Here is a 55,980-nt window from a genome sequence, read left to right as displayed (position 1 = left end):
CCTGATGCTGGCGACCATCTTCTGGCTGCTCGCCTGCGCCGCCTGGACCGTGCAAATTCTCTGGAGTGTGTAATCGTGGCAGCAATCAAAACTGCAATCCCTACCCGCCGCTTTGACGCGGTCATCGTTGGCGCCGGCGGTTCCGGCATGCGTGCATCGCTGCAGCTGGCCGAAGCCGGCCTGAACGTGGCGGTGCTGTCGAAAGTGTTCCCGACCCGTTCGCACACCGTGGCTGCCCAGGGCGGCATCGGTGCTTCGCTGGGCAACATGAGCGAAGACGACTGGTACTGGCACATGTTCGACACCGTCAAGGGTGGCGATTACCTGGGCGACCAGGATGCAATCGAATTCATGTGCCGCGAAGCGCCAAAAGTCGTGTACGAACTCGAACACTTCGGCATGCCCTTCGACCGCAACCCGGACGGCACCATCTACCAGCGTCCGTTCGGCGGCCACACCGCGAACTTCGGCGAGAAGCCGGTCCAGCGCGCCTGCGCGGCGGCCGACCGTACCGGCCACGCGCTGCTGCACACCTTGTACCAACGCAACGTCCGTGCCCGCACCCACTTCTTCGTCGAGTGGATGGCCCTCGACCTGATCCGCGATGCCGACGGCGACGTGGTCGGCGTGATGGCCCTGGAAATGGAAACCGGCGACGTGATGATCCTGGAAGCGAAGACCACCATCTTCGCCACCGGCGGCGCAGGCCGCATCTTCGCCGCATCGACCAACGCCTTCATCAACACCGGCGACGGTATGGGCATGGCGGCGCGCGCCGGCCTGCCGCTGCAGGACATGGAGTTCTGGCAGTTCCACCCGACCGGCGTGGCCGGCGCGGGCGTCCTCATCACCGAGGGCGTGCGCGGCGAGGGCGGCATCCTGATCAACTCGAACGGCGAACGCTTCATGGAGCGCTACGCGCCGACCCTGAAGGACCTGGCGCCGCGCGACTTCGTCTCGCGTTCGATGGACCAGGAGATCAAGGAAGGCCGCGGCTGCGGTCCGAACAAGGATCACGTGCTGCTCGACCTGCGCCACATCGGCAAGGACACCATCGAGAAGCGCCTGCCGTCGATCCTGGAAATCGGCCACAAGTTCGCCAACGTCGACGCCACCAAGGAACCGATTCCGGTGGTGCCGACCATCCACTACCAGATGGGCGGCATCCCGACCAACATCCACGGCCAGGTCGTCGCCCCTGACGGCACCGGCGGCCAGAAGATCGTCAACGGCCTGTACGCGATCGGCGAATGCGCCTGCGTCTCGGTGCACGGCGCCAACCGCCTGGGCACCAACTCGCTGCTCGACCTGGTGGTGTTCGGCCGCGCGGCCGGCAACCACGTGGTGGCATCGAACCTGAAGCAAAAGGTCAACAAGGCCCTGCCGAAGGACGCCGCCGACTATGCGCTGGACCGCCTGAACCGCCTCGAGACCTCGACCGGCGGCGAGAAGGTGCAGCACGTGGCCAACGACATCCGCGCCACCATGCAGAAGTACTGCGGCGTGTTCCGTACCCAGGAACTGCTGGACACCGGCGTTAAGGAAATCATGAAGCTCGACGAGCGCCGCAAGCATGTTTCGTTCAAGGACAAGTCGAAGGTGTTCAACACCGCCCGCGTGGAAGCGCTGGAACTGGACAACCTGATCGAGACCGCCAAGGCGACCATCGTGTCGGCCGCGGCACGTCCGGAATCGCGCGGCGCCCACGCCCACAGCGACTACCCGAACCGCGACGACGAGAACTGGATGAAGCACACCCTGTTCTTCTCGGAAGGCAACCGCCTCGAATACAAGGCTGTGGTCACCAAGCCGCTGACCGTCGACACCTTCAAGCCGAAGGCCCGTACTTTCTAATTTCGTTGAGGGCCGCGACGACATCGCGGCCCATATAGAACAGGTAAAAACATGGCACGCACCGTCCAACTGAAGATCTACCGCTACGATCCTGACAAGGATGCGAAGCCTTACATGCAAGACGTCACCGTCGAGCTGCAAGACACCGACAAGATGCTGCTCGACGCCCTCCAGCGCATCAAGTCGGACGTCGATGATTCGCTGGCCCTGCGCCGCTCCTGCCGCGAAGGCGTGTGCGGTTCCGACGCAATGAACATCAACGGCAAGAACGGCCTGGCCTGCACCACCAACCTGAACGAGCTGACCCAGCCGATCGTGCTGCGTCCCCTCCCGGGCCTGCCGGTGGTGCGCGACCTGATCGTCGACATGACCAACTTCTTCAAGCAGTATCACTCGATCAAGCCCTACCTGATCAACGAGTCGATCAAGCCGGAGAAAGAGCGCCTGCAGTCGCCGGAAGAGCGCGAAGAGCTCGACGGCCTGTACGAGTGCATCCTGTGCGCCTGCTGCTCGACCTCGTGCCCGTCGTTCTGGTGGAACCCGGACAAGTTCGTCGGCCCTGCCGGCCTGCTGCAGGCCTACCGCTTCATCGCCGACTCGCGCGACGAGGCCACCAACGAGCGCCTGGACAACCTGGAAGACCCGTACCGCCTGTTCCGCTGCCACTCGATCATGAACTGCACGGATGTGTGCCCGAAGGGCCTGAATCCGAACAAGGCGATCGGCAAGATCAAGGAACTGCTGGTTCGTCGCGCGATTTAAGGCGGCGCGTTGTTTCAAGCGTGATTTGAACGCGTGGGCGGGAGACCCGCCCACCCTACGAGACCACGATACCCGTAGGGTGGGCGGGTTCCCCGCCCACGCGTTCAGCAGGCAGAAGCTTTGCCGCGCAACTTGCAGCATCGCGAAGTAAAGATGCCGCAAATACAGTAAAAATACCGTACTGCCTATTCCCGGCCTACGGAGTATGATGTTGACCCAACAACGGACTCTAGTGAACACGCATCAATCCGACCCCGCCAACCGTGCCCGCCTGCGCTGGCGCGCGCGCCGCGGCCTGCTCGAGAACGATTTGATCCTCACGCGCTTCCTCGATGCGCATGAAGAAGCATTGAGCGACGAGGAAGTCGATGCGCTGACCCGCTTGCTGGATCTGGCGGACAACCCGCTGATGGACCTGCTGCTGGGCCGCACCGAGCCAGAGGGCGAGGTCGACCAGCCGCACGTGCGCGCCTTGCTGGCGCGCCTGCGCCAGGCCTAGTCCCGCTGCGGTCGGCCAAGATTTTCGTTTATTGTTTTTAGATCCACTCCCACAAGAAGGAAGTGCCATGAATATCTCTGATACCAAAGCCACCCTGTCGTTCTCCGACGGCAGCCCGTCGGTCGACATGCCGATCTACAAGGGCACCATCGGCCCGGACGTCATCGACATCCGCAAGCTGTACGGCCAGACCGGCAAGTTCACCTACGACCCCGGCTTCATGTCGACTGCCGCGTGCAACTCGAGCATCACCTACATCGACGGTGACAAGGGCGAACTGCTGTACCGCGGTTACCCGATCGAGCAGCTGGCCGTCAATTGCGACTTCCTGGAAACCTGCTACCTGCTGCTGAACGGCGAACTGCCGAACGCCGAGCAGAAAGCCAAGTTCGACGACACCGTGACCAAGCACACGATGATCCACGAGCAGATGAACTTCTTCTTCCGTGGTTTCCGCCGTGACGCGCACCCGATGTCGGTGCTGGTCGGCACGGTCGGCGCCCTGGCTTCGTTCTACCACGACTCGCTGGATATCAACGACGCCAAGCAGCGCGAGATCTCGGCGATCCGCCTGATCGCCAAGCTGCCGACCCTGGTCGCCATGGCATACAAGTACTCGGTCGGCCAGCCCTTCATGTACCCGCGCAACGACCTGTCGTACAGCGCCAACTTCATGTACATGATGTTCGCCAACCCGTGCGAAGAGTACAAGGTCAACGACGTGCTGGTGCGCGCCCTGGACCGCATCCTGATCCTGCACGCCGACCACGAGCAGAACGCCTCGACCTCGACCGTCCGCCTGGCCGGTTCGTCGGGCGCCAACCCGTTCGCCTGTATCGCTGCCGGTATCGCCTGCCTGTGGGGCCCGGCACACGGCGGCGCCAACGAGGCCGCACTGACCATGCTGAAGGAAATCGGCTCGGTCGAGAACATCCCGGCCTTCATCGAGAAGGTCAAGGACAAGAACTCGGGCGTGAAGCTGATGGGCTTCGGTCACCGCGTCTACAAGAACTTCGACCCGCGCGCCAAGCTGATGCGCGAAACCTGCCACGAAGTGCTGAACGAATTGGGCCTGCAGGATGACCCGCTGTTCAAGCTGGCGATGGAACTGGAAAAGATCGCGCTGAACGACGAATACTTCGTCTCGCGCAAGCTGTACCCGAACGTCGACTTCTACTCGGGCATCGTGCAGTCGGCCCTGGGCATCCCGGTCTCGCTGTTCACCGGTATCTTCGCGATGGCCCGTACCATCGGCTGGATCGCCCAGTGGAACGAGATGATCGCCGATCCGGAACAGAAGATCGGCCGCCCGCGCCAGCTGTTCGTCGGTTCGCAGGTGCGCGATGTGCCGGGGATCGACAAGCGCTGATCAACGCGTAGCGTCATCAGGAAAGCGGGCTTCGGCCCGCTTTTTTTGTTCCTGGAGTAGGTAGGGCGGGCTTTGCCTCCAACACATCCGTCATCCGGAACTGTTTCAGGTACAGTAGCGCATCTTTCAGACAATATTGAAGAACGATCAATGTCCTATCCCTACCTGAGCGATGTGGTGATGGCGCTTACCGGCTACGATGTCCCGCTGCCGTTCGCTACTTTCGGCATCCTGGTCGCCTGCGCGATGCTCGCCGCGGCCGCCTGCCTCGGCGCCGAGTTGCGCCGCCTGTACGATGCCGGCCAGCTGCCGCCGGGCTGGCGCGCGGTGAAGGGCGGGAACGGGGCCGGCATCCGGATCGTGAAGCCGCCGCACGAACTGGTGTCCACGCTGAGCATGCTGGTCATGTTCACCGGCATTGCCGGCGCACGGCTGTTCCATATCCTCGAAAATACCGACCAGTTCGTGGCGGCGCCATGGTCGATGATCTTCAGCCGTTCGGGCCTGAGCGTATTCGGCGGGCTCATCGTCGGCACGTTGGCTGGGTTGGTCTACGTCCGCCGCTGGCACCTGCCGGTGCGTCCGATGCTGGACGCCGTCGCTCCGGCGATGATGCTGGGCTACGCGATCGGCCGCATCGGCTGCCAGGTCTCGGGCGACGGGGACTGGGGCACTCCAGCGAACATGGCGTTGAAGCCCGACTGGCTGCCGACCTGGTTCTGGGCCCAGACCTATGACAACAACATCTACGGCGAGGTTATCGCGGCGCCCGGCGTCTATCCCACGCCGATCTATGAGTCGCTCATGGCGCTCGGCTGCTTTGCGCTGCTGTGGGCGCTGCGCAAGCATCCGTTCAGGACGGGCTGGCTGTTTTCGCTCTACCTGGTGCTGGCCGGCGTCGAGCGCCTGCTCATCGAGCAGATCCGGGTGAATCCTCCTTACACGCTCGCGGGCATCCATGCGACCCAGGCTGAACTCATCGCCGCCAGCCTGATTGTCGGGGGAATTGTCGGGCTGGTGCTGCTCGGCCGCCGTCATGCTGCGCAGCCAGGTGCTCATGCGCCGCTGGCGCCTTGACGCGAGGTCAGATCCGACTCCATCGATCAAGGAAACCTGCCGCCATGCCCATCCGTGAAGACATCGTCCCGGCGACCAGGTTGCGCCGCTTGCCGTCCTTCCACAGGAAGTTGGAGCATTCGAAGCCGGACAGGAAGAATGTGGGGAAGATTCCCGGATGCCGTGCCATGCGATGTCCTTTCGAGGCGTGTTGACGCATGAGACGCTAGCATGCCCGGCGCCGGCCGGTCGCCGCGCAGAAGATCGGGACAGAGCAGCGGGACAGAACAGCGGGACAGAACAGCGGGACAGAACAGCGGGGCAGAACAGCGGGGCAGGGCGGCCGGGCGAGCCTTCGAGCGCCCCTGGTCCGCCTGTCATCCAGTTATAATGTCTTCCTTTGGTACCAGGCCTGATCCGGCCCCTTGCACAGACCGATGGTCGCCAGTCCGCAACGCAAGCGCTCCACTCCCAGCTTCATCGCCTTGCTGTTGATGCTGGTGATGGTGTTCGCCCACTGGCAGGGCCTGGCGCACCGGGTCGCGCACGCCTGGCAGGCCCCGGGCGCTGCGCTCGACGGCGCCGCCAATGGTCCGGCGGTCCCGGACCAGAAGATGCTGTCCCATTCCTGCCTCGCCTACGACGCCGCCACGGTGGCGCCGGCCTTGCACACGCCGCCACGCACGGTGGAGGCAGTGCCCGCCGCCCGCGTGCTGGCCGGGTGGACCGCATTCGACTCCTGGGCCGCGCCCTTCACGCCTTATTTCTCTTCCCGCGCTCCACCCGTCGCCTGATGTCCTGACTTCCCGATCCGCCTGCGCCGGCCCGGCCGCGCACGCGTGTCCGCCCGTATTCGTCTTTAGGAATTCATCATGCACGTCCAGCGCACTATCCTGGCGGGCGCGGTATTGGCCGCCCTCGCACCACTGTCGTATGCCCAGACCACGACTGCCCAGCCCATCGCCACCGTCGTCGTCACCGCCACCCCCTTCAATGCCGCCGAAGGCGACCAGATCCTCACGCCTGCCAAGGTGCTGGCCGGCGATGAACTGCGCAGCAAGCTGGGGAGTTCGCTGGGCGACACCCTGTCCAGTGAACTCGGGGTGTCCGCCTCGGCTTTTGGGGCCGGCGCCTCGCGCCCGATCATCCGCGGCCTGGAAGGCAACCGCGTGAAAGTGCTGGAGAACGGCATGTCGGTATCCGACCTGTCGGGCCTGTCGAACGACCATGCCGTCACCGGCGAGGCGGCCACGGCGCGCCAGATCGAGATCCTGCGCGGCCCGGCGGCGCTGCTGTACGGCTCGGGCGCCATCGGCGGCCTGGTCAACGTCGTCAACGAGCGCATTCCGACCGAACTGCACGACAAGCCGAGCGGCGTGGTCGAGACCCGCTACAGCAGCGTGGACCACGGCCGCGCCCTGTCTTTCTCGGGTGACGCATCGACGGGCAAGGTGGCGCTGCACGTCGACGGCAGCGGGCGCGACGCGGGCGACTACCACGTTCCCGACGCGCCCGACGGCGACACGCTGCCGAATTCCTCGCTGCGCCAGCACACCCTGGGCGCTGGCGCCTCGTATATCGGAGAACGCGGCTATGTCGGCGCCTCGGTCAGCTCGCTGAAGAAGAACTACGGCATCCCGGGCGGCGAGGGCGCCCAGATCGACCTCGACCAGACCCGCTACGACATCGACGCCCAAGTGGACAGGCCCATGGCCGGCTTCGAGAAGCTGCGTTTCAAGGCCGGCTATTCCGACTACGGCCACGTGGAGCTCAATAGCGAGGGCGGTCCCGAGACCATCTTCGCGAACCGTTCGCTCGAGTCGCGCCTGGAACTGAGCCACAAGCCGGTCCGCGGCTGGGAAGGCAGCTTCGGCATCCAGACCGAGCACACGCGCTTTTCCGGCCTGAGCGCGGACAGCGGCGAATCGGCGACGGTGCCGGTCACCAGGTCGGACACCCACGCCGTCTTCCTGGTCGAGCAGCGCCAGTTCGGCAAGGCGCGCGTGAATGCCGGCGTGCGGGTCGAGTCGGTCAAGCGCGAACCGGAAGGCGCCGCGCCGCGCCGCAGCTTCGACCTGCTGTCCTACTCGGCAGGCGCGGCCTGGCCGCTCGCCAGGGACTATTCGGTGGGCGTGACCGCCTCGGTGGCCCAGCGCGCACCCGGCACCGACGAGCTGTATTCGGGCGGCCCGCACGAATCGACCCTGACCTACGACATCGGCAATCCGAATTTCAGGAAGGAGACCTCGCGCAACCTGGAACTCTCTTTCCGCAAGGTCGAGGGGCTGGTGCGCTGGCAGCTGAACCTGTTCGAGAACCGCGTGCGCGACTTCATCTACGGCGAAGTGGGCGACACCCTGCTGGACGACGAGGGCAACCCGGGCGACGAGCTGCGCGAGCGCATCTTCCGCCAGGCCGATGCGACCATCCGCGGCGCCGAGGCCGAGATCAGCTACAACCGCCATCCGCACACCCAGGGCCTGTCGCTGCGCGCCTTCGGCGACCTGTCGCGCGGCGCGCTCGACGATGCGGGCAGCCTGCCGCTGCAGCCGGCCAAGCGCATCGGCATCGAGGCCGGCTACCGCCAGGGCGCCCTGCGCGGCGGCGTCTCGGTGCTGCGCGCGCTGAAGCAGGAGCGCCTGGCCTCGTTCGAGACGACGCCGACGCCGGCCTACACCCAGCTCGACGCCAACCTGTCCTATACCCAGCGCTTCAAGGACCTGGACCTGACCTGGTTCGTCATCGGCAAGAACCTGCTCGACGAAGACATCCGCATCTCGACCTCGGTCCTGAAGGACCTGGCGCCGCTGCCGGGACGGAACATTACCCTTGGCGTACGCGCCACGCTCTGATCCGGCGCAGTCGGCATGATCCAGCCGGCCGCCGCGCTGCTATAATCGGCGCATTCTTCCGAGGTGAACGTTTGCGCCGGATTCTCGCACTCCTGCTGCTGCTCTGCCTTCCCCTGTATGGATTTTCCATGCAGGGCGGCTTGCCGCAGGCCTACGGTGCGCAAACCCTGGCGCATGCGGTGGCGCACGACGAGAATATCCTGCACCACCACCACGAAGACGATGGTTCGGTCCACTACGACGCATCCGAACAGTCGCTCGCCCATGCGCAGGACCACCACTCCTGCGCGCAAGCCGCCGACCTGCTCCTGCCGACGCCCATCGTGCCGCCCGAACAGCTGCTCTCCAGCGTGGTCATGCCCGCTGCCGATGCGCTGCCGGAACCTTTCCTCGACGGGCCGCGAAAGCCGCCCCGCCACGCCCCCGGCCACGCCGCCGGGGGAATGACGCACGCCTGAACCAGGCCTGGCGCGCAAGCCTGTCGCGCCCGTGCGCCATCTCCCGGTGATTGTCGATTTTCACCGATGGAGAACACATGCGCACCCGCCGCCTGCCGCTTTATTTTCTAGGCGCCGCTCTTGCCCTGCCATGCTGGGGCCTGGCAGCGCCGCCAGCCACACTCAAACATGCCGTCGACGCCGCCTGGCAGCGTGCGCCCGCCGCGCGCACGATCGAGGCGCGTCGGCTCGAGGCCGCGGCGGCGCGCGCCAACGCCGCTTCCTGGATCGCGTCCGCCCCCACGCTCGGCCTGTCCCAGCGCCGCGACGACAGCGGCGCCGAGCGCGCACAGCGCGAATCCGAGATGTCGGTCTCGTCGTCGTTCTGGCTGCCGGGGCAGAAGTCGGCGCGCGAGGCGCTGGCCGCGCGCAGCGGCGCCGAGGCAGCCGCCCATCTCGCCGCCACCCGCCTTGAGGTGGCCGGCCTGGTGCGCAAGCGGATGTGGGAAGCGGCAGGCGCCCAGGTGACGCTGCAGGAAAAACAGGACCACCTGCACCATCTCGAAGGATTCGCCGAGGAAGTCCAGCGCCGCGTCAAGGCGGGCGACCTGGCGCGCAGCGACGGACTGCTGGCGCAGCAGGAAGTCCTGGCTGCCCGCATCGCCGTCGGCAGCGCGCGCACCGCCGCGGCCGAGGCGCTGGCCCGCTTCCAGGTCCTGACCGGACTGCCGGAACTGCCCGCCTTGGCGCCGGAAGCGCTGCACGAAGGCGCTGCGCCGGCCAATCCGCGCCTGGCCGCCCTACACGCGTCCGAACAGCGCGCCCGCGCTGCGCTCCGCCTGCTTGAAGCAAACCGCGCGGCGCCGCCCACCGTCGCGCTGTCGGTGCGCCGCGAAGAAGAGCGTACCTTCCGCGAGCCCGTGCGCAGTGTCGGCCTGGCGCTGCAGATCCCTTTCGGCAGCGCCGCGCGCAACCGCGGTGTCGAAGCCCAGGCCCAGACGGTGATCGCGACGGCCGCGGCTGAAGCGGCCGAGGCCCAGGCCAACCTGGATGCCGACCTCGCCGTCGCCCGCGAGCGCCTCGAGAACGCCAGGGCGGCGCTCGACGATGCGGTCGCCCGCGCCAATGCACTGCACGAGCACACCGCGCTGTTCGACAAGGCCTTTCGCCAGGGCGAGCGCGGCCTGGCCGACCTGTTGCGCTCGCGGGCACTGGCCCATGAGGCCGACGTCGCCGTGGCCCAGCAACAGGTCGCACTCGGGCACGCCCATGCGCAAGTCAACCAGGCACTAGGAATTCTTCCATGAAAATCCCGACCATGTTCTTCGCGGCCATGCTCGCCATGGCGCCGGCGCTCGCCGGTCCCGGCGCGCACGGGCCGAACGGCGAACACCTCGACGCCCCCGCGGCGGCGGCCGGCGCCGCGCTGCCGCGCATCGAAACCTCTAGCAAGGCTTTCGAACTGGTGGGCCAGCTCTCGGGCGGCGAACTGTCGATCATGATCGACCGCTACGAGACCAACGAGCCGGTCCTGAACGGCGTGCTCGAAGTCCAGTACAGGAACCTGAAGGCGAAGGCCACCTTCCACGCCGATATGGGCGACTACGCCGTCGACGATCCGGCCTTGCTGGCCGCGATCTCGAAGCCGGGCGTGCATCCGCTGCTGTTCACCCTGGTCGCAGGGGAGGAGAGCGATCGGCTGGAAGGAAGCCTGCAGGTGGCGGAGGTGTCCGGAGATCACGACCATGAGCACGAGCATGCGCCACGGTGGCCATGGCTGGCCGCCATCGCGGCGGCCGTGCTGGCCGCTGCGGTCTTCGCCGTGCGCCGCAAGCGTCAACGCAAAGAAAGCCTGAACATGAAACATCGCATTGTCGTCGGCATCCTCGCCGGCCTCTTCACGACTTCCCTGCTGGCTGGACCCGGCGCCCATGGCCCCGACGGCGAGCACCTCGACGAGAAGGGCGGCGCCACGGCCAGCGGCCTGGCGCGCCTGCCCGACGGCAGCGTCAACGTGCCGAAGCTGGCGCAGCGCCGCATGGGCGTACGCACGCTGATGGTGAAGGAAGGCAACTACCCGCGCATCGTTCAGCTCAACGGCCGCGCGGCCATCGATCCGAATGCGGGCGGCCGGGTGCAGGCGCCGTTCGCGGGGCAGATCGCGCCGGGGCCGAAGGGCTTGCCCGTGGCCGGCCAGCGCGTGGTGAAGGGACAGGTGCTGGCACGCCTGCGCCCGACCGGCGACGCCATCGAACGCGGCAACCAGGCCGCCGAACTGGCCGGGCTGCGCGCCAACCGCGCGCTGCTGGAAAAGCGGGTCCGGCGCCTCGAATCGCTGGAAGGCGTGGTGCCGGCAAAAGAAGTCGAGGCCGCCCGCGCCGAGCTGGCTGCCACGGTCGGCCGCGAGCGGGCGGTGGGCAGGTCGATCGACGGCGTGGAAAACATCATCGCGCCAGCCAGCGGCATCGTCGCCAGCGCCGCGGTATTGAACGGCCAGATGGTGGGGTCGCGCGACGTGCTGTTCGAGATCGTCGATCCGCAACGGATGCTGGTCGAGGCCCTGTCCAGCGACGTTTCACTGGCGCGCAGGATCGGCAGTGCCACGCTGCGCGACGTGGACGGCGTCGAACTGACCCTGCTCGGCGGAGGGCGCAGCCTGCGCGAGGGCGCGGTGCCGCTGAACTTCCGGGCCCAGGGCAAGACGCTCGACCTGGCGGTGGGGCAGCCGGTCACCGTGCTGGCCAGGCTGGACACGACGGTGAAGGGCGTCGCCCTGCCGGCGTCGGCGCTGGCGCGCAACCAGGCCAACGAGACCGTGGTGTGGGTCAAGTCGGGCGCCCTGCGCTTCATTGCGCTGCCGGTCGAGGCGACCCCGCTCGACGCCGGCACCGTGATCGTGACCAGGGGGCTGAGCGCCGACAACCGGGTGGTGATCGAGGGCACCTCCCTGATCAACCAGATCCGATAGGCAGGAACGGAAAGCACCCATGTTCAATGCAATCGTTCGTTTCAGCCTGCGCAACCGCCTGTTCGTGCTGGCAGCAGCGCTGCTGCTGATGGTCTACGGCGCCGTGACCGCATGGCGCACGCCGGTGGACGTGTTCCCCGACCTGAACAAGCCGGTCGTCACCGTCCTGACCGAGGCAGGGGGCATGGCGCCCGAGGAAGTCGAGCAGCTGGTGTCGTTCCCGATCGAGACCTCGCTCAACGGCATGCCGGGCGTGACCCGGGTGCGTTCGGTGTCGGGCGTGGGCCTGTCCATCGTGTATGCGGAATTCGACTGGGGCACCGACGTCTACCGCAACCGCCAGCTCGTAGCCGAGCGCATCACCCTGGTCAAGGAACAGCTACCGGGGAATATCTCGCCGATGATGGGGCCGGTGTCCTCGATCATGGGCGAGATCATGCTGATCGCGCTGCCCATCGACCTGGCCCGGACCGATCCCATGAAGGCGCGCGAGTACGCCGACTTCGTGCTGCGTCCGCGCCTGCTGTCGATTCCCGGCGTGTCGCAGGTTGTCCCGATCGGCGGCGAGGTGCGCCAGCTGCGCGTGCAGCCGGATACGGCGCGCATGGCGCAGTTTGGCGTCTCGCTCGATCAGGTACTGAGCGCGCTGCGCGGCGTCGCGGCCAATACCAGCGGCGGCTTCATCGACCTGAACAACCGCGAGTACCTGATCCGCAACCTCGGGCGCACCACCCGCCTGGAAGACATCGCGGGCTTGCCGGTGGCCTACCGCAAGGGCGCGCCGGTGCTGCTCGAACAGGTCGCGAGCGTCGCCTATGCGCCGGCCTTCAAGCGCGGCGACGCCGGAATGAACGGCAAGCCCGCGGTGATCGTCAGCGTGCAGAAACAGCCGGCCGGGGATACCGTGCGCCTGACCCGCGACATCGAGTCCGCGCTGGCGGAACTGGAGCAGGGACTCCCGGCCGGCATCTCCCGGCCGACCGTGCTGTTCCGCCAGGCGAACTTCATCGACGCCTCGATCGGCAACGTGGTCGAAGCGCTGCGCGACGGCGCCATCCTGGTGGCGATCGTGCTGTTCGCCTTCCTGCTCAGCGCCCGCACCACGCTCATTTCGCTGGTCGCCATCCCGCTGTCGCTGGCGGTGACGGCGCTGGCCTTGCACCTGCTGGGCCAGTCGATCAACGTGATGACGCTGGGCGGCCTGGCGATCGCGGTCGGCGAGCTGGTGGACGATGCGGTGGTGGACGTCGAGAACATCCTGCGCCGCCTGAAGGAACGGGACAAGACCGGGCCGGGGGTACGGACCGTGCTGGAAACCATCTGGCACGCCTCGGTGGAGGTGCGCTCGGGGATCGTCTATGCCACCGTGATCGTGGTGCTGGTGTTCATCCCCCTGTTCGCGCTGCCGGGCATCGAAGGAAGGCTCTTCGCGCCGCTCGGCATCGCCTATATCGCCTCGATCCTGGCCTCGATGCTGGTGTCGATGACCGTCACGCCAGTGCTGGCCTATTACCTGCTGCCGAAGATGAAGCGCCTGCACAAGGGCGATAGCCCGATCGTGCGCCGCATGAAAGCCTGGGACACGGCCGCGCTGGCATGGTCGCTGCCGCGCATCCGCCTGGTCCTTGCCGGCGCGCTGATCGTGGTGGTGGCTGCCGCCGCCTCGGTGCCGTTCTTCCCGCGCACCTTCCTGCCGGCCTTCAACGAAGGCTCGCTGGTGATGGGCATGACTTTCACGCCGGGCACTTCGCTGGCCGAAGCGAACCGCATGGGAGCGCTGGCCGAGACCCTGATTGCCCAGGTGCCGGAGGTGAGCAAGGTGGGACGCCGCACCGGCCGCGCCGAACTGGACGAGCATGCCGAGGGCGTGCACTCGTCCGAATTCGAGATCGACCTCAAGCCCTCGGAACGCGATCGCGAAGAGGTGATGGCCGCCATCCGCGGCCAGTTGTCCGGCATCCCGGCCGCGGTGGCGATCGGCCAGCCGATTTCACACCGGCTCGACCACCTGCTGTCGGGGGTGCGCGCCCAGATCGCCATCAAGATCTACGGCGACGACCTCGACACCCTGCGCGGCCTGGCCGAAGACCTGCGGAGCCGACTGGCCGGCGCGCACGGGCTGGTCGACCTGTCGGTCGAGCGCCAGGTGTTGATCCCGCAGGTGACGCTGCGCGTCGACTACCGCAAGGCGGCCCAGCACGGCCTGGGCGCGGGCGAGGTGCTGCAGGCGCTGCAGTCGCTGTCGGAAGGCACGCGCGTGACCCAGGTGATCGACGGCGCGCGCCGCTACGACCTGGTGGTGCGCCTGAACGACGCCGGGCGCTCGCCGCAGGACCTGGGCCGCGTCATGCTCAACAGCCCGGCCGGGCAGATCCCGCTCGCGGACATCGCCACGGTGGAAGAGGGGGACGGCCCGAACCAGATCGGCCGCGAGAACGGGCGCCGCCGCATTGTCGTGACTGCCAACACTGACGGCTCCAACATGAAGCACGTCATCGACGACGTGCGCAAGGCAGTGGCGCAAACGCGGCTGCCGGGCGGCTACTTCGTGAGCGTCGAAGGCCAGTTCCAGGCGCAGGAGCAGTCGCAGCGCCTGATCGCCGGCCTGTCGCTGGCCTCGCTGGCGATGATCTTCCTGGTGCTGTATTCGCGCTACCGCTCCTCGACGCTGGCGCTGGTCATCATGGTGAACATCCCGTTCGCACTGGTCGGCAGCGTGATCGCGATGTGGATCGCGGACGTGTCGCTGTCGGTGGCCTCGATGGTCGGCTTCATCACGCTGGCCGGCATCGCGACGCGCAACGGCATCCTCAAGATCAGCCACTACATCAACCTGTGCAAGTTCGAGGGAGAGCGCTTCGGATGGCCGATGATCGTGCGCGGCTCGATCGAGCGCCTGACGCCGGTCCTGATGACGGCGCTGGTGGCCGCTTTCGCCTTGAGTCCGCTGCTGCTGGCGGCGGATGCGCCGGGCAAGGAGATCCTGCATCCGGTGGCGGTCGTCATCTTCGGCGGCCTGATCAGCTCGACCCTGCTCGATTCGCTGCTGACCCCGCTCATCTTCTGGAAGGTCGGACGGCGCCCGCTCGAGCGCCTGCTGGCCGAGAAGCACGGCGACAGTTACTGATTTGACGGGCCGGGTGGCGGCGCCCTTCCGTGCGGCCACATTCAAGTCGCGGCCTCGGGTTCCTCCAGGGCCGCTCAGCGGCTCCAGTTGCACGTGCCGCGCACGATCGCGGCGCCCCAGAAGGGCAGCGCGAACACGCCGCCGAAGCCGAACACGAACTCGCCGAACGGGGTCTTCCTGACGAAGCTGCTCGGCTGGTGCTTCAATGCGTCCGGTCCCAGGCAGTGCCCCTTCCCGGCCTCGGAAAACTTGCGCGCGAATTCCCTGTAGGGGCCGCCGCTCAGCGCCGTCCCGCCGGCGGATAGCGCGCCGTAGGGCATCTCGTCGAGGGTGGCGCGCACGGCCGCCCTGATTGCTTCGTCGCTCGGACGGGCGCCCGCGGGCGCTCCCGCCACCGCCGCTCGCGGCTGCGTATCCACCCCGGCAAAGGGATCGGCCTGCACGGGCCGGGCCGTCGCCGGCGCATCCGCATAGACGGGAAGTGCCTGGCAGGCTACCAGGGGAAGCAGGAATCGCAAGAGCCAGGATTTCATCGTGCAATGGCAGAGTGGATGACCGGGGGACTGTATCCGAACCCTCGAGCACATGCTTAAGCGGACATGAATGCATCGAATTTCATGCCGAGGGGGTAGCCGCGACGAGGGCCAGGCCTGCGCGAGCGTTTATCATGTGCTCTGAAGCATTCTTTCTACGGGGATGGCTTGCTTCGACGGCGTCAGGCATCCGGCCCAACCGATAAGGGAAAACATGGCAACCGAGCAGGGGTTCGTGGAATTCGTCACTGAAGTGGCCGCACTGGGCAGCAGGCTGACGCTCAAGAAGATGTTCGGCGAATATGCCCTCTACCTGGACGGCAAGGTGGTCGCCTTTGCCTGCGACAACAGCCTGTACATCAAGCCGTCGAAGGCTGCGGCTGCGCTCGCGCCCGACCTGCCGCAGGGACCGCCTTATCCAGGCGCGAAGGACTATCCCATCGCGGACGAGCTGCTCGACGATCCGCAGCTGTTGCGCCGCCTGATCGAAGAAACGGCAGCCCTGATGCCGCCACCAAAGCCGAAGAAGGCGCCAGCCAGGCGCGCCGGGTAATACCGCTCGCCGATCCATTCGGCACTGCAAACCGATGAGCGGACAAGCGTGCATGTTTCAGATGCATGGCGGCCCTGTCACGCCCCTGCCATCCCGAGGCGGCATGCCCAAACGAACTGCACGCCCCGAAAATTGAAAAAGCGCTATGTTCTTAACTTCGGTCCTATTGCGCGTTTTCGTCAAATCGGAACAGGCATGGAGCAGGACGCATGCCTGCCGCCCGCCCGGCGCCACCGGTCCCCAGCACCTCAAGAAAGGATGAACGATGCCCGACTTCGATCCAAACCGGCGCCAGCTGCTCAAGGCGTCGACCGTTGCCGTCGGCGGCGTCGCCGTGGCTTCCCAGCTCCCGGCGCCCGCCGAGGCCGCGCCCGCGGCCCCGCCGCCGGCGTCCACCGCGCCCACCACCATGAGCATCCGCCTGAAGGTCAACGGCATCGAACACCAGCTGATGGTCGACCCGCGCACCACGCTGCTGGACGCGCTGCGCGACCGCCTGCAGCTCACCGGCAGCAAGAAGGGCTGCGACCAGGGCCAGTGCGGCGCCTGCACCGTGCTGGTGGATGGCCGCCGTGTGACCTCCTGCCTGAACCTGGCCGTGATGCAGGAAGGCCACGAGGTGACCACCATCGAAGGCCTCGGCACCCCGACCAACCTGCATCCGCTGCAGCGCGCCTTCATCAAGCACGACGGCTACCAGTGCGGCTTCTGCACGCCGGGCCAGATCTGCTCGGCCGTGGGCATGCTGGAAGAGCTGCGCGCCGGCGCTCCCAGCCACGTCACGGCCGACCTGAACGCCAGCCCGCAAGCCGGCGACATGGAATTCCGCGAGCGCATGAGCGGCAACCTGTGCCGCTGCGGCGCCTATTCGAACATCCAGGAGGCGATCGCCGAGGTTGCCGGCATTGCCGGCGCGGCCAGCACGTCCGGTACTGCGGGAGCCAAGCGATGAAGGCCTTCACCTACGAGCGCGCCCGCACCCCGCAGGAGGCTGCCGACGCCGCGGCGCGCCATCCGCATTCCCGCTTCGTTGCGGGCGGCACCAACCTGCTCGACCTGATGAAGCTCCAGATCGAGACGCCGTCCCACCTCATCGACGTGAACGACCTGGCGCTCGACCGCATCGAGCCGGGCGCGAATGGCGGCCTGCGCATCGGCGCACTGGTGCGCAACGCCGACCTGGCGGCCGACCTGCGCGTGCGCCGCGACTACGGCGTGCTCACGCGCGCACTGGTATCGGGCGCGTCGGGCCAGCTGCGTAACCAGGCGACCACCGCCGGCAACCTGCTGCAGCGCACCCGTTGTCCCTACTTCTACGACACCAATATGCCCTGCAACAAGCGCAGGCCGGGCAGCGGCTGCAGCGCCATCGGCGGCTTCACGCGCCTGCACGCCATCGTCGGCCAGAGCGAGGCCTGCATCGCAACCCATCCGAGCGACATGGCGGTGGCCATGCGCGTGCTCGACGCGCAGGTGGAAACCGTGGCGCCGGGCGGGGCCACGCGCGTGATCCCGATCGCCGACTTCCATCGCCTGCCGGGCAACACGCCGCACATCGACCACAACCTGAAGGCCGGCGAGCTGATCACCGCGGTGATCCTGCCGCCGCCCGTGGGCGGGGTACAGAGCTACCGCAAGGTGCGCGACCGCGCCTCGTATGCCTTTGCGCTGGTCTCGGTGGCGTCGATCCTGCAGCGCGACGGCAGCGGCCGGGTGGCGCTGGGCGGCGTCGCCCACAAGCCGTGGCGGGTCGAGGCAGCCGAGGCGGGGTTCCCGCGCGGGGCGCAGGCGGTGGCCGGCGCCTTGCTGCAGGGGGCGCGCACGACCGAGGACAACGCATTCAAGGTGCCGCTGGTCGAGCGCACCCTGGCCGCGGCCATTGCCGATGCCAGAGCCTGAGGGAGGGACAACCATGAAATTCAACGAACCAGCCACCACCAACCCGATCGACCAGCTCAAGGTCGTGGGCCAGCCGATCGATCGCATCGACGGTCCCCTCAAGACCACCGGCACGGCGCCCTATGCGCTGGACCAGCACGACGTCGTGCCGAACCAGGCCCACGGCTACGTGGTCGGCTCGGCCATCCCGACCGGGCGCATCGTCTCGATGGACCTGGCGGCGGCCAAGGCCGCACCGGGCGTGATCGCCATCGTCACCGCGCAGAACGCCGGCAAGCTCACCAACGGCAACTTCAATACCGCGATGCTGCTCGGCGGGCCGCGCGTCGAGCACTACCACCAGGCCGTGGCGCTGGTGGTGGCCGAGACCTTCGAGCAGGCGCGCGACGCCGCCGGCCTGGTGAAGATCAAGTACGAACGCGACAAGGGCGCCTACGACCTGCACGCGGTGAAGAACAAGGCCACGGCGCCGAAGGGCGAAGCGGCCGAAACCAGGGTCGGCAACTTCACCGGCGCCTTTGCATCGGCGCCCGTAAAGCTCGACGCCGAATACCACACCGCCCACGAGTCGCACATGATGATGGAGCCGCACGCCAGCGTCGCCAGCTGGGACGGCGACCGGCTCACCGTCTGGACCTCGAACCAGATGATCGCCTGGGCCAGGGGCGACCTGGCCAAGACGCTCGGCATCCCGAAGGACAAGGTGCGCGTGCTGTCGCCCTACATCGGCGGCGGCTTCGGTTCCAAGCTGTTCCTGCGCGCCGACGTGGTGCTGGCGGCGCTCGGCGCGAAGGCGGCGCGCCGTCCGGTGCGCGTGCCGCTGCAGCGCGCGCTCATTCCGAACAACACCACGCACCGCTCGGCCACCCTGCAGCGCATCCGCATCGGCGCCACGCGCGAGGGCAAGATCACGGCCATCGCCCACGAAGCCTGGTCCGGCAACCTGCCCAAGGGCTCGCCGGAGAATGCCGCCACCCAGACCCGTTCGCTGTATGCGGGCGAGCACCGCATGACCGCCAACCGGGTCGCCGCGATGGACCTGCCGGAATCGAACGCCATGCGCGCGCCGGGCGAGGCGCCCGGCATGGCGGCGCTCGAGATCGCGATGGACGAGATGGCCGAGAAGCTGGGCATGGACCCGGTGCAGTTCCGCATCGTAAACGACACCCAGGTGGTGCCGGACAATCCGGAAAAGTCCGCCTCCAGCGATCCGCAGTCGAAGAAGCCGGAGAAGGAAAAGCATAATCCGCATCCGCCGTTTTCCAAACGCCAGTTCATCCAGTGCCTGCAGACGGGCGCCCAGCGCTTCGGCTGGGAACGCAGGCCGGCCAAGCCGGGAACCCGGCGCGAAGGCCGCTGGCTGGTCGGCATGGGCATGGCCTCGGCCTTCCGCGACAACATGCTGACCAAGTCTGCCGCGCGCGTGCGCCTCGACCGGCGCGGCATCCTGACGGTGGAAACCGACATGACCGACATCGGCACCGGCAGCTACACCATCATTGCGCAGACGGCCAGCGAGACGATGGGCATCCCGCTCGAACGGGTGCGGGTGCGGCTGGGCGACTCGAGCTTCCCGGCCTCGTGCGGCTCGGGCGGGCAGTGGGGCGGCAACAACTCCACGGCCGGCGTGTACGCCGCCTGCATGAAGCTGCGCGAAGCGGTGGCGCGCCAGGCCGGCTTCGAGCCGGAGCGCGCCATCTTCGCCGACGGCCTGGTGCGCATGGGGGAGCGCAGCCTGCCGCTGGCCGAGGCGGTCGGCGAGCGCGAACTGGTGGCCGAAGACCTGATCGAGTACGGCGACATCACGACGCGCTTCCAGCAATCCACCTTCGGCGCCCACTTCGTGGAAGTCGGCGTGGACGCGGTAACCTGCGAGGTGCGCATCCGGCGCATGCTGGCCGTGTGCGCGGCGGGCCGCATCCTGAACCCGAAGACGGCGCGCAGCCAGGTGATCGGCGCGATGACGATGGGGGCAGGGGCGGCGCTGATGGAGGAGCTGGCCGTCGACAAGCGCTTCGGCTTCTTCGTCAACCACGACCTGGCCGGCTACGAGGTGCCGGTGCACGCCGACATTCCGCACCAGGAAGTCATCTTCCTGGACGAGACGGATCCGATGTCCTCGCCGATGAAGGCGAAGGGCATTGCGGAGCTGGGCATCTGCGGCGTGGCGGCCGCGATCGCGAACGCCGTGTACAACGCGACCGGCGTGCGGGTGCGCGAGTATCCGATCACGCTCGACAAGCTGATCACGAAGATGCCGTTGTCGGTGTGACCCGGAATGGGGGCGGCCCGGCCGCCCCCCCTGCATCCCCCCGTCACGGTGGGAATGGGCGTATGTGCGGGCTGGTGCTTCTGCTATCCTGCTGCCTTCCGGCCTCCTCGTTTTCCAGGTCGCCTCCCGCGCGTGCTGGTTGCGCGCCTGGTCTTTCCGCTTGCTTCGACCCGAGCGTTATCCGGCATGGACGGCCAGCCCGTCCATGGCTATCATCACGCCGTTCACGTACCGGATGTCGCACCATGCAGTCAGCACGACCCATCACCATGTCCCCGAACGCCCGGCGCCAGATCGACTGGCTGCAACTGGCGGCCGCCTTCGCCTTGCTGTCCTTCCTGTTGATGGTGTGGCGCTGGGGCGGGACGGTGGCCGATTCGCAGGCCTATTACGACACGGCGCGCTACCTGCGCGGCGAGATCGGCCCCGGCGAGCTGCTTGCGCCTTTTCCCTACCGCCTGCTGGTGCCGGCAGCCGCCTCGCTGATCCCAGGAGACCTGCGCAACGGCTTCGCGCTGCTGAACTGGGTGCTGGTCACCCTTGGGGCCTGCCTGGTCTCCAGCGCCGTGCTGCATGCGGGGCTTGGGCGGCGCCGCGCGATCGCCGCCGGCCTCCTGATGATCGTGTCGCTGCCGGTCTTCTGGTACGCGCCCTATCTGCTGGTCGACCCGGGCTCGGTATGCGCGCGCGCCGCCTTCGTGCTGGCGCTGCTGTGCGGCCAGCCCTGGCTGGCCGCGGCGGCCGGACTGCTCGGGACCGCCGTGCGCGAGGAAAACATCGTGTTGCTCGTCTGGCTGGTGGCGATGCGCCGGATCGCCATCCTGCCCGGCCTGGCGGTCCTGGCCGCTGCGGGGGCCTGGATCGTGGCGGTGCGCTGGTGGCTCATCACCGGCCTGCCGGCCTATGCCTGGACCCCGAGCTGGCGCCAGCTCCTGCATGCGCTGCAGGACTGGCGCTCGCTGGCCACGATCGCCGGCAGCGCCGTGCTGGTCGCGCCGCTGGCGCTGCTGGGCTGGCGCCGCGCGCCGCAAGCCTTGCGGCCCTTTGCCGGCCTGCTCCTGTTGATGGCGCTGCCGCCGCTGTACGCGGCGCTGTGCGTGCGCGTCGACGGCCGCGCCGTGTGGGGACTGTACCCCTTCCTGATACCGTTCGCGGCCTGCGTTGGCCTGGATCGTGCCGTGCGCCGTTGACGGATTCGCCACAGGGGCTATACTGAGCTTGTCAGAACCCGATTATCGATGAATCCACCACGCTTCACTTCGCCGACCCCGGATGCCTGCCAGCAGGGCAGGGGCTTTGCCGCGTCGGTCGAGCGTGACCGTTCCGCCTTTTTCCGGGCGGTGCAGCAATCGTCCCGCAACCTCGCCTGGCTCGTCCGGGCTCGGTGAGGATCGCCGCACACGCCCTTCCATCCTCCCGAGCCGCCCCGATCCCGACATCCGGCCGCGCTTCACCGGGCGTTTCGCCGCCGGCCGCGTAGCAGCCCGCCCAGGCGCGGGCACACTTCAGGAGTAATCAATGAAACCGACCATCCTCGTGTCCTGGCTGGACATGGACCGCCTCGACCACATGCTCGACGCCATACCGGCCTCGCAAATCGCCGCGCGCGACGCGCTGCTCGACGAACTGGGCCGCGCGGCGCTCGCCGAGCCCTGGGAAATGCCGCCCGACGTCGTTACCATGAACTCGCGCGTGCGCTTCTGCTTCGATGGCGCCGACGAGGAAGTGACGATGACGCTCACCTATCCGAAAGACATGGCCGGCCAGCCCGACCAGCTGTCGATCCTGACCCCGGTCGGTACCGCCCTGCTGGGGCTGAAGGTCGGCGATTCGATCAGCTGGGAGCGTCCCGACGGCGCCGTCTTCGAACTCACGGTGCGCGACATCGAGTACCAGCCGGAACGCGACGGCCAGTACCACCGCTAGGCGGCGCTAGTTGCACTTGCCGCGCAGCTTGGCCACAGCGATGAAGGGGAGCGCCAGCACGCCGCGCAGGAAGAAGGTCGGCTGGCGTTTCAGCCCGTCCTGGTGCAGGCAGTCGGGCACCCGGGCCTCGTTCATCTGGCGCCCGAATTCCCGGTAGGGATCGGCGCGCAGCGCCGGTTCGCGCAGGACTACCGGGTCTGGCTGCCCGGCGAGGGTGTCGCGCACCGCCTCCTTGATGGCATCGCCGCTCAGGCGCGCCCGCAGCGGCAGCGCAGCCTGGGCGGATACGGAAGCGTTCGACGGCGGCGCACCGGGGCGGGGTTCCGCCGCCAAGCCTGGGGGCAGTGGGGACGCGGCGACAAGGGCGAGCAGCAGTGGCGTCATTGGCAGGGCAGGATAGTTGTGGCATTGGCAAATGTACACCATTGCTTTATCGTGAGCGGGTGTGCACAGCCCCAGGCACCGAAATGCCCATTTTTCATGCATCGCGCATGCGCCCGCCCTTGAGAGAGACCATGAAACGATTCCTTGCCGCCGTTTTCCTTTTCCTGAGCCTGTCCGGCTTCGCCCATGCCGAGACCGATGCGCTGCTGACCAAACAGGTCAACGCCTTCGTCGACGAGTGGCACGAGGACGCGGCCAATGCGCGCATGGCCTATTTCGACAAGATCGCCGAGGACGGCGTGTACATCGGCACCGACCGCACCGAGCTGTGGAAGCGCGACGCCTTCAAGACCTGGGCCAGGAAATACTTCGACCGCAAATCGGCCTGGAGCTTCAAGGCCACGCGCCGCAACGTATACGCGTCCAAGGACAAGTCGCTGATCTGGTTCGACGAGCTGCTCGACACCCCGAACATGGGCCCGTGCATGGCCAGCGGCGTGATCCGCAAGACCGCCAAGGGCTTCGAGATCGTGCACTACCAGCTGTCGATGGCGGTGCCGAACGAGGTGGCGAAGCAGGTCACGAACCTGATCGCCGAGCACGAGAAAAAGTAGGGTGGTCGGCTTCGCCGACCGCGCGTCCAGATCCGGTGTGCGCTGCCACTGAGCATGTTGGCGCTGAACGCGCGGTCGGCAGAGCCGACCACCCTACGTTTATGATTGCAACATGAAGCAACGGAACCAAGCCTACATCGGCCGGTTCGCACCGTCGCCGACCGGCCCGCTGCATGCCGGCTCGCTGGTCGCGGCCCTGGCCAGCTACCTCGACGCCCGCGCCCACCACGGTGCCTGGCTGGTGCGCATCGAAGACATCGACGAAGGCCGCAGCGTGCCCGGCGCGGCCGAGGGCATCCTGGCGCTGCTGGACCAGCTCGGCATGCACGCCGACGGCGAAGTCGTGTGGCAGAGCCGGCGCAAGGCGCTGTACCAGGCGGCCGCCGAATGCATCGTCCAGCATACCTACCCGTGCGGCTGCAACCGGCGCGAGATCGCCGATTCGCGCCTCGGGTTTGCGCCCGATGGCGCCGCCATCTATCCGGGCACCTGTCGCTACGGGCTGGCGGAGGGACGCAGCATGCGCAGCCTGCGCCTGCGCGTGCCGGAGCCGGGCCATGACGTCATCGGTTTCACCGACCGTTTCGCGGGCGAGGTCACGCAGCGCCTGGGGGCCGAATCCGGCGACTTCGTCCTGAAGCGCGCCGACGGTTTCTGGGCCTACCAGCTGGCGGTGGTGGTCGACGACGCCGGGCAGGGCGTCACCGACGTGGTGCGCGGCGCCGACCTGCTCGACTCGACGCCGCGCCAGATCTTCCTGCAGCGTGTGCTCGGCGTGCCGACGCCGCGCTACCTGCACGTGCCCGTCTTGCGCAACGAGAATGGCGAAAAACTGTCGAAGCAGACCGGCGCGCTGGCCGTGGCGCCGGGCGACGAAGCGGCGGCCGTGGATGCCTTGCTGCAGGCCGCGCGCTTCCTCGGTTTGCCCCTGGCGCGACCGGCATCGCTGCACGCCTTCTGGCAGGCGGCGATACCGGCCTGGAGCCAATTGCTGGCCGGGCGCGAAGGGGCCGCGCTTGCTCCACCCCTCACTTGACCTGGCTCGGCCGGCGGCGCGCCATCACCGCCAGTCCGGCCAGGCCGACACCCAGCATCCCCCAGGCCGCCGGTTCCGGGATCGGCGCAGCGACCACGAAACCGCGGATCTCGCCGTTCGGATACTGCGCCGTGTGGATGTTGAGGTAGGCCTGGTTGCCGTTCATCGCCTCGAGCAGCGCCGCGCTCGCCGATGACGGGGCGCCGCCGAACGCGGCCAGGAAGGCTGGTTCATACACCGCCGGGTCGCCCAGGTCGAAGGCATGGGTATAGCTGCCGGACGTGCTCATCATCGGGAAATCCACCAGCGTGATCGCGGGCGGCGCCACTCCGGTGAAGGCTTCGGTCGTGCAGCAATGGATGTGGGCGACGGTCGTGCCGCTGACGAGGTCGCGGAACGGCACTTCGGCCCGCAGCAGCGCACCATCGATCTCGAAGGTGGCGACGCTCGAGCCGGGCGAGCCGTTGGGCGGCGACTCGGCCGGGCCGCTGGACACGGCGCGGTAGATGTCGGCACCCTGGGCCGCCGGTGCGAGCGCCAGTGCCGAAGTTGCGAGCGCCATTGCGCTTAGTACTTTTTTCATGGCAGTCCTCCTGATTAGGAAAGAATCCAAACGCACACCCGGCGGGTGTGCTGCTGAAAAAAGTAGCGCATCAATTCTGCACCGTCCACACAGTACGGGCAATAAAAGTACCTTGGGCAGAAGCGCAAGAGAAAATGTCGTTAATGGGGATTGCGCAGGATGGTGAACTCGCCGTCAGGGAGAGGGGGAGGGCGGGGCCGCGGTGGCCGCTTCCCAGGCGGCCAGTTCCTTCTCGTAGCGCGCCAGCGCTTCCTCGTAGAGATCGAACACGCAGGGCATGCAACCGCTGCGGCAGCAGTCCTCGGGTTCGGGCTGCACGGGCGCGATGGGCGCGGTGGGTAGAATCGGGCGCGGGCGCGGCGTGTCCATGTCGCGCTCAGTCTTCGCGGTTCAGGATCCGCTGGATTTCCTCGCGTTCATTCTTGCTGACGTGGCCGCGCAGGGCGGCCAGCACCAGTTCCTTGCCGGAACCGGAGAAGGCCTTGTGGATCAGGTCCTTGATCAGGCCGGCCTGGTGCGTGTCCTGCGGCTGGGCCGGCGCATACACGTGGGCCCGGGCGCTCTCGTCGCGGCTCAGGAGACCCTTGGCATGCATCATCTGCAGCAGCCGCAGCACATTGGCATAGGCCATGTCGGGCCGCGTCTCGACCGCCGCCTCGTGTACCTGGCGGGCTGTGGCGGGGCCGAGCCGCCACAGCAGGCGCAGCATTTCCAGTTCGGACGGGGTCGGCTTGGCGGGGACGTCGGGAGTGCTCATGGTTCTAGAATAAATGATCTAGACCGCCAAGTCGAGCCGCCATGCGCCGGGGGTCAGTCGTTGATCCGGTACGCGCGCAGGTCGAACACCGTCTTGCCGTTTTCGCGCTCGCACACGCCGGTCATGGTCTCGCCCTTGCGCAGCACGTAGGTGATGCGGGCGCCGGCGGCCTTGCCGGCGCAGGCGGCGTGGGCGCCGGCCGGCACCTCGGGCAGTGGAGGGGGAGGGGGCGGCGCAGGCGGGGCCGGGGGAGCCGGAATCGACGGCATGGCGGGCATGGCCGGCAGGGCGGCCAGCGCATCGCCGGCATCGCCACGAAGTACGGGAGGCGCAGGTGGAGCGGGCGCGGCCGGAGGCGCGGGTGGCGCAGGCGGAACCGGGGGCGGCGGGCACTTGCCCTTCACGGTCGACTCGCAGGTGTAGTGGACGCGCACGCTGGCCTGCACGCCGGCGGCGGCCAGGCCCAGCAGGGCGATGGCGACGATGGCTTTGTTCTTCATGTTCATGGTGGTCTCCTTGGCAGCGGCCCGCCCCGTATGGCGGGCCATGGATGCATCGTGCACGCCAAATGTGGAGAAAAGATGGAGCCGCGCCCTTGCCGGGTCTACAGGTCGCAGCGGTAACCGAGCCCGTAGATGGAGCGGATCGCCTCGACCCCCGGCGCCGCCGCATCGAGCTTGCGCCGCAGGTTCTTGATGTGGCTGTCGATGGCGCGGTCGGTGGCGTCCAGGCTGTCGGCACGCGCCGCATCGAGCAGCTGGGCGCGCGAGAACACCTGTCCCGGACGGCGGGCCAGCGCCGCCAGGATCGCGAATTCGCTCGGCGTCAGGTCGAGCGGCTGGCCGTGGAGCACGGCGCGCCGCGCCGTCTCGTCGACCGACAGCGCGCGTGCCGGCGCGGCCGCCGCGCCCGTCCGGCGCAGGATCGCCTTGATGCGCGCCATCAGCTCGCGCGGGCTGAAGGGCTTGCACAGGTAGTCGTCAGCGCCGGCTTCCAGGCCGAGCAGGCGGTCGATTTCCTCGACCCGTGCCGTCACCATGATCACCGGCAGTTCGCTGAACGCGCGCAGCGCGCGGCACAGCGACAGGCCGTCCATTCCGGGCAGCATCAGGTCGAGCACGACCAGCGCGGGCGGGTCGGCGCGGATCGCGTCCAGGGCCGCGCGGCCGTCGCCGACGACCAGCGGCGCGTAGCCGGCGGCGCGCGCGTAGTCGGCCACCAGCGCGGCCAGCTCAGGTTCGTCCTCGACGATCATGATGGCCTGGCTCATGCGGCGTCTCCTTTCATCCCTTCTGCTGCCGGCAGCGCCAGCGTCACGCGCAGGCCCCCGAGCGGCGCATGGGCGAAGGCGAGGCTGCCGCCCTGCGCCTCGGCCAGGCGGCAGCACAGCGCCAGCCCGAGTCCGGCGCCGCCGTGGGCGCGGCTGCGCGAAGCATCGACGCGGAAGAAGCGTTCCCCCAGGCGCGCCAGCGCATCGTCCGGCACGCCGGGCGCGCTGTCGTCCAGCACGAGCTGGACGCGGTCGGCGCCGGCATGCGCCTGCAGGCGGATGCGGCCGCCCGGCGCGGTATAGCGCAGGCTGTTCTCGAACAGGTTGTCGAGCACCTGGCGCAGGCGGTCGGGATCGGCCAGCACCATCGCCTGTGCGGGCGAAGGGCCGCATTCCAGCGCCAGCCCGGCAACCTGCAGGCGTCCGGCGAAACCCTGAGCGTGGGTGGTGGCGAACTGCCACAGGTCGAGCGGAACCGGCTTGCAGTCGAGCGCGCCCACGTCGGCGCGCGCCAGCGCGTACAGCTCGTCGATCAGCTTGTTCAGGGCCAGCACCTGGCGCAGCATGGCGTCGAAAGTGTCGGGCGTGGCGCCGCGCACGCCGTCCTGCACTGCCTCGAGCTGGGCGCGCAGCACCGCGAGCGGGGTGCGCAGCTCGTGCGAGGTATCGGCCACCCACTGGCGGCGCGCGCTTTCGGCGCTGGCGAGCTGCTGGGCCAGCGCGTTGAAGTGGCGCGCTAGTTCGCCCAGTTCGTCGCTGCGCGTGTCCGGCAGGCGCACCTCGTAGTGGCCGCCCGCGAGCGCGCCGGCGCCCTCGGCCAACTGCCGGATAGGCTGACGGAAGTGGCGCGCCAGCAGCACCGCGGCGAGCGCGCTCAGCGCCACCGCCATGGCCAGGATCGCCCACAGGCTGCTGCGCAACTGTTCCAGGAAGGCGAGGGCCATGGCGTCGCTCGGCCGGTGGCTGCGCGCCACGCCGAGGAAGCCGACCGTGCCGCCCTCCACCACGATCGGGCGGCGCGCGAGCGGCAGGGCTGCGGACTCCTGCACCGGTCGCCCCGCCAGGTAGTTGCCCTTGGCGTCGAGCAGGGTGACGCGCTGGTGCAGGTCGTAGGTGACGCCGTCCGCGCTCGGGGTGTCGAGCGGCATGGCCGGCAGCGGCATCGCCGGTGGAGCCGGTGGCGCCGGCGGAGCAGGGGGCGCCGGCGGGGCCGGTGCGACAGCCGTGATACCGGCTGCCGTTGGCGCAACCGCCCCCATTGGGCGCGCGGGCGGCGCGGGCGGCGCTTCGGGCGCATCGGCCGCGCCGGGCGCGTCCGGCGCTTCCGGAACCGGCGCCACGGTCAGGATGCGCTGGCGGCGCGCGTCCTGCAGGCGCACCAGTTCGCGCGCTATCCAGCCGCGCCGTTCGTCATCTGGCGGCAAGAAGTTCCAGCCGCCCTGGGCGCGGTAGCGCCCCGCGAGCGCGCCCGACAGTTCGTCAAGGCGGTCGAGTTCGATGCCGACCGCGTAGTCGCCGAAACCGGCCAGCACGTTCTGGCGCAGCAGGTACACGGCGCTCGCCGCCACCGCGAGGATGGCGAGCAGGACCGAGAGGAAGAGCCGATGGCCGATGGATAATTTCACAATGTCTGGTCAGCGTAGGACTACAAGGCAAAAGAAAATTTGTTTTTCAAAAACCGAAACGAACCTGCATCTCATTCTCGAGGCGTAGGGAATTCTACATGCGCGAATCCGTTTCTCCCTGTTTGACGGACGGGACGCCGCTCGTGGGCAAGTTCATGTCCTACACGATTGTTGCCGAGTTTGGGTAGTCCGCATGTACCGCCATGGTCAGGATGGGCCTGTCTCAGCCACTTCGGCTGATGCTTTTTGAAATACACAGGAGGCAAAATGGCATCGAACAACCAAGGCGGCAACAAAGGCAAGCAGGGCGGCAACCAGCAGAGCGCCGACACCAGCAAGCGCGGTTTCGCGTCGATGGATCCGGAACGCCAGCGCGAGATCGCCAGCGAAGGCGGCCGCGCCGCCCATGCGTCGGGCAACGCGCATGAGTTCACGTCGGAAGAAGCACGCCGCGCCGGTTCACTGAGCCACGGCGGGGGCGGAGGCAACCAGCAAAGCGGTGGCGGCCGCGGCGGCAAGCAGGAAGGGCAAGGCGGCGGCCGTGGCGGCAACCAGGCCAGCGCCGGCGTGCAAGGCGGTTCGCCCGAGCAGCATGCACGGGCTGGCGCGCAGAGCAACAAGAAAGACAAGTAAGCGGGTATAGGCGTGGTCCAGTCCAGTGGACTGGACCACGCTATGCCAACCGCGCGTTCAAACCATGGGTGATCATACGGAAACGTCAATTCATCGGGCGCCTGGACGCGCGGTCGGCGAAGCCGACCACCCTACCTAATACACATCCCTGCGGTAGCGGCCCTCGGCCGCAAGCGCATCGAGCTGCTCGGCACCCAGCACCCCGGCCAGCGCGTCGTGCACGCCGCCCGCCATCCCCTGCAGGCTGCCGCACACATAGATCGCCGCGCCGCGCGCGATCCAGCCGCGCACTTCTTCTGCATGTTCATCCACCAGGTGCTGCACGTAGCGCACGTTGCCGCCATCACGCGAGAAAGCCAGGTCGAGGCGCGCCAGGCTGCCCGTCGCCAGCCATCCCTGCAGCTCGTCGCGGCACAGGAAGTCGTGCGCGGCATTGCGTTCGCCGAACAGCAGCCAGTTGTCGCCATGGCCCGCCTCGATGCGCGCCTTGAGCAGCGCGCGCAGGCCGGCCAGGCCGCTGCCGTTGCCGATCGCGATCAGCGGACGCGCGGCATTGTCGCCCAGGCGGAAGCGCGCGTGCGAACGGACGCGCAGCCGGATCGTGTCGTCCGCCCTTGCACCCTCGCACAGCCAGCCGGAGGCGGCGCCCGGGCTTCCATCCTCGCGCCGCTGCAGGCGCACCAGCAGGGCCAGGCGGCCCTCCGAGGGCAGCGAGGCGATCGAGTATTCGCGCGGATGGTCCGGGTCGCCCGGTGCGCTCAGCTGCGCCAGGTCGCCCGCTTCCCATGACGGCAGCGCGGCATGGAGCGGAACGAGGGCGATGCGGTAGAGCGGGGCGCCGGCGCTGCCCGGGTTGGCCAGCTGGCGCTCGGCGATGCGCCATTCGCCGTAGCCTGGCGCTTCCCAGTCCGGTGCGTCGCTGGTGCCGGCCAGGCGGCCGATGTGATGCTGCCAGGCGCTCAAGGCGGCCGGGCTGCCGCGGTCGACGTCGATGCGCTCGAACAGGGCGGTGGCGCCGTGCGCGGCCAGCCAGGCGTCGAGCGCGCGCCCGAAGCCGCAGTAGTTGGCATAACTGCTGTCGCCCAGCGCCAGCACGGCGTAGTGCAGGTGCGAGAGCTCGGGCGCCGACTCCATGGCTGCGCCGGCGAAGCGCGCGCCGGTGTCGGGCGCGTCGCCTTCGCCATAGGTGCTGGCGACGAACAGGACACGGCTGTTGCCGGACAGCGCGTGCGCGTCGAACCGCGACATGCAGATTGCGCGCGCCGACAAACCGCCCGTGCGCAGCGTCGCCGCGGTCTGTTCGGCCAGGTATTCGGCGCTGCCGGTCTGGCTGGCGTGGACCACCAGCCAGTCGGCCTCGCCCATGTCTGCGCCCGTGCGCGCACTGGCCCGGGCGCGCCAGATCGCCAGGCACATCGCCAGGTAGCCGCCGGAGAGGGCGAGCGCGCCGCCCCAGCGCACCGGATCGATGGTGATCATCATTGCAGCAGTTCGCGCCAGGCCGCGCTCGTGTGTTCCAGCAGGCCGCCTTCGTGGCGGACCAGGTAGCGCCCGGCGATGCCGCGCGCGTCGGCAAACGCGACGCCCGCCTCGACCCCCATCACGGTGAGCGCGGTGGACAGCGCGTCGGCCACCATGCAGGTGCCGGCCACCACCGTGCACGAGGCGACGCCGTTGGCGACCGGCTGGCCGCTGCGCGGATCGAGCGTGTGCGAGGCGCGCTGCGCGCCGCTGTCGAAGTAGCTGCGGTAGTCGCCCGAGGTAGCGATGGCCAGGCCGTGCAGGGCCACCACGGCCTGCGGACCGGAGGCCGCGCCGGGAACCCCTTCGATCTCGACCCACCACGGCTCCCCGTCGGGCTTCACGCCGGCGCCGCGCAGCTCGCCGCCGACCTCGACCAGGTAATGGCGCACGCCGAGGCGTTCCAGGCACAGGCCGAGGCGGTCGACGCCGTAGCCCTTGGCGATCGAGGAGAAATCGAGGATGGCGCCGCCCGGCTGCAGCAGCCGGCGCGCGCTGCGGTCGAGCTGCGGGGTGGCGTTCGCGCGCCGCGCCAGGGCGTCGGTGAGCTCGGCGGGAGACGGCGGCCGGAACCCGGGCCCGTCGTGGCGCCCGCTCGGGCCGAATCCCCACAAGCCGACCAGCGCTCCGGCAGCCGGGTCGTAGGCGCCGGCTGTGTCTTCGTGGACTTGCAGCGCGAAATCGGCCACCTCGAAGAATTGCGGCGGCAGCGCATGCCAGCTGCCGCCGGGCGCGAGGTTGTAGCGCGACAGCAGGGAACTTTCCTCCCAATGGCTCATCTGCGCGACGATGTCGTCCAGCTCGCGCTGCAGGGCCGTCTCGAGGTCGGCCGTGACGGCTGGCGGTACCAGCATCGAGGCCGACCAGGTCGTGCCCATCGAACGTCCTGACACCTTGCACAGCCTGCTCCCGCCCGGAGGCAGGCCCAGGTCGATGGTGAGCGGAACCAGGACGTCGCGCACTTTTATTACCCTCGCCTTCCCGTTTATTCCGGCAGGATCTCGAGGGTGGCGGAATACGCGTAGCGGCGCGAACCCGGCTCGCCCGGCCCCTTGCCGGCATCGGCCGGGAACTTGGCGCTCATCCAGTAGCGGTTCGGCGCCGGCAGGGTGAAGCTGGCTTCGCCCCTGGCGTCGGTGACCAGGCGGATCTCGTTGATGGTGCCGCGGAACTTGACGCCGGCCGGCACCAGCGAGAACGGGAAGTTCGGCAGCGGCTTGCCGTCCAGCTGGAAGCGGAATGTCGCGGTCTCGCCGGCGCGCAGGTCGTTCGGGTGGGTGACCGGCACCAGTTCCAGGCCTTCGCCGCTCGGCTTCAAGGCGCCGGTCGACAGCTTGTTGGCGGTAACAAAGGTCTCCATCCGGGCATGGGTGCTTGCCTTCCTCACGTCCGTGGCGCCGGCCGGGATCTCCTTGGCTACACTCGCCTCGGTACCGCGGAAGCGCTTCTCTTCGCCGTTCAGCTTGTAGCTGCCCATCACGTTGTTCGATACCAGCGCGATGCGGTAGGTGCCGTCCTTCGGCAGGCGCAGGTCGAGGGTCGAGCGCAGCTTGCCGAGTACGGCGCCCGTGGCCGGGTAGGTAGCGCCTTCAGGATCGGTGACGGCCACGCCATCCATGCGCAGCGGCACGTGGTCGAATTCGAACAGGCCTTCCGAGATCGCGCCGTCGATGGTGACCCAGGCTTCCTGCTTCTCGATGAAGCTGGTGGAGGGCAGCATCCAGCCGCGGTGGGCGCTGGCAGCGAAGGACAGGCTGGCCAGGGCCAGGGTCAGGACGGTCTTCTTGACGAGGTGGTTCATGGTGGTCTCCTGTGCTTGTTATTGGACGGCGATCGCAACCTGGCCGAGTTCTTCCTTGCCTTTGGCATTCGCCGCCAGCTTGCCCTTGGCGGGCAGGGTGAAGGGCACCCGCACCAGCTCGCGGCCGCCTGCTTCGCGCGCCGCTTCCACCACCAGCTTGTAGTCGCCGGCCGGCAGCTTGGCCAGCGCGCCGGCGAAGTTCATGGTGTGGGCGCCGGCCGCCCTGGTCGCGCCGCTCAGGCCATCCATCGGCAGCTTGATGTCCTTGCCGCCCTTGCGCCACCAGGTGCGCATGTCCTTGACCCACTTCTCGCCCCCGTTGTCCTTCTTCTTGACGTCGTACAGCACGGCCAGGTTGGACGCGACGGCGCCGTCGCCCTTCTCGATCCAGATCGCCACGTAGGGCTTGTGGTACTCGGCCACCTGCAATTGCGGCAGTTCGAACTTCACGGACAGGTCGGCGGCCATGGCCCAGCCGGATGCCAGCGGCAGGGTCAGTGCGAGCGAGTGAGACAGTTTCATTAGATCGCCTTATAAATGATGGGTAACTAGAAGATAAGCAAATAGTTAATGGATGAAGAGCAGCGCGATCAGGGCCGGCAGCACGACGCCGAAGCCGACCACGGGCCAGGTCGAGGGCCGCTTGGCCGCGTGGTATTTCAGGATCAGGAAGCCGGTGATGCAAAAGACGACGCAGGCGATCGCGAAGATGTCGATGAACCAGCTCCACACGACGCCCGTGTTGCGGCCCTTGTGCAGGTCGTTCAGCCAGGAGATCCAGCCGCGCGAGGTGGCCTCGTATTCGGCCGCGCCATCGACGGCGATGCGCAGCCAGGCGTCGCCGCCCGGGCGGGGCAGAGCGACATAGGCGTCTTCCTCGCTCCACTCGGCGCGCTTGCCGCGTACGTCGACCGGGAAGGCGCCGTTGGCCCAGTCCGCGATCTCGCTCGGCAGCGGCACTTCGGCATCGACGTGCTCGGCAGCAAAACCTTCCAGCTGGGCGCGCAGCGGCTCCGGCAGGGTGGCCTTGAGGCGCGTCACTTCCGGCTTGGCCTCGATCTGGGCCGCGTGGTTCAGGGTGAATCCGGTAAAACTGAACAGCAGCATGGCCATCAGGCAGATGGCCGAGCTGATCCAGTGCCACTGATGCAGCTGCTTCAGGTAAACGGCGCGGCGCGCGCCCGGCAGGGCGTTGACCGGTGCGACAGGTTGCATGGAAGTGGTCGGTCCAGTTGAGCTCATCATCAAATGATAACGATTATCATTTAAGCGGTCAACCGCCCTTGTGGCTTTTACAAATAGAAATAAAACATTTCTCGCCCGAGGGTCTGTCTTGCTTGAAAGCTTGCGTTACAATGTTGTGCGCTAAAAGGCTGCAGGACGCCTGTGTGCCTCGCTTTTTGCCATAGATATACGTCCTTCCCCACAACTTGAGAAGTAAGTGCGATCCGCTAACCGGTCAGGCCGTGTCGCGGAAGGTTATCCCAACCCGCCCCATACTCGCGAAGCGCGAAGAAAGGTGAGCAAGAATGATGCAGCAACAGAATGCGAACTCGTACCTGTTCGGCGGTAATGCGCCCTACGTGGAAGAGTTATACGAAGCGTACCTGAACAATCCGGGCTCGGTCCCGGAAAACTGGCGCGCCTATTTCGACCAGATGCAGCATGTGCCGGCCGTGGACGGTTCCAGCCGTTCCGACGTGGTGCACTCGTCGGTCATCGCGTCGTTCGCCGAACGCGCGAAGCAGGGCCCGATCCGCACCATCAGCGCCTCGTCAGACCCGGAGATGGGCCGCAAGCGCGTGGCCGTCACCCAGCTGATCGCTGCCTACCGCTACCTCGGCTCGCGTTGGGCCAACCTCGACCCGCTGCAGCGCCAGGAACGTCCGCCGCTGCCGGAACTCGACCCGAGCTTCTATGGCTTCACCGAAGCGGACCTCGACACCGTCTTCAACATCAGCAATACCTACTTCGGCAAGGAAACCGCGCCCCTGCGCGACATCCTGAACTGGCTGCGCGACACCTACTGCCGTTCGATCGGCGCTGAGTTCATGTACATCAGCGATCCGGCGGAAAAGCGCTGGCTGCAGGAACGCCTGGAGTCGATCCGCTCGACCCCGACCTTCAGTGCCGACAAGAAAAAGCATATCCTCGAGCGCCTCACCGCGGCCGAAGGCCTGGAGCGCTACCTCCACACCAAGTACGTCGGCGCCAAGCGTTTCTCGCTGGAAGGCGGCGAATCCTTCATCGCCTCGATCGACGAAGTCATCCAGCGCGCCGGTGAAAAAGGCGTGCAGGAAATCGTGATCGGCATGGCCCACCGCGGCCGCCTGAACGTGCTGGTCAACACCCTGGGCAAGAGCCCGGCCGACCTGTTCGAAGAATTCGAGGGCAAGCACGCCGACGACCTGCCGGCGGGCGACGTGAAATACCACCAGGGCTTCTCGAGCGACATCTCGACCCCGGGCGGCCCGGTCCACCTGTCGCTTGCTTTCAACCCTTCCCACCTCGAGATCGTCAACCCGGTGGTCGAAGGTTCGGTCAAGGCGCGCATGCAGCGGCGCGGCGACCGCAAGGGCAAGGAAGTGCTGCCGATCCTGGTGCACGGCGACGCGGCCTTCGCCGGCCAGGGCGTGGTCATGGAAACCCTGAACCTGGCCCAGACCCGCGGCTACGGCACCGGCGGCACCGTCCACATCGTCATCAACAACCAGATCGGCTTCACCACCTCGGACCCGCGCGACGCCCGTTCGACCATCTACTGCTCGGACGTCGTCAAGATGATCGAGGCGCCGGTGCTGCACGTGAACGCCGACGATCCGGAAGCGGTCGTGATGGCATCGCAGATCGCGATGGACTACCGCACCGAATTCGGCAAGGACGTGGTCGTGGACATCGTCTGCTACCGCAAGCTGGGCCACAACGAGCAGGACACCCCGGCCCTGACCCAGCCGCTGATGTACAAGAAGATCGCCAAGCACCCTGGCACCCGCAAGCTGTATGCCGAGAAGCTGTCGGCGCAGGGCACCGTGCCGCCGGAGACCGGCGACCAGCTGGTGGCCGAGTACCGCGCCGCGATGGATGCAGGCAAGCACACCAACGATCCGGTGCTGACCAACTTCAAGGGCAAGTACGCCGTCGACTGGGCGCCGTTCCTGAACAAGAAGTGGACCGACGCATGCGACACCTCCGTGCCGATGGCCGAGCTCAAGCGGCTGGCCGAACGCATCACCAAGGTGCCGGAAGGCTTCAAGCCGCACTCGCTGGTCGAGAAGGTCCTGAACGACCGCGCCACCATGGGCCGCGGCGAGATGAACCTCGACTGGGGCATGGGCGAGCACCTGGGCTTCGCGACGCTGCTGGCATCGGGCTATGCGATCCGCCTGTCGGGCCAGGACGCCGGCCGCGGCACCTTCGTGCACCGCCACGCCGTGCTGCACGACCAGAACCGCGAGCGCTGGGACCAGGGCATCTACCTGCCGCTGGCCAATGTCTCGGACAACCAGGCCGACTTCACCGTGATCGACTCGGTGCTGTCGGAAGAAGCGGTGCTGGGCTTTGAATACGGCTACTCGACCGCCGAGCCGAACACGCTGACCATCTGGGAAGCCCAGTTCGGCGACTTCGTCAACGGCGCCCAGGTCGTGATCGACCAGTTCATCGCCTCGGGCGAAGTGAAGTGGGGCCGCGCTTCGGGCCTGGTCATGATGCTGCCGCATGGCTACGAAGGCCAGGGTCCGGAGCACTCGTCGGCACGTATCGAGCGCTTCCTGCAGCTGTGCGCCGACAACAACATGCAAGTGGTGCAGCCGACCACGGCCGCGCAGATCTTCCACCTGCTGCGCCGCCAGATGGTGCGCCAGTTCCGCAAGCCGCTGGTGATCTTCACGCCGAAGTCGCTGCTGCGTAACAAGGACGCCGGCTCGCCGCTGACCGACCTGGCCAAGGGCGGCTTCCAGACCGTCATCGGCGAATGCGACGACAAGATCGACGCCAGCAAGGTCAAGCGCGTGCAGGTTTGTTCGGGCAAGGTCTACTACGACCTGTGCAACGCCCGCAAGACGCGTGGCGTCAGCGACGTCGCGATCATTCGTATCGAACAGATGTACCCGTTCCCGCACAAGTCGTTCGCGGCCGAGCTGAAGAAGTTCCCGAATGCGACCGAGGTGGTCTGGGTGCAGGACGAGCCGCAGAACCAGGGTCCGTGGTTCCAGATCCAGCACAACATCTTCGAAAGCATGGAAGCCGGCCAGCGCCTGTCCTATGCGGGCCGTGCGGCATCGGCGTCCCCTGCGGTGGGCTATGCCGACAAGCATGTGGCGCAGCAGAAGGAATTGCTGGAAATTGCGTTCTCGAAGTTGAAGGGCTTCATCCTGACCAAGTAAGAAAAAAAACACCACAGCCCCGGGCCAAGGCCTGGGGCCCTCGCATACAGAATACATAAAACGGAGCTACATCAAATGGCACAAATCGAAGTCAAGGTCCCCCAACTGTCGGAATCGGTTGCCGAGGCGACCTTGCTGTCCTGGCACAAGAAAGTCGGCGAGCAGGTTGATCGCGACGAAAACATGATCGACATCGAGACCGACAAGGTGGTCCTGGAACTGCCGGCCCCGGGCGCCGGCGTGATCGTGCAGCTGATCAAGGGCGACGGCGCCACCGTGGTGGCCGGCGAAGTCATCGCGATCATCGATACCGAAGCCTCGGCACAGACCAGCCCGGTCGCAGTGCGCTCGGCGCCGGTGCAGCCGGCTCCTGAAGCCCCGGCCGCCGCGCCGGCCGCAGCGGCCACCGCCGGCGCGCCGGCCGGCTCGAAAGGCGATGTCGCCATGCCGGCCGCCGCCAAGATCCTGGCCGACAACAACATGAGCGCGGCCGATGCCACCGGCACCGGCCGCGACGGCCGCGTGACCAAGGGCGACGCCCTGGCCGCTGTCGCCAACAAGCCGGCCGGCGCTCCGGCCGCCCAAGCCTCTGCGCCGGCAGCGAAGCCGGCACTCCAGCAAGTGTCGGCCCCGGTCGCCAACCTGGGCGATCGTCCGGAAGAGCGCGTGCCGATGAGCCGCCTGCGCGCCCGAATCGCCGAGCGCCTGCTGCAGTCCCAGCAGACCAACGCCATCCTGACCACCTTCAACGAGGTGAACATGGCGCCGGTCATGGACCTGCGCAACAAGTACAAGGACAAGTTCGAGAAAGAGCACGGCGTCAAGCTGGGCTTCATGTCCTTCTTCGTCAAGGCCGCCGTCGCCGCACTGAAGAAGTACCCGATCCTGAACGCCTCGGTCGACGGTAACGACATCGTCTACCACGGCTACTTCGACATCGGTATCGCCGTCGGTTCGCCGCGCGGCCTGGTGGTGCCGATCCTGCGCAACGCCGACCAGATGTCGATCGCCGAGATCGAGAAGAAGATCGGCGAATTCGGCCAGAAAGCCAAGGACGGCAAGCTGACCCTGGAAGACCTGAACGGCGGTACCTTCTCGATCTCGAACGGCGGCGTGTTCGGCTCGATGCTGTCGACCCCGATCATCAACCCGCCGCAGTCGGCCATCCTGGGCGTGCACGCCACCAAGGACCGCGCCGTGGTGGAAAATGGCCAGATCGTCATCCGTCCGATGAACTACCTGGCCATGTCGTACGACCACCGCATCATCGACGGCCGCGAAGCCGTGCTGGGCCTGGTGGCCATGAAGGACGCGCTGGAAGATCCGGCACGCCTGCTGCTCGACCTGTAATCGGCGGCACCGTAGTGCGGCGCGGGCCTGCCGGCAACGGCAGGCCCGCCGACACAGCAGCAGATGGGCACGCGCGGCGTGTCCGCGAACATAGTGAGGGCAGCCATGATCTCTGATGAAATCCGGCGTTTGCACGAGTTGCACCAAGCCGGCGCGCTGAGCGACGCCGAATTCGAGCAGGCCAAGGCGAAAGTCCTGGCCAGCGAGCGGGTGAACCTGGACAAGGAAGGCAGGACCGGCTCCGGTTCCAGCTCCGATTCCAGCTTCAACGGTGCCGGCTCCGGCTTCGGCCCGCCGCCCGGCAGCTTCGAGGCCAAGCTGCGCGCCATGCGCCGCACGCGCCGCGACCGCTGGCTGGCCGGCGTCTGCGGCGCCCTGAGCGCGGAATTCGGCATGGACATCTATGCCTGGCGCCTGGTGTTCGTCCTGCTCACCCTGGTGACCTCCGGAGTCGGGGCACTGGCCTATCTGGCGCTGTGGATCTTTGTCCCAGAAGAATAACGCAGCAAACCAAGCAAGGAAGCTATTCATGAGTAACGAGAAACAATTCGACGTCGTCGTGATCGGCGGCGGCCCCGGCGGCTACATTGCCGCCATCCGCGCAGCGCAGCTGGGCTTCAAGACCGCCTGTATCGACGCGTGGAGCAACGCGGCCGGCAAGCCGGCCCCGGGCGGCACCTGCACCAATGTCGGCTGCATCCCGTCGAAAGCGCTGCTGCAGTCGTCGGAGCACTTCGAGCACGCCGGCCACGCCTTTGCCGACCACGGCATCAAGGTCGGCGGCCTGGAACTCGACCTGCCGACCATGCTCAAGCGCAAGGACACCATCGTCAAGCAGAACAACGACGGCATCCTGTTCCTGTTCAAGAAGAACAAGGTCAGCTTCTTCCACGGCCATGGTTCGTTCGCCGGCAAGACCGACGGTGGCTACACCATCAACGTGAGCGGCCCGACCACCGATACCCTGACCGCCAGGAATGTGGTCGTGGCGACCGGTTCCAACGCACGCCAGCTGCCGGGCGCGGAGTTCGACGAGAAGCTGATCCTGTCGAACGAAGGCGCACTGGCGATCAATGCCGTGCCGGGTAAACTCGGCGTGATCGGCGCCGGCGTCATCGGCCTGGAAATGGGCTCGGTGTGGCGCCGCGTCGGTGCGGACGTCACCGTGCTGGAAGGCCTGCCGACCTTCCTGGGCGCGGTCGACGAGCAGATCGCCAAGGAAGCGCACAAGCTGTTCACCAAGCAGGGCCTGAAGATCAGCCTGGGCTGCAAGATCGGCGCGATCACCAAGGGCGAGAACAGTGTCACCGTCAATTACGCCGATTCGAGCGGCGCCGAGCAGACCGCTACGTTTGATCGCCTGATCATCTCGATCGGTCGCGTGCCGAACACCAACGGCCTGAACGGCGAGAGCGTCGGCCTGCAGCTGGACGAGCGCGGCTTTGTGGTGGTGGACGACGAGTGCCGCACCAGCCTGCCGGGCGTGTGGGCGGTGGGCGACGTCGTGCGCGGCCCGATGCTGGCGCACAAGGCGGAAGAAGAGGGCGTCGCGGTTGCCGAGCGCATCGCCGGCCAGCACGGCCACGTCAACTTCAACACCATCCCCTGGGTCATCTACACCTCGCCGGAAATCGCCTGGGTCGGCAAGACCGAGCAGCAACTGAAGGCCGAAGGCGTGTCGTACAAGGCCGGCACCTTCCCGTTCATGGCCAACGGCCGTGCGCGCGCGCTGGGCGATACCTCGGGCATGGTGAAGTTCCTGGCCGATGCCACGACCGACGAAATCCTGGGCGTGCACATCGTCGGCCCGGTGGCCTCGGAGCTGATCTCGGAAGCCGTCGTCGCGATGGAATTCAAGGCCTCGTCGGAAGACATCGCCCGCATCTGCCACGCGCACCCGTCGCTGTCGGAAGCCGTGAAGGAAGCGGCGCTGGCGGTGGACAAGCGTTCGCTGAACTTCTAAAAGCAGTAGAAGCACATCGCGCTTTTGTAGGGTGGGCGGGTCTCCCGCCCGCGCGTTCAAATCACGTATGCCGGCCCGCTCCGTGGCAAACGCCTGTGCCTAGCACGCACGGGCGTTTGCATTTCAGGCCACCGGCCTGAAATGCCCCGCCCACCCTACGTTAACAGCATCACCGCACGCGGCGTTATCCACGTTTCGTGCCACGTAAGATCATCATCATGAACGTCCAAGAGTATTACCAGCACGCGCTGACCGAGCGCGGTTTCACCTCCGACCCCGCCCAGGCGGCCGCGGTAGCGCGCCTGCAGCAGGCGTACGACGACTGGGTCCACTACAAGGCCCAGCGGTCGTCCGCTTTCAAGCGCCTCATCAACCGCCCGGACGTGCCGAAGGGCGTGTACATGTGGGGCGGCGTAGGGCGCGGCAAGTCCTTCCTGATGGACTCGTTCTATTCGGTGGTGCCGGTGGTGCGCAAGACGCGCCTGCACTTCCACGAGTTCATGCGCGCCGTGCACGGTCAACTGGACGAGCTGAAAGGCGTGGCCGATCCGCTCGACGAAGTGGCCAGGCGCATCGCCAAAAAATACCGCCTGATCTGCTTCGACGAGTTCCACGTCTCGGACATCGCCGACGCCATGATCCTGTACAACCTGCTCAAGGCCCTGTTCGACAACGGCGTGAGCTTCGTGATGACCTCGAACTACGAGCCCTCGACGCTCTACCCGGACGGCCTGCACCGCGACCGCATGCTGCCGACCATCGCGCTGCTGCAGGCAAAGCTGGATGTCCTCAACGTCGACGCCGGCAACGACTACCGCAAGCGCGCGCTCGAGCAGGTCCAGGCCTATTACATGCCGCTCAACGCCGCGTCCGACCAGAAGCTGCGCGACGCCTACGCCAAGGTGGCCGATACGGCGGACGAGAGCCCGATCGTCCACATCGAGAACCGCGAGATCCGCGCCCTGCGCCGCGCGGGCGGCGTGATCTGGTTCGACTTCGCCACCCTGTGCGGGGGCCCGCGTTCGCAGAACGATTACCTGGAACTGGCCTCGCGCTTCCATACGGTGGTCCTGTCCGGCATCCCTGCCATGTCGGCCGGGCAGTCGTCGGAGGCGCGCCGCTTCACCTGGCTGATCGACGTGCTCTACGACCACAAGGTCAAGCTGATCATGTCGGCGGCGGTGGAGCCGGAAGAGCTGTACACGCAAGGTATGCTGGCGAACGAATTCCACCGTACCGTCTCGCGTATCATTGAAATGCAGTCGCGCGAGTACATGCTGGCCGAGCGCCGCGGTGCGGCGGACGCCATCGCCTGAAGCGAAAGGAAACCATGACGAGTCATCCCCTCATGCGCGCCGCCCGCCGCAGCATCGCCGCAGCCGCCGCAGTTGCCATCGCTGCGGCGCTGGCCGCCTGCGCCAGCGTCGAGCCGGGCCCTTCGGTGGACGCGGTGGATCCCACCACCTCGGTCGCGCAGGCCGACGCGCGCCTGGCCGCCGTGGCCGTGGAACGCACTGCCATCGAGGCGCGCTTCGCCGAACGCGAAGTGCTCTGCTACGAGAAATTTTTTGTAAACAACTGCCTGGACGAAGCGAAAGAGCGCCGCCGGGTGGCCCTGGCCGCCCAGCGCAACATCGAGATCGAGGCCGAGCGCTTCAAGCGCCGCAGCAAGGTCGACGAGCGCGATCGCGAGATCGCCGCTGCGCAAGCCCAGTACCAGGCCGAGGAAGCGCGCCTGGCCGCCGAACCACCGCCGGCCGTGCGCGACGTGAGCGAGCTGCCGCCGCCGAAACCCTCGCCGGCCGCGTCGCGCATGGCGCGCCGCACTGCCAAGACCCAGGAAGAAGCGGCCCGTGCCCCGGCCGAAGCGGCCAGGGCGGCGCAGAACGCCCGTGCGTTCGAGGAGCGCAAGCGCAAGTCGGAGCAGAAGCAGAGGGAAGTCGCACAGCGCGTGACCGAGCGCGAGGCGAAGGCGGCGGCGCGCCGGGCGGAGGAAGCGAAGGCGAAGGGGACGGCCGGGAAGTAATTGGCAAGGTGTTGCGGTCTGCGGACTGTGCAACAGGCCCCGTCAGTCCGCACCCTTGGCACATCGTCCCGGCGAAGGCCGGGGCAATGCCACCGGCATTGGCCAGCCCAGGTTGGTGGCGTCACAGTAGCAGGGGCGCGCAAGCGCAGGCACGACGTGAAAGAATTGGATTCCGGCCTTCGCCGGAATGACGTATTGACGTCAAAGGTGTAAGGGCAGGTTGGCGGCCTTTACACCACCCGTCCCACGGCCCCCGCCAGGCCCTCCTGCGCCGCCTTGACCAGCTTCACGATCGCCATCGAACAATTTCCACCCTTGCCCTGCGAGCGCTCCCCGGCCTTGTTGATGAGCATCTCCGACGCCTGGCGCGGCGTCGCCTTGCCCGTCACCGCCGCCAGTTCGGCATCCGTAAAGAAGTGCCACAAGCCATCCGAGGCCAGCAGGAAGACGTCTCCCTCCGCCAGCCCGGCATGGCTGTCGATGGTCACGAAGGGCTCCTTGCGGCTGTTGCCCATCACATTGAGCAGCAGCTTCGACTTGCGGTGATTCCTGGCCGCGTCTTCCGGCAGCTTTTCGCTGGCCATCAGGTGCTGCACATAGGCGGCGTCGCCCGTGCGGGCCATGCACTTGCCGTTCTGGAAGCGGTACAGGCGCGAGTCGCCAACGTGGCCCCACACCGCCTCGCCGTGCGGGCTCAGCAGCAGGCCGACGAAGCTTGCATGTGCTTCCGCCTGCGTGGCCACGGCGTTCATTTTAATGACGAGATGGGTTTCGCTGACGATGTCCTGCAGCAGCTGGCCGAGCCGCTCGATGCTGGGGTGGTCGCCCGGCTTGAATTCGTCGAAGACCTGGCGCGCCGTGTGCAGCACCTGGCTTGACCCCGCGGCGCCGGCGATGCCATCTGACAGCACGGCCAGCACGTAACCGGGCGCGCGGGCGCCGGTGAGCAGGGTCACCCGGTCGTTCTGCTGCGGGCGGTTCCCGATGTGCTGCGCGGTTCCCGCCTCGATCTTGTATGTTGTCATAAACCTTTATTTCAGTAGCGCCCGCGCCAATCTTTGTTGGCGGCAACCTCAGCGTAGATTAAACTATGCACCGAGAAGCCGTGGTGTTGCAAGCCGAACACAGCCGGCCAGGCATTTCGCGCCCCTGACCGGCGGCGCCACGACCCACGCTCCCCGCAAACGCCTTGTACAGAACTGTTTGGAACAGCCACCATGACCGACGTCCAGGACATCCAGCGCCGCATCATTGAACTCGACGTGGAACATCGCGACCTCGATGCCGTCATTTCGATGCTGGCCGCGGACGGCCATGCCGACCAGCTCCAGCTGCGCCGTTTGAAAAAGCGTAAGCTGCAGCTCAAGGATCATATTACGCTGCTGAAGATGCAGCTGGTGCCCGATATCCCGGCCTGATTGCCGCGCCAAGGCCAGCGTTTTAAAGAAACAGACAGTTGACCGACCATCTCCCTGTTCCCGGTGTCACCGCCGAGCCGGCGGACGCGGCGCCTGGTGCATCGGCAGGCGACGTGCTTCCGGCCAGCGCCCGTCCCGCGGGTAAATACGACGACGAGCTCGACCGCCTGTTCGGGGCGGGAGGCCCGCTCGCGCCCAATGTCGGCACCTACAAGCCGCGCCAGGCCCAGACGGAAATGGCCAAGGCCATCGCCGCGGCGATCGACGGGCAGAAAGTCCTGATGGCCGAGGCCGGTACCGGTACGGGCAAGACCTTCGCCTACCTCGTGCCCGCCTTGCTATGGGGCGGCAAGACCATCATCTCGACCGGCACCAAGAACCTGCAGGACCAATTGTTCCTGCGCGACATCCCGACCATCCGCGCCGCCTTGCGCGCGCCGGTCTCGGTGGCGCTGCTCAAGGGCCGCTCGAACTACGTCTGCCACTTCCACCTGGAACGCACCCTGAACAACGGGCGCCTGACCTCGCGCGACGACGTCGGCCACCTGCGCGAGATCTCGCGCTTCATCAAGATGACCAACTCGGGCGACAAGGCCGAGCTGGCGAAGGTGCCGGAGACGGCCACGGTCTGGAACCTCGTCACCTCGACCCGCGACAGCTGCATGGGGGCCGAGTGCCAGTATTACCAGGACTGCTTCGTGATGAAGGCGCGCCGGGAAGCGCAACAGGCCGACGTGGTGGTGGTCAACCACCACCTGTTCTTCGCCGATGTGGCCTTGAAGGATACCGGCGTGGCCGAGCTGCTGCCCTCGGCCAACACCATCATCTTCGACGAAGCGCACCAGCTGCCGGACACGGCCACGCTGTTCTTCGGCCAGTCGGTCTCGACCTCGCAGGTGCTCGAGCTGTGCCGCGACGTGCTGGCCGAGGGCCTGGCGCATGCGCGCGGACCGGACTGGGCCAAGGTCGTCACCGTGGTCGAAAAGGCCGCGCGCGACCTGCGCCTGAGCTTCCCGGAAGGCGGCACCCGCCTGTCGCTGCCGCAGATCCTGCCGACGTCGAGTTTCTTCCCGGCCCTCGAAAAACTGAAGGAAGAGCTGTCCGACATGATCACCGTGCTGGAAGAGCATTCCGCGCGCGCCGAGACGATCGAGGCCTGCCGCCTGCGCGCGCACGAGCTCAGCGCCGCCTTCGACGCCTGGAAGCCGGATGCGAAAAAAGCGAAGGCGGTGCCGGGCGAGGAGGCCGCCGTGTTGTGGGTCGAGGCCTTCAATTCCTCGCTGCAGCTGCACAAGACGCCGCTGTCGGTGGCCCCGATCTTTTCCAGCCAGCGCGAAGGGACGCCGCGCAGCTGGATCTTCACCTCGGCGACGCTGGCGGTGAAGAACGACTTCAAGCATTTCTCCGACCAGATGGGCCTGACGGGCGAGCCTGCCATGACCTGGCCGAGTCCGTTCAACTACGGCGAGCAGGGCATCCTGTACGTGCCGACCGGCTTGCCGGAACCGAATTCCTTCCAGTACACCGACGCCTGCGTCGACATGGCGCTGCCGGTGATCGAGGCGGCGGGCGGACGTACCTTTTTCCTGTGCACGACGATTCGTGCCGTCAACAAGGTAGCGGAGCGCCTGCGCGAGGAGTTCGCCGCGCGCGGGCTGGATTTCCCGCTGTTCGTGCAGGGCGAGCGTGGGCGTACCGAACTGCTCGATTCCTTCCGTAATGCCGGCAATGCCGTGCTGGTGGGAAGCCAGAGTTTCTGGGAAGGCGTCGACGTGCGCGGCGAGGCGCTGTCCCTGGTCATCATCGACAAGCTCCCGTTCGCGCCACCGGACGACCCGGTGCTGGCCGCGCGGATCGAGGTGATGGAAAAGCAGGGGCTGAACGGCTTCATGCACCACCAGCTGCCGGAAGCGATCATCACCCTCAAGCAGGGGGCGGGACGCCTGATCCGCGACGTGGACGATCGCGGGGTGCTGATGATCTGCGATCCGCGCATCATCACCAAGCCCTACGGCCGGCGCATCTGGCAAAGCCTGCCGCCGTTCAAGCGCACGCGGGTGCAGGCGGATGTGATCGAGTTTTTCCAGCCGGGGACGATTGCGGATGCGGCGGACCTGAACGCCTGACGTACCGGTTACCGTAGGGTGGGCGGCTCTGCCGCCCGCGCGTTCAACCAGCGCATGAATGGCAACGGAGCGGGCCGGGATACGTGATTTGAACGCGCGGGCGGGGGACCCGCCCACCCTACGTCCCCTACTTGCGTTACGGAGTAATCACGATCTTCCCGGTCACCTTGCGGGCCGCCATATCGTTCAAGGCGCGCGCGGTCTCCGCCAGCGGATACCGCCCCGACACCAGCGGTTTCAGCTTCCCCTCCGCCATCCACCCCAGCATCTGCAGCATCGCGGCCAGGTTGGCCTTCGGCTCGCGCCGAACGAAATCGCCCCAGAACACGCCAACGACCGACGCGCCTTTCAGCAGCATGAGGTTCCACGGCAGCTTCGGAATCTCGCCCGCGGCAAACCCCACCACCAGGTGGCGGCCGCGCCAGGCGATCGAGCGCAGCGCCGGTTCGCTGTAGGGGCCGCCGACTGGATCGTAGATCACGTCCGGACCGCGTCCGCCGGTCGCCGCCTTGAGCGCCTCGCGCAGGTCGTTCCGCTCGTAGTTGATCAGCACGTCAGCCCCGTGCTCGCGGCAGATGGCCAGCTTCTCGTCACTGGAGGCCGCTGCGATCACGCGCGCGCCGAGCGCCTTGCCGATCTCGATCGCGGCCAGTCCGACGCCGCCGGCCGCGCCCAGCACCAGCATGGTTTCACCCGGCTGCAGCGCGGCGCGGTCCACCACCGCATGGTGCGAGGTGCCGTAGGTGAGGGTGATGGCGGCGGCGGTGTCGAAGTCCATGCCGGGAGGCATCGGCATCAGGGCTTCGACCGGCGCCACGGCCTGCTCGGCGAAGGCGCCGGTGCGGGTGAAGCCGATCACGGCCTGGCCCGGCGCGAAGCCGGCGACGCCTTCGCCCACGGCGCGCACCGTGCCGGCGAATTCGTTGCCGGGCGTGAAGGGCAGCTCGGGCCGCACCTGGTACTTGCCCTGCACCGTCAACACGTCGGGGAAGTTGACGCCCGCCGCGCGCACGTCGACGACGACCTCGCCCGCGCCCGGCGCCAGGTCGGGCAGGTCTTCGACCACGAGGCTGTCGATCGGGCCCCAATCCTTGCAACGAACGGCTTTCATCTGTTTCTCCTTCGCTTTAACTGCGGTTTTCAATCGGCGGCATTATGCCTGAAGGTGCATGCCGTGCGACTTTCGAGGATGCAGACGAGCCCGCTGGCCGCGCTTGTGCGCCCGCAAAATGGCCGGGGTCGGTGAGGCTAGAGTCAGAGGAATCCGCCTTAGGGTCCATGGAATAGGGGGCAGGCAATGGCTATCCGTTACGGGTGTTTCTTCAGCTACGCACACGGCAGGCACGGCCTGATGAACCGGTTCAAGACCGCCCTGGCCGACGCGCTGCGCTGCTATCTCGAACCCTACTTCGACAACGAAGACGAGCTGTTTGTCGACACCGAACAGCTGGGCGGGGGCGACGACCTCGACCGCAAGATCGCGCGCGCCATGTGCGAGAGCGTCTGCATGATCCTCATCTACACACCCAAGTACGAGGCCCATGCCTACACCCGGCGCGAGTACGCGGCCATGCGCCAGCTCGAGCGCGAACGCGCGGCCTGGTATCCGCTCCCGAGCCGCCTGATCATCCCGGTCATCATGACCCGGCACCCCGATTCGCTGCCGCCGGAAATCACCGAGAACAGCTTCTACGTCGACTTTTCGCATTTCACCCTGGCGACGGGCGACATCAAGTCCAACCCGGACTTCCTGCCCGACATCGACAAGATGGTCAGGCGCATCGCCGATCATTACCAGCGCCAGAAAACCCATATGCCGCTTGGTCATGATTGCAACCAATTCGTGCTCCCCGATGTCCCACCCGAATGGCGTGCCGCGCCAGGCCTGCGTTTTCCAAAAAAATGAGGAGCCACATGGAACAACATCGCACAGGATTTGCCGCGCTGGACACTCCCGGCGAGGTGACGACGTTTTATGCCTACGAAGGCGGCGCGGCGCGCAACGCCCTGCTGGCCGCCCTCGCACTGCGGCTCGCCGGCGACGCCGGCGGGGCGCCGGTGCTGGTGATCGACTGGGACCTGGCGGCGCCTTCGCTGCACGGCTACCTGGATGCGGCGCCCGAGGGTGTCGACGCAGCCGGCCGGCCGGGCCTGGTGGAGTACGCGGAGGCACTGCACGCTGAACTGCAAGGCCGCAGGATCGCACCCGGCGACTGCGCCGACGCGGGTGCAGCGATGCTCGCCGATACCGTGCTCGACGCGGTCGACTGGCGCGCCTACGTGGGGCGCGCCGATGGCCGCCGCCCGCTCTACCTGATGCCTGCCGGCCGCTTTGACGACGACTACGCCGAGCGCGCCGGGCGCCTCGACTGGGCGGCGCTGTTCGACAGCTGCCCGGCGCTGCTGCGCCGCTTCGCCGCGCGCATGGCCGGCCATTTCCGCCACGTGCTGGTGGCCGCGGGGAGTGGCCGCTCGGCGAGCGTCAGCGCCTGCACCACGCTGCTCCCCGACCGGCTGGTCGGCCTGTTCACGCCGGCGCCCGGCAGCCTCGATGGCCTCGAAGGCGTCGTGCGCCGCGCCATCGAGTACCGCGGCACCCACGAGGATGAACAACGCCCCTTGCTGGTCTATCCGCTCGCGTGCGCCCCCGAGGGGGCGCGCAGCGACCCCGCGCAGTGCTGGCGGCGCGGCGACCCGGCGCGCGGCCTGGCGGGCTACCAGCCACGCCTCGAAACGCTGCTGCAGGGCGCCTATGGCATCGGCTGGCTGCGCCTGGAAAGCTGGTTCGACGAAGTCCAGCTGCCGCTGTGCGAAACGGCCGCCTTCGCCGCACCCGGGCAGGGCGCGCTGGCCCATCCGGCTGCGCGCCTGCTGGCGTGGTTCGGGCGCGACTGCTTCCCATGGCAGTCGCCGGCCGAGATCCGCCTGCGCCGCGCCATCGCACAGGCACGGGCCGAGGATGACGCAGTGCCGCTGGCAACGCACCTGGCGCGGCTGGGCGCCCGGTGCCGCGACGAAGGGCGCCTGGGCGAAGCCGACGCGCTGCTGCGCGAGAGCCTCCAGCTGCGCCGGGCGGCGCTGGGCGAGCACCATCCCGACGCGCGCGCCGTGATGGCGGCGCTGGCGGCGCTGCAGGTCGGCGCCGGCCGCTTCGGCGATGCGCGCCACGACTACGAGCGGCTGGTGCAGGCCTGCACGCGCAGCGTCGGCGCCGAGCACCCCGAGACCCTGGCGGCGCGCTCCGGCCTGGCCGGCGTGCTGGGCCGGCTGCGCGAGCGCGAGCGGGCGCTGGCGCTGCACGAACAGGTCGTGGCGAGCGGCGAGCGCGTCTGGGGCGAAGCGCACCCGGCCACGCTCGACTGCCTCGAAGACCTGGCCCTGACGCTGTGCAGGCAGCACGAGAACAAGCGGGCCCGGGTCCTGCTCGAGCGCGTGCTGGACGGGCGCCGCCGCGCGCAGGGAAGCACGCACGACGCCAGCTTGCGCTGCGGGCAGCGCCTCGCCCGACTGCTCGGCGAGATGGGCGAGCTCGGCAATGCGCGGCGGCTGCTCGAGGGTGTGTTGCGTGCACGCGAGCGCTACGACGGCGCCTGGGCCCGGCCGACGGTACGGGCGCGCGAAGCGCTGGCCAAGATCCATGCGGCCCAGGGCGAGATGGCGGCAGTGCGCGGCATCCAGGGTGGGGCGCCCGCCCTGGACCAGGCGGACGCCGCCGCAATCACTCACGCGGACGAGTACCACGCCATCGACAGCCTGCAGCAACAGTGCGCGCAGTTGAAATCCCTGCTCGACCAGGACAGCCGCCGCGAGGCGCGCGCCCTGGCCGACAGCATGCGCCATTCGGTGCAATGGCCGAGTGTGGCGCTCCCGCTACGGCAGCGCGTGGCGGCGATGATCGAGCAGGTTTACCTGCGTGACGGCGACAAGGATGCCGCGCTGGCCTTCAACAAGGACCTCCTGTCTTCACTGGAGGGAGCGCTCGTCCAGGCGCGGCATGAGCGGATGCCGTCCTTGCCTTAGCAAGCAAACTGCTTGTCAGGCTGACAATTCGATGACCTTGAAAAATCGCCATCAGGAAACAAAATCGCTTCGGCAACGAGCGATCCGGGCGTTGCTTCAGGTAAAATCGCAGACATGCGAATTCTTATCAGTAACGATGACGGCTACCTGGCGCCTGGTATCAGTGCGCTGGCCGACGCCTTGTCCGCGATCGCGGACATCGTGGTGGTCGCACCCGACAGCAACCGCTCGGGTGCGTCGAATTCGTTGACACTGGACCGTCCGCTGACGGTCCAGAAGGCGGCCAACGGTTTTCATTTCGTCAATGGCACGCCGACCGACTGCGTCCACATCGCCCTGACCGCGATGGGCGATGCCTTGCCCGACCTAGTGGTTTCCGGCATCAACAACGGCCAGAACATGGGCGACGACACCCTGTATTCGGGCACTGTGGCGGCGGCCACCGAAGCCTATCTGTTCGGCATTCCCGCGATCGCCTTCTCGCAGGTGAACCCGGGCTGGACCCACGTCGATGCCGCAGCGCGCGTCGCGCGCGAGATCGTCGAACGCCGCTTCGACAAGCTCGATGCACCCTTCCTGTTCAACGTGAACATTCCGAACCTGCCCTATGAGCAGATCGGGCCGCTGACGCCCTCGCGCCTGGGGCGCCGCCACAACGCCGAGCCGGTGATCCGTTCGCAGGATCCGCGCGGCCGCGAAATCTTCTGGATCGGCGCGCCCGGGGCCTGCCGCGATGCCGGAGAGGGCACCGATTTCCATGCCACGGCCCAGGGCTGCGTGTCGATCACGCCGCTGCAGGTCGACCTGACCCACAAGGCGCAGCTGGAACTGCTGCGGGGGCTCGTATGAGCGACAAGCGCAGCACCTTCCCGCTGCCGCTGTCGTCGGTGACCGGCGGCGCCACGCGCAAACCGGCCGCGCCGTCGCCGGTGGCCACGCCGCAAACCGCCACCCGCAATGCCAGCACCGCCGCCGGCATCCACGTGCGCGGCAGCATGGCCCCGGCAGCGCCGGCGCCGCGCCCGCCCGGCTACGCCCAGGCGCACCAGCCGTCCGCCCCGGTCGCGCAGCGTTCCGAGCTGATGGCCTCGGAAGCGGTGCGGCGCGCCATGGTTGCGCGCGTGGCGAAGCAGGGCGTCAAGGACGGCGTCGTGCTGGGCGCGATGGAAACGGTGCCGCGCCACCTGTTCATCGAACCGGCCCTGTCGGCGCAGGCGTACATCGACGCTTCGCTGCCGATCGGCCATAACCAGACGATTTCGCAGCCCTACATCGTGGCGCGCATGATCGAAGCCATGCGCGCTTCGCTGCCCGGCGGCGCCCAGCTGGGCCGGGTGCTCGAGATCGGCACCGGCTGCGGCTACCAGGCCGCGGTGCTGGCCTTCGTGGCGCGCGAGGTGTATTCGATCGAGCGCATCAAGCCCCTGCACGAGCTGGCCAAGACCAACCTGCGGCCGCTGCGGATCTCGAACCTGCGTTTGCAATACGGCGATGGTATGCTAGGCTTGCCGCAGGTTGCACCTTTCGACGGGATCATCCTCGCCGCCGCCGGTCTCGAAGTACCGCGCGCCCTGCTCGAACAACTGGCCATCGGCGCGCACCTCGTTGCGCCGGTTGGCGCCCAGGTCCAGCGCCTGGAACGCATTACCCGCATCGGCAAGAGCGAATGGGCCAGCGAAACGCTGGAAGCGTGCCATTTCGTGCCGCTGCGTCCCGGCACTGTCTAGCACGCGGCGCATGCGCGCCGCCGGATTCCGCCACTGCCGGGTCAACGCTCCCGGCCCGCCAGGCGTTGAAGAGCCTGGTGCGCGCGGCGTCGCCACGGCCGACGATGTCCGCAGTTGCGTTCCGCGCCTGCGTGCGCGGCCGGGCAGCACCACAGAACATGAACAGAAAATAGAAAGACGATGAAACAAGCACCCCGTTTAGCACTGCTCACCCTCGCCCTCGGCCTGCTGGCCGGCTGTAATTCCATGACACGCCAGGCGCCCGTGGTCGAACGCACCACCCTGCCGACCGTCGAGCGTCCGCGCCCGGTCCCGGCCGCGCGCGCCGAAGAACCGAAGCAGGATGAAAAGGGCATGTACACCGTGCGCCGCGGCGACACCCTGCTGCGCATCGCCCTGGACCACGGCGAGAACTACCGCGACATCGTCGCCTGGAACAACCTGCGCGACCCGGACGACATCAAGGTGGGCCAGGTCCTGCGCATCGCGGCGCCGGAACGCGGCGAACGCAGCGCCAACATGCAGACCCAGCCGGTACCGGCGCCGCCGCCGGCCGCGCCGCGCAAGACCGAACCGCGCGCCGACAAGCAGCCGTACAACGAAACCGTCGCGGCGGCCCGTCCGGAATCGGGCGCGCGCGCCGACGCGGTGCGCCCGGCCGCGCCTGCAACGCCCGCTCCTGCGCCAGCTTCGGCTCCGGCCGCGGTGGCCCCGGCCCCGGCGGTCGCCGCAAGCAGCGGCGACGAGAGGCTGAGCTGGATGTGGCCGGCCGAAGGCCGCATCGTCGCCACCTTCGACGAAGGCAGGAACAAGGGCATCGATATCGCCGGCCGTCCCGGCCAGCAAGTGGTGGCGGCGGGCGCCGGCAAAGTAATGTACGCTGGCAGTGGCATCCGGGGTTATGGTAACCTCGTCATCGTCAAGCACAACAACAGCCTGCTGTCGGCATACGCGCACAACCGCAAGATCGTCGTGAAGGAAGGCGACAATGTGGCCAAGGGCCAGATGATTGCGGAAATGGGTGATTCAGACGCAGACTCGGTGAAATTGCATTTCGAGATACGCCAACAGGGCAAACCGGTCGATCCGTCGAGGTTCCTGCCCGGCCGCTAAAGGATGGCGGGTGTGAAAAAACGGCCAGGGCAAGCGGTGCGGCGATCCGCCGCCGAGTCGAAGACAGTACGCTAGTACGGCAAGACGAGGCAACGCAGCCATGGACGAATTTTTCGCACCCGCAGGAGAGGTATGACGCAAGCGCCGCACTCGCTGGAACAGCAGGACACAGACGAGTTTCCGGACGAACCGGAACACGGCGGCGCCCCTGCGAGCGGCGGCGAGGAGATCCTCGCCGGTCCCGACCTCGATACGGTGGACGAGCTGCGCAAGGTCTTGCAGGCAGAGCTCGCCACCGACACCACCCAGCACTACCTCAACCAGATCGGCACCCGGCCGCTCCTGAGCGCAAGCGAGGAAGTCCAGGTCGCCACGCTGGCCAAGGCGGGCGACTTCGCGGCGCGCCAGAAGATGATCGAGCATAACCTGCGCCTGGTTGTGTCGATCGCCAAGCACTACATCAACCGCGGCGTGGTGCTGCTCGACCTCATCGAAGAAGGCAACATCGGCCTGATGCGCGCCATCGACAAATTCGAGCCCGAGCGCGGTTTCCGCTTTTCCACCTACGCCACCTGGTGGATCCGCCAGAGCATCGAGCGCGCCATCATGAACCAGGCGCGCACCGTGCGCCTCCCGGTGCACATGGTGCGCGAGCTGAATGCGGTGCTGCGCGCCAAGTACCATCTCGAGGCGCAGAAGCACGACGGCAAGGAAGCGTCCTGCGAGGACATCGCCAGCCTGGTCGGCCGGCCGGTGGAAGAAGTGCAGGACATCCTGGCCCTGTCCGAACACGCCGCCTCGCTCGACGCCCCGCTCGACAACGACCCGACTTCGAGCCTGATGGACATGCTGCCGGACGAAGGCGAGGCCACCCCGGACGCGCGTGCAGAGCAGCACGAGATGACGGCCCTGGTGCGCGACTGGCTGACCCGCCTGCCCGACAAGCAGCGCCAGGTCGTGACGCGGCGCTTCGGGCTGGACAACGACGATCCGGCCACGCTGGAGACCCTCGCCGAAGAGATGGGCGTGACGCGCGAGCGGGTGCGGCAGATCCAGCAGGAGGCGCTGGTCAAGCTGAAGCGGGCGATGGCGGCGCGGGGCGTCGTTCGCGATTCGCTGCTGTAGCCGTGATCTCGTAGCGCGTTCGGCTCCGGCCAGCCTTGTCGCGACCGATCCGTAAGTTGAACGCGCGGTCGGCAGAGCCGACCGCCCTACGGCAATCCAGCCCAGGTAGCGCCCACCCTATTTCCTTGCTATCATCCCCGCCGGGCCGCTGGAGCCCATTTTTTATTTGCGAACTCCCCGCACAACGAGTCCTGTGCCCACTCCCTTTTTCTTTTTGACCAACATGCAAGAAATTTTCATCGACATCAAATCCCTGGACGCGGACGCGCGCGGCGTCGGCCACCTCGAGAACGAAGACGGCTCTCCAGGCAAGGTAATCTTCGTCGAAGGCGCATTGCCCGGCGAACGCGTCAGCTTTGAAACCCTGCGCAAGAAGAAGAACTGGGAGTCGGGCCGCATGGTCACCCTGCAGCGCGCCTCGTCGATGCGCGTCGAGCCGAAGTGCAAGCATTTCGGCTACTGCGGCGGCTGCTCGATGCAGCACCTCGAACCCTCGGCCCAGGTCGCGATGAAGCAGCGTGTCCTCGAGGACAACCTCTGGCACCTCGGCAAGGTCAAGTCCGAGAACATCATGCGCCCGCTGTACGGCCCGACCTGGGACTACCGCTACCGCGCGCGCCTGTCGGTGCGCCACGTGGCCAAGAAGGGCGGGGTGCTGGTCGGCTTCCACGAGCGCGCCTCGTCCTATGTGGCCGACATCACCTATTGCGAGATCCTGCCGGACCACGTGGCGCGCCTGATCGTGCCGCTGCGCGAATTCGTCGGCCAGCTGTCGATCTACAACCAGATGCCGCAGATCGAAGTCGCGATCGGCGAAGAAGTCACGGTGCTGGTACTGCGCATCATGGCGCCGCTCTCCCCGGCGGACGAAGAGCTGGCCAGGGCCTTCGCCGACAAGTGGGACATCCAGTGGTGGCTGCAGCCGAAGGGCCCGGATACCGCCTATCCGTACTACCCGCTCAAGGATGGGGCTGACTACAGGGAGCTGTACTACACCTTGCCGGAGTTCGGCATCCGCATGCCCTTCAAGCCAACCGATTTTACGCAGGTGAACCACCAGATCAACCGCGTGCTCGTCGCCAAGGCCCTGCGCCTGCTCGAGGTGCAGCCCGGCGAGCGCGTGGCCGACCTGTTCTGCGGCCTCGGCAACTTCACGCTGCCGCTGGCGACCCAGGCGCGCGAAGTGGTGGGCATCGAGGGCAGCACGGCCCTGACCACGCGCGCGCTGGAGAATGCGCAGGCCAACGGCCTGGCGAGCAAGACCTCGTTTTCGACCCGCAACCTGTTCGAGGTGACGAAGGACGACCTGGTGGCGCTCGGCAAGTTCGATCGCATGCTGGTCGACCCGCCCCGTGACGGCGCCATGGCCCTGTCGCTGGCACTGGCCGAGCTGCGCGAGACCCACGAGGAGCTGATGCCGCAGCGCATCGTGTACGTGTCCTGCAGCCCGTCGACGCTGGCCCGCGATGCGGGCGTCCTGGTGCACAAGGCAGGCTACGTGCTCAAGAAGGCGGGGGTGTGCAATATGTTCCCGCATACCTCGCACGTGGAGTCGATTGCGGTGTTCGAGCTGGGACCGAAGCCGGTGGCGGAAGCCGCCTGCGAGGTCCCTGCCGAAGCCATTTGACCGTAGGTGGTCGGCTTCGCCGACCGCGCGTTCAACAAGTGCGCGCGCAGTCGTAGTGCAAGTGGGAACTGAACGCGCGTGCGACAAATGCGGGCGTAGTCGTAGTACGACTGGTAGCTGACCGCGCGTTCGAAAAATGCGGGCGCAGTCGTAGCGCAAACCGGAGTTGAATGCGCGGTCGGGGGACCCGACCACCCTACAAAAAAGCCGACCATGAGGTCGGCTTTTTTATTGCTGCAACATCCGCTCAGTCGCGGTCGCCGCCGGCAATGCCCAGCAGGTGCAGCAGGCTGGTGAAGATGTTGTACACGTCCAGGTAGATCGACAGCGTGGCGGTGATGTAGTTGGTCTCGCCGCCATTGACGATGCGCTGCACGTCGTACAGGATGAATGCCGAGAAAATGCCGATCGCCAGCACCGAGATCACGATCGACAGGACCGACATCTGCAGGAAGATGTTGGCCACCGCAGCCAGGATCAGCACGATCACGCCGGCCATCAGCCAGCTGCCCATGCCCGAGAAATCGCGCTTGGTGCTCGTGGCGATGCTGGCCATGACGGCGAACACGCAGGCGGTGCCGCCGAAGGCGGTCATGATCAGCGAGCCGCCGTTCGAGTAGCCCAGGGTATGCTGGAGCAGCGGGGTCAGCATCAGTCCCATCACGAAGGTGAAGGCGAGCAACAGGCCCAGGCCCACGACCGAATCCTTGAACTTCTGGATCGCGAAGATGAAGCCGAATGCGACCAGCATGAAGCCGATGAAGCCGAG

Annotated in this window: 53 protein-coding genes (2 of these 53 running past the window's edge); 36 read left to right on the top strand and 17 right to left on the bottom strand. The window is 67.4% G+C overall.

Annotated features, from left to right (window positions below; translation table 11 throughout):
- The 6 genes from sdhD to AC56KL_RS03275 form a co-directional block, all read left to right on the top strand.
- Positions 1 to 73, top strand: partial view of a succinate dehydrogenase, hydrophobic membrane anchor protein gene (sdhD, locus tag AC56KL_RS03300; RefSeq protein WP_497178707.1) — the end only. The gene continues 296 nt to the left of window position 1, outside the view; 73 of the gene's 369 nt are visible here — the last part of the coding sequence; the start codon falls outside the window, past its left edge; it ends in the stop codon at positions 71 to 73.
- A gap of 2 nt (positions 74 to 75) precedes the next feature.
- Positions 76 to 1,854 carry a succinate dehydrogenase flavoprotein subunit gene (gene sdhA / locus AC56KL_RS03295; RefSeq protein ID WP_497178706.1) on the top strand — a complete coding sequence of 593 codons (1,779 nt, stop codon included), beginning with the start codon at positions 76 to 78 and terminating at the stop codon, positions 1,852 to 1,854.
- A gap of 51 nt (positions 1,855 to 1,905) precedes the next feature.
- Complete coding sequence (locus AC56KL_RS03290) at positions 1,906 to 2,616, top strand: succinate dehydrogenase iron-sulfur subunit (RefSeq protein ID WP_497178705.1); 711 nt, start codon at positions 1,906 to 1,908, stop codon at positions 2,614 to 2,616.
- A 232-nt stretch (positions 2,617 to 2,848) separates the two neighbouring features.
- Positions 2,849 to 3,115 carry an FAD assembly factor SdhE gene (locus AC56KL_RS03285; protein WP_497178704.1) on the top strand — a complete coding sequence of 89 codons (267 nt, stop codon included), beginning with the start codon at positions 2,849 to 2,851 and terminating at the stop codon, positions 3,113 to 3,115.
- 67 nt (positions 3,116 to 3,182) lie between these two features.
- Positions 3,183 to 4,484: a citrate synthase gene (gene gltA, locus AC56KL_RS03280; protein WP_497178703.1), complete on the top strand. Its 1,302-nt coding sequence runs from the start codon at positions 3,183 to 3,185 to the stop codon at positions 4,482 to 4,484.
- Between the two features lie 150 nt (positions 4,485 to 4,634).
- Positions 4,635 to 5,561, top strand: coding sequence for a prolipoprotein diacylglyceryl transferase (locus tag AC56KL_RS03275; RefSeq protein ID WP_497178702.1), 927 nt, complete (start codon positions 4,635 to 4,637; stop codon positions 5,559 to 5,561).
- A 7-nt stretch (positions 5,562 to 5,568) separates the two neighbouring features.
- On the opposite strand, the gene AC56KL_RS03270 is transcribed toward AC56KL_RS03275, so the two are convergent.
- Positions 5,569 to 5,730 (bottom strand): hypothetical protein, encoded by a 162-nt coding sequence (locus AC56KL_RS03270; protein WP_497178701.1) that lies wholly within the window; start codon positions 5,728 to 5,730, stop codon positions 5,569 to 5,571.
- Between the two features lie 235 nt (positions 5,731 to 5,965).
- Between AC56KL_RS03270 and AC56KL_RS03265 the strand changes: the two genes are divergently transcribed.
- From AC56KL_RS03265 to AC56KL_RS03240, 6 genes are all read left to right on the top strand, one after another.
- Positions 5,966 to 6,334: a hypothetical protein gene (locus tag AC56KL_RS03265; RefSeq protein WP_497178700.1), complete on the top strand. Its 369-nt coding sequence runs from the start codon at positions 5,966 to 5,968 to the stop codon at positions 6,332 to 6,334.
- Between the two features lie 78 nt (positions 6,335 to 6,412).
- Entirely contained in the window at positions 6,413 to 8,392 is a 1,980-nt protein-coding gene (locus AC56KL_RS03260) for a TonB-dependent receptor (RefSeq protein ID WP_497178699.1), read from the top strand.
- Positions 8,393 to 8,463: 71 nt separating this feature from the next.
- Complete coding sequence (locus tag AC56KL_RS03255; protein WP_497178698.1) at positions 8,464 to 8,850, top strand: hypothetical protein; 387 nt, start codon at positions 8,464 to 8,466, stop codon at positions 8,848 to 8,850.
- Positions 8,851 to 8,927: 77 nt separating this feature from the next.
- Positions 8,928 to 10,136, top strand: a complete 1,209-nt coding sequence (locus AC56KL_RS03250; protein ID WP_497178697.1) for a TolC family protein — start codon at positions 8,928 to 8,930, stop codon at positions 10,134 to 10,136.
- Positions 10,133 to 11,797 (top strand): efflux RND transporter periplasmic adaptor subunit, encoded by a 1,665-nt coding sequence (locus AC56KL_RS03245; protein WP_497178696.1) that lies wholly within the window; start codon positions 10,133 to 10,135, stop codon positions 11,795 to 11,797. The genes AC56KL_RS03250 and AC56KL_RS03245 overlap by 4 nt, the downstream gene beginning before the upstream one ends.
- A gap of 19 nt (positions 11,798 to 11,816) precedes the next feature.
- A complete protein-coding gene (locus AC56KL_RS03240) occupies positions 11,817 to 14,924 on the top strand; it encodes an efflux RND transporter permease subunit (protein WP_497178695.1) in 3,108 nt (1,035 codons plus the stop codon).
- Between the two features lie 74 nt (positions 14,925 to 14,998).
- Here AC56KL_RS03240 and AC56KL_RS03235 read toward each other — a convergent pair whose 3' ends face one another.
- Entirely contained in the window at positions 14,999 to 15,457 is a 459-nt protein-coding gene (locus AC56KL_RS03235; RefSeq protein WP_497178694.1) for a hypothetical protein, read from the bottom strand.
- Positions 15,458 to 15,671: 214 nt separating this feature from the next.
- Here AC56KL_RS03235 and AC56KL_RS03230 point away from each other — a divergent pair, with 214 nt between their 5' ends.
- The 6 genes from AC56KL_RS03230 (at position 15,672) to rnk (ending at position 22,107) form a co-directional block, all read left to right on the top strand.
- A complete protein-coding gene (locus tag AC56KL_RS03230; RefSeq protein WP_497178693.1) occupies positions 15,672 to 16,010 on the top strand; it encodes a TfoX/Sxy family protein in 339 nt (112 codons plus the stop codon).
- 265 nt (positions 16,011 to 16,275) lie between these two features.
- Positions 16,276 to 16,962, top strand: coding sequence for an aldehyde dehydrogenase iron-sulfur subunit PaoA (gene paoA / locus AC56KL_RS03225; RefSeq protein WP_497178692.1), 687 nt, complete (start codon positions 16,276 to 16,278; stop codon positions 16,960 to 16,962).
- Complete coding sequence (locus AC56KL_RS03220) at positions 16,959 to 17,909, top strand: FAD binding domain-containing protein (protein ID WP_497178691.1); 951 nt, start codon at positions 16,959 to 16,961, stop codon at positions 17,907 to 17,909. Before paoA ends, AC56KL_RS03220 begins: the two co-directional genes overlap by 4 nt.
- Positions 17,910 to 17,922: 13 nt before the next feature.
- Positions 17,923 to 20,181 carry an aldehyde oxidoreductase molybdenum-binding subunit PaoC gene (paoC, locus tag AC56KL_RS03215; RefSeq protein ID WP_497178690.1) on the top strand — a complete coding sequence of 753 codons (2,259 nt, stop codon included), beginning with the start codon at positions 17,923 to 17,925 and terminating at the stop codon, positions 20,179 to 20,181.
- Between the two features lie 269 nt (positions 20,182 to 20,450).
- Positions 20,451 to 21,371, top strand: a complete 921-nt coding sequence (locus tag AC56KL_RS03210; RefSeq protein WP_497178689.1) for a hypothetical protein — start codon at positions 20,451 to 20,453, stop codon at positions 21,369 to 21,371.
- A 328-nt stretch (positions 21,372 to 21,699) separates the two neighbouring features.
- Positions 21,700 to 22,107 carry a nucleoside diphosphate kinase regulator gene (gene rnk / locus AC56KL_RS03205; protein WP_497178688.1) on the top strand — a complete coding sequence of 136 codons (408 nt, stop codon included), beginning with the start codon at positions 21,700 to 21,702 and terminating at the stop codon, positions 22,105 to 22,107.
- 6 nt (positions 22,108 to 22,113) lie between these two features.
- On the opposite strand, the gene AC56KL_RS03200 is transcribed toward rnk, so the two are convergent.
- Complete coding sequence (locus tag AC56KL_RS03200; RefSeq protein WP_497178687.1) at positions 22,114 to 22,440, bottom strand: hypothetical protein; 327 nt, start codon at positions 22,438 to 22,440, stop codon at positions 22,114 to 22,116.
- Positions 22,441 to 22,622: 182 nt separating this feature from the next.
- Here AC56KL_RS03200 and AC56KL_RS03195 point away from each other — a divergent pair, with 182 nt between their 5' ends.
- Both AC56KL_RS03195 and gluQRS read left to right on the top strand, forming a co-directional pair.
- Complete coding sequence (locus AC56KL_RS03195; protein WP_497178686.1) at positions 22,623 to 23,105, top strand: nuclear transport factor 2 family protein; 483 nt, start codon at positions 22,623 to 22,625, stop codon at positions 23,103 to 23,105.
- A gap of 112 nt (positions 23,106 to 23,217) precedes the next feature.
- Complete coding sequence (gluQRS, locus tag AC56KL_RS03190) at positions 23,218 to 24,141, top strand: tRNA glutamyl-Q(34) synthetase GluQRS (RefSeq protein ID WP_497178685.1); 924 nt, start codon at positions 23,218 to 23,220, stop codon at positions 24,139 to 24,141.
- Here gluQRS and AC56KL_RS03185 read toward each other — a convergent pair.
- From AC56KL_RS03185 to AC56KL_RS03160, 6 genes are all read right to left on the bottom strand, one after another.
- The gene (locus tag AC56KL_RS03185; protein ID WP_497178684.1) at positions 24,134 to 24,724 is read right to left on the bottom strand and encodes a CHRD domain-containing protein; all 591 of its coding nucleotides are present in this window, start codon (positions 24,722 to 24,724) and stop codon (positions 24,134 to 24,136) included. The genes gluQRS and AC56KL_RS03185 overlap by 8 nt on opposite strands.
- A 174-nt stretch (positions 24,725 to 24,898) precedes the next feature.
- A complete protein-coding gene (locus AC56KL_RS03180) occupies positions 24,899 to 25,093 on the bottom strand; it encodes an oxidoreductase-like domain-containing protein (RefSeq protein ID WP_497178683.1) in 195 nt (64 codons plus the stop codon).
- 7 nt (positions 25,094 to 25,100) lie between these two features.
- Positions 25,101 to 25,481, bottom strand: a complete 381-nt coding sequence (locus AC56KL_RS03175; protein ID WP_497178682.1) for a BlaI/MecI/CopY family transcriptional regulator — start codon at positions 25,479 to 25,481, stop codon at positions 25,101 to 25,103.
- 53 nt (positions 25,482 to 25,534) lie between these two features.
- Complete coding sequence (locus tag AC56KL_RS03170) at positions 25,535 to 25,987, bottom strand: hypothetical protein (RefSeq protein WP_497178681.1); 453 nt, start codon at positions 25,985 to 25,987, stop codon at positions 25,535 to 25,537.
- A 98-nt stretch (positions 25,988 to 26,085) separates the two neighbouring features.
- Positions 26,086 to 26,751: a response regulator gene (locus AC56KL_RS03165; protein ID WP_497178680.1), complete on the bottom strand. Its 666-nt coding sequence runs from the start codon at positions 26,749 to 26,751 to the stop codon at positions 26,086 to 26,088.
- Positions 26,748 to 28,376 (bottom strand): ATP-binding protein, encoded by a 1,629-nt coding sequence (locus AC56KL_RS03160; RefSeq protein WP_497178679.1) that lies wholly within the window; start codon positions 28,374 to 28,376, stop codon positions 26,748 to 26,750. The genes AC56KL_RS03165 and AC56KL_RS03160 overlap by 4 nt, the downstream gene beginning before the upstream one ends.
- A 267-nt stretch (positions 28,377 to 28,643) precedes the next feature.
- Here AC56KL_RS03160 and AC56KL_RS03155 point away from each other — a divergent pair, with 267 nt between their 5' ends.
- Positions 28,644 to 29,009 carry a KGG domain-containing protein gene (locus AC56KL_RS03155; RefSeq protein WP_497178678.1) on the top strand — a complete coding sequence of 122 codons (366 nt, stop codon included), beginning with the start codon at positions 28,644 to 28,646 and terminating at the stop codon, positions 29,007 to 29,009.
- Positions 29,010 to 29,144: 135 nt separating this feature from the next.
- On the opposite strand, the gene AC56KL_RS03150 is transcribed toward AC56KL_RS03155, so the two are convergent.
- The 5 genes from AC56KL_RS03150 to AC56KL_RS03130 are packed head-to-tail and all read right to left on the bottom strand — an operon-like array spanning position 29,145 to position 33,546.
- Positions 29,145 to 30,491 (bottom strand): sulfite reductase subunit alpha, encoded by a 1,347-nt coding sequence (locus AC56KL_RS03150; RefSeq protein WP_497178677.1) that lies wholly within the window; start codon positions 30,489 to 30,491, stop codon positions 29,145 to 29,147.
- Positions 30,488 to 31,492 (bottom strand): FAD:protein FMN transferase, encoded by a 1,005-nt coding sequence (locus AC56KL_RS03145; protein ID WP_497178676.1) that lies wholly within the window; start codon positions 31,490 to 31,492, stop codon positions 30,488 to 30,490. Before AC56KL_RS03145 ends, AC56KL_RS03150 begins: the two co-directional genes overlap by 4 nt.
- A 23-nt stretch (positions 31,493 to 31,515) precedes the next feature.
- Positions 31,516 to 32,331 carry a DUF4198 domain-containing protein gene (locus AC56KL_RS03140; protein ID WP_497178675.1) on the bottom strand — a complete coding sequence of 272 codons (816 nt, stop codon included), beginning with the start codon at positions 32,329 to 32,331 and terminating at the stop codon, positions 31,516 to 31,518.
- An 18-nt stretch (positions 32,332 to 32,349) separates the two neighbouring features.
- Positions 32,350 to 32,853 (bottom strand): DUF2271 domain-containing protein, encoded by a 504-nt coding sequence (locus AC56KL_RS03135; protein ID WP_497178674.1) that lies wholly within the window; start codon positions 32,851 to 32,853, stop codon positions 32,350 to 32,352.
- 45 nt (positions 32,854 to 32,898) lie between these two features.
- On the bottom strand, positions 32,899 to 33,546 hold the full coding sequence (locus AC56KL_RS03130; protein WP_497178673.1) for a PepSY-associated TM helix domain-containing protein: 648 nt from the start codon (positions 33,544 to 33,546) through the stop codon (positions 32,899 to 32,901).
- A gap of 314 nt (positions 33,547 to 33,860) precedes the next feature.
- On the opposite strand from AC56KL_RS03130, the gene AC56KL_RS03125 reads away from it, so the two are divergent.
- The 6 genes from AC56KL_RS03125 (at position 33,861) to AC56KL_RS03100 (ending at position 42,055) form a co-directional block, all read left to right on the top strand.
- Positions 33,861 to 36,716, top strand: coding sequence for a 2-oxoglutarate dehydrogenase E1 component (locus AC56KL_RS03125; protein WP_497178672.1), 2,856 nt, complete (start codon positions 33,861 to 33,863; stop codon positions 36,714 to 36,716).
- A gap of 75 nt (positions 36,717 to 36,791) precedes the next feature.
- Positions 36,792 to 38,066: a 2-oxoglutarate dehydrogenase complex dihydrolipoyllysine-residue succinyltransferase gene (gene odhB, locus AC56KL_RS03120; RefSeq protein WP_497178671.1), complete on the top strand. Its 1,275-nt coding sequence runs from the start codon at positions 36,792 to 36,794 to the stop codon at positions 38,064 to 38,066.
- A gap of 105 nt (positions 38,067 to 38,171) precedes the next feature.
- Positions 38,172 to 38,567 carry a PspC domain-containing protein gene (locus AC56KL_RS03115; RefSeq protein WP_497178670.1) on the top strand — a complete coding sequence of 132 codons (396 nt, stop codon included), beginning with the start codon at positions 38,172 to 38,174 and terminating at the stop codon, positions 38,565 to 38,567.
- A gap of 28 nt (positions 38,568 to 38,595) precedes the next feature.
- On the top strand, positions 38,596 to 40,029 hold the full coding sequence (lpdA, locus tag AC56KL_RS03110; RefSeq protein WP_497178669.1) for a dihydrolipoyl dehydrogenase: 1,434 nt from the start codon (positions 38,596 to 38,598) through the stop codon (positions 40,027 to 40,029).
- A gap of 218 nt (positions 40,030 to 40,247) precedes the next feature.
- A complete protein-coding gene (gene zapE, locus AC56KL_RS03105; protein WP_497178668.1) occupies positions 40,248 to 41,345 on the top strand; it encodes a cell division protein ZapE in 1,098 nt (365 codons plus the stop codon).
- A gap of 14 nt (positions 41,346 to 41,359) precedes the next feature.
- The gene (locus AC56KL_RS03100) at positions 41,360 to 42,055 is read left to right on the top strand and encodes a hypothetical protein (protein WP_497178667.1); all 696 of its coding nucleotides are present in this window, start codon (positions 41,360 to 41,362) and stop codon (positions 42,053 to 42,055) included.
- Between the two features lie 230 nt (positions 42,056 to 42,285).
- Here the strand turns inward: AC56KL_RS03100 and AC56KL_RS03095 are convergent, their stop codons facing one another.
- Positions 42,286 to 43,080 carry a PP2C family protein-serine/threonine phosphatase gene (locus AC56KL_RS03095; RefSeq protein ID WP_497178666.1) on the bottom strand — a complete coding sequence of 265 codons (795 nt, stop codon included), beginning with the start codon at positions 43,078 to 43,080 and terminating at the stop codon, positions 42,286 to 42,288.
- 192 nt (positions 43,081 to 43,272) lie between these two features.
- Here AC56KL_RS03095 and AC56KL_RS03090 point away from each other — a divergent pair, with 192 nt between their 5' ends.
- Together AC56KL_RS03090 and yoaA are read left to right on the top strand one after the other, a co-directional pair.
- Entirely contained in the window at positions 43,273 to 43,473 is a 201-nt protein-coding gene (locus AC56KL_RS03090) for a YdcH family protein (RefSeq protein ID WP_027867157.1), read from the top strand.
- Positions 43,474 to 43,586: 113 nt separating this feature from the next.
- Positions 43,587 to 45,599: a DNA repair helicase YoaA gene (yoaA, locus tag AC56KL_RS03085; protein WP_497178949.1), complete on the top strand. Its 2,013-nt coding sequence runs from the start codon at positions 43,587 to 43,589 to the stop codon at positions 45,597 to 45,599.
- A gap of 136 nt (positions 45,600 to 45,735) precedes the next feature.
- Here the strand turns inward: yoaA and AC56KL_RS03080 are convergent, their stop codons facing one another.
- Positions 45,736 to 46,710: an NADPH:quinone oxidoreductase family protein gene (locus AC56KL_RS03080; RefSeq protein WP_497178665.1), complete on the bottom strand. Its 975-nt coding sequence runs from the start codon at positions 46,708 to 46,710 to the stop codon at positions 45,736 to 45,738.
- Between the two features lie 186 nt (positions 46,711 to 46,896).
- Here AC56KL_RS03080 and AC56KL_RS03075 point away from each other — a divergent pair, with 186 nt between their 5' ends.
- From AC56KL_RS03075 to rlmD, 7 genes are all read left to right on the top strand, one after another.
- On the top strand, positions 46,897 to 47,505 hold the full coding sequence (locus AC56KL_RS03075) for a toll/interleukin-1 receptor domain-containing protein (RefSeq protein ID WP_497178664.1): 609 nt from the start codon (positions 46,897 to 46,899) through the stop codon (positions 47,503 to 47,505).
- An 8-nt stretch (positions 47,506 to 47,513) separates the two neighbouring features.
- On the top strand, positions 47,514 to 49,619 hold the full coding sequence (locus AC56KL_RS03070) for a tetratricopeptide repeat protein (RefSeq protein WP_497178663.1): 2,106 nt from the start codon (positions 47,514 to 47,516) through the stop codon (positions 49,617 to 49,619).
- A gap of 114 nt (positions 49,620 to 49,733) precedes the next feature.
- The gene (gene surE / locus AC56KL_RS03065; protein ID WP_497178662.1) at positions 49,734 to 50,468 is read left to right on the top strand and encodes a 5'/3'-nucleotidase SurE; all 735 of its coding nucleotides are present in this window, start codon (positions 49,734 to 49,736) and stop codon (positions 50,466 to 50,468) included.
- The gene (locus AC56KL_RS03060) at positions 50,465 to 51,346 is read left to right on the top strand and encodes a protein-L-isoaspartate(D-aspartate) O-methyltransferase (RefSeq protein ID WP_497178661.1); all 882 of its coding nucleotides are present in this window, start codon (positions 50,465 to 50,467) and stop codon (positions 51,344 to 51,346) included. Before surE ends, AC56KL_RS03060 begins: the two co-directional genes overlap by 4 nt.
- Positions 51,347 to 51,526: 180 nt before the next feature.
- Positions 51,527 to 52,459, top strand: coding sequence for a peptidoglycan DD-metalloendopeptidase family protein (locus AC56KL_RS03055; protein WP_497178660.1), 933 nt, complete (start codon positions 51,527 to 51,529; stop codon positions 52,457 to 52,459).
- Between the two features lie 132 nt (positions 52,460 to 52,591).
- The gene (rpoS, locus tag AC56KL_RS03050) at positions 52,592 to 53,584 is read left to right on the top strand and encodes an RNA polymerase sigma factor RpoS (RefSeq protein ID WP_497178659.1); all 993 of its coding nucleotides are present in this window, start codon (positions 52,592 to 52,594) and stop codon (positions 53,582 to 53,584) included.
- A gap of 223 nt (positions 53,585 to 53,807) precedes the next feature.
- Positions 53,808 to 55,211, top strand: a complete 1,404-nt coding sequence (gene rlmD, locus AC56KL_RS03045) for a 23S rRNA (uracil(1939)-C(5))-methyltransferase RlmD (protein ID WP_497178658.1) — start codon at positions 53,808 to 53,810, stop codon at positions 55,209 to 55,211.
- A gap of 247 nt (positions 55,212 to 55,458) precedes the next feature.
- Here the strand turns inward: rlmD and AC56KL_RS03040 are convergent, their stop codons facing one another.
- Positions 55,459 to 55,980, bottom strand: the 3' portion of a protein-coding gene (locus tag AC56KL_RS03040) for a Bax inhibitor-1/YccA family protein (RefSeq protein ID WP_497178657.1). It continues 177 nt past the right edge of the window; 522 of the gene's 699 nt are visible here — the last part of the coding sequence; its start codon lies off the right edge, out of view — the gene reads right to left on this strand; it ends in the stop codon at positions 55,459 to 55,461.

Source organism: Telluria sp. ZB4P34, assembly GCF_059686055.1.
This window is presented reverse-complemented; position numbering and strand designations above follow the sequence as displayed.

What these genes read in the sequence shown, in the direction of transcription:
- AC56KL_RS03070 (WP_497178663.1), top strand. Translation starts at nt 47,514, where the DNA reads ATGGAACAACATCGCACAGGATTTGCCGCGCTGGACACTCCCGGCGAG.
- rlmD (WP_497178658.1), top strand. Translation starts at nt 53,808, where the DNA reads ATGCAAGAAATTTTCATCGACATCAAATCCCTGGACGCGGACGCGCGC.
- AC56KL_RS03235 (WP_497178694.1), bottom strand. Translation starts at nt 15,457, where the DNA reads ATGAAATCCTGGCTCTTGCGATTCCTGCTTCCCCTGGTAGCCTGCCAG.
- AC56KL_RS03155 (WP_497178678.1), top strand. Translation starts at nt 28,644, where the DNA reads ATGGCATCGAACAACCAAGGCGGCAACAAAGGCAAGCAGGGCGGCAAC.
- AC56KL_RS03080 (WP_497178665.1), bottom strand. Translation starts at nt 46,710, where the DNA reads ATGAAAGCCGTTCGTTGCAAGGATTGGGGCCCGATCGACAGCCTCGTG.
- AC56KL_RS03270 (WP_497178701.1), bottom strand. Translation starts at nt 5,730, where the DNA reads ATGGCACGGCATCCGGGAATCTTCCCCACATTCTTCCTGTCCGGCTTC.
- AC56KL_RS03175 (WP_497178682.1), bottom strand. Translation starts at nt 25,481, where the DNA reads ATGAGCACTCCCGACGTCCCCGCCAAGCCGACCCCGTCCGAACTGGAA.
- AC56KL_RS03100 (WP_497178667.1), top strand. Translation starts at nt 41,360, where the DNA reads ATGACGAGTCATCCCCTCATGCGCGCCGCCCGCCGCAGCATCGCCGCA.
- AC56KL_RS03240 (WP_497178695.1), top strand. Translation starts at nt 11,817, where the DNA reads ATGTTCAATGCAATCGTTCGTTTCAGCCTGCGCAACCGCCTGTTCGTG.
- lpdA (WP_497178669.1), top strand. Translation starts at nt 38,596, where the DNA reads ATGAGTAACGAGAAACAATTCGACGTCGTCGTGATCGGCGGCGGCCCC.
- surE (WP_497178662.1), top strand. Translation starts at nt 49,734, where the DNA reads ATGCGAATTCTTATCAGTAACGATGACGGCTACCTGGCGCCTGGTATC.
- odhB (WP_497178671.1), top strand. Translation starts at nt 36,792, where the DNA reads ATGGCACAAATCGAAGTCAAGGTCCCCCAACTGTCGGAATCGGTTGCC.
- gluQRS (WP_497178685.1), top strand. Translation starts at nt 23,218, where the DNA reads ATGAAGCAACGGAACCAAGCCTACATCGGCCGGTTCGCACCGTCGCCG.
- AC56KL_RS03220 (WP_497178691.1), top strand. Translation starts at nt 16,959, where the DNA reads ATGAAGGCCTTCACCTACGAGCGCGCCCGCACCCCGCAGGAGGCTGCC.
- AC56KL_RS03125 (WP_497178672.1), top strand. Translation starts at nt 33,861, where the DNA reads ATGATGCAGCAACAGAATGCGAACTCGTACCTGTTCGGCGGTAATGCG.
- AC56KL_RS03260 (WP_497178699.1), top strand. Translation starts at nt 6,413, where the DNA reads ATGCACGTCCAGCGCACTATCCTGGCGGGCGCGGTATTGGCCGCCCTC.
- AC56KL_RS03165 (WP_497178680.1), bottom strand. Translation starts at nt 26,751, where the DNA reads ATGAGCCAGGCCATCATGATCGTCGAGGACGAACCTGAGCTGGCCGCG.
- AC56KL_RS03195 (WP_497178686.1), top strand. Translation starts at nt 22,623, where the DNA reads ATGAAACGATTCCTTGCCGCCGTTTTCCTTTTCCTGAGCCTGTCCGGC.
- AC56KL_RS03090 (WP_027867157.1), top strand. Translation starts at nt 43,273, where the DNA reads ATGACCGACGTCCAGGACATCCAGCGCCGCATCATTGAACTCGACGTG.
- AC56KL_RS03180 (WP_497178683.1), bottom strand. Translation starts at nt 25,093, where the DNA reads ATGGACACGCCGCGCCCGCGCCCGATTCTACCCACCGCGCCCATCGCG.
- AC56KL_RS03170 (WP_497178681.1), bottom strand. Translation starts at nt 25,987, where the DNA reads ATGAACATGAAGAACAAAGCCATCGTCGCCATCGCCCTGCTGGGCCTG.
- AC56KL_RS03275 (WP_497178702.1), top strand. Translation starts at nt 4,635, where the DNA reads ATGTCCTATCCCTACCTGAGCGATGTGGTGATGGCGCTTACCGGCTAC.
- rnk (WP_497178688.1), top strand. Translation starts at nt 21,700, where the DNA reads ATGAAACCGACCATCCTCGTGTCCTGGCTGGACATGGACCGCCTCGAC.
- gltA (WP_497178703.1), top strand. Translation starts at nt 3,183, where the DNA reads ATGAATATCTCTGATACCAAAGCCACCCTGTCGTTCTCCGACGGCAGC.
- AC56KL_RS03115 (WP_497178670.1), top strand. Translation starts at nt 38,172, where the DNA reads ATGATCTCTGATGAAATCCGGCGTTTGCACGAGTTGCACCAAGCCGGC.
- zapE (WP_497178668.1), top strand. Translation starts at nt 40,248, where the DNA reads ATGAACGTCCAAGAGTATTACCAGCACGCGCTGACCGAGCGCGGTTTC.
- AC56KL_RS03290 (WP_497178705.1), top strand. Translation starts at nt 1,906, where the DNA reads ATGGCACGCACCGTCCAACTGAAGATCTACCGCTACGATCCTGACAAG.
- AC56KL_RS03135 (WP_497178674.1), bottom strand. Translation starts at nt 32,853, where the DNA reads ATGAAACTGTCTCACTCGCTCGCACTGACCCTGCCGCTGGCATCCGGC.
- AC56KL_RS03245 (WP_497178696.1), top strand. Translation starts at nt 10,133, where the DNA reads ATGAAAATCCCGACCATGTTCTTCGCGGCCATGCTCGCCATGGCGCCG.
- AC56KL_RS03095 (WP_497178666.1), bottom strand. Translation starts at nt 43,080, where the DNA reads ATGACAACATACAAGATCGAGGCGGGAACCGCGCAGCACATCGGGAAC.
- AC56KL_RS03150 (WP_497178677.1), bottom strand. Translation starts at nt 30,491, where the DNA reads ATGATGATCACCATCGATCCGGTGCGCTGGGGCGGCGCGCTCGCCCTC.
- AC56KL_RS03060 (WP_497178661.1), top strand. Translation starts at nt 50,465, where the DNA reads ATGAGCGACAAGCGCAGCACCTTCCCGCTGCCGCTGTCGTCGGTGACC.
- AC56KL_RS03055 (WP_497178660.1), top strand. Translation starts at nt 51,527, where the DNA reads ATGAAACAAGCACCCCGTTTAGCACTGCTCACCCTCGCCCTCGGCCTG.
- AC56KL_RS03185 (WP_497178684.1), bottom strand. Translation starts at nt 24,724, where the DNA reads ATGAAAAAAGTACTAAGCGCAATGGCGCTCGCAACTTCGGCACTGGCG.
- AC56KL_RS03230 (WP_497178693.1), top strand. Translation starts at nt 15,672, where the DNA reads ATGGCAACCGAGCAGGGGTTCGTGGAATTCGTCACTGAAGTGGCCGCA.
- AC56KL_RS03210 (WP_497178689.1), top strand. Translation starts at nt 20,451, where the DNA reads ATGTCCCCGAACGCCCGGCGCCAGATCGACTGGCTGCAACTGGCGGCC.
- AC56KL_RS03140 (WP_497178675.1), bottom strand. Translation starts at nt 32,331, where the DNA reads ATGAACCACCTCGTCAAGAAGACCGTCCTGACCCTGGCCCTGGCCAGC.
- rpoS (WP_497178659.1), top strand. Translation starts at nt 52,592, where the DNA reads ATGACGCAAGCGCCGCACTCGCTGGAACAGCAGGACACAGACGAGTTT.
- paoC (WP_497178690.1), top strand. Translation starts at nt 17,923, where the DNA reads ATGAAATTCAACGAACCAGCCACCACCAACCCGATCGACCAGCTCAAG.
- AC56KL_RS03075 (WP_497178664.1), top strand. Translation starts at nt 46,897, where the DNA reads ATGGCTATCCGTTACGGGTGTTTCTTCAGCTACGCACACGGCAGGCAC.
- paoA (WP_497178692.1), top strand. Translation starts at nt 16,276, where the DNA reads ATGCCCGACTTCGATCCAAACCGGCGCCAGCTGCTCAAGGCGTCGACC.
- AC56KL_RS03250 (WP_497178697.1), top strand. Translation starts at nt 8,928, where the DNA reads ATGCGCACCCGCCGCCTGCCGCTTTATTTTCTAGGCGCCGCTCTTGCC.
- AC56KL_RS03130 (WP_497178673.1), bottom strand. Translation starts at nt 33,546, where the DNA reads ATGCAACCTGTCGCACCGGTCAACGCCCTGCCGGGCGCGCGCCGCGCC.